Origin of the sequence: Kitasatospora indigofera, assembly GCF_014655955.1 — a bacterium.
GTDB classification, from domain to species: Bacteria; Actinomycetota; Actinomycetes; order Streptomycetales; family Streptomycetaceae; genus Kitasatospora; species Kitasatospora indigofera.
The window spans coordinates 1-52,883 of sequence record NZ_BNBO01000060.1 but is presented as its reverse complement, the minus strand read 5'-3'; the positions used below and the strand labels follow the sequence as shown (position 1 = coordinate 52,883).

Genomic DNA, 52,883 nt, shown 5'->3' with positions numbered 1-52,883 from the left:
CCCGGCCGAAGGCTGGGGGCGGATGCCCGGCGTCGCGCGCCCGGCGGGAATTGTCAGACACGGCCTAGGCCTGGGGAAATCCGGCTGCCCGGGCCCGGGCGGCCGTGCGAGGATCCCCGGCATGAACAGCCCCACCCTCACCGAGCGGCGGTCCCCCTGGGTCGTCTTCACCACCGCCGACGACCCGTGGCCGACTGCCGCGGCGGCCGCTCTCCGGGCCCGGGGCGGCCGCGTCCTGCGGCTGGACGGCCGGGACCTGCTGCGACCCGCCTCGCTGTTCGACGCCTTCGCCCGGGAACTCGGCTTCCCGGGCTACTTCGGCCGCAACTGGGACGCGCTGGTGGACTGCCTGCACGACTGGCACGGCCACGGCGGCGCCACCAGGGACGTCGCGATCGTCGTCGACCATGCCGACGGACTGCTCGGCGCCGAGTTCCTGGGGCTGTTCGTCTCGGTGCTCTGCCAGGCGGCGTGGAACTCCAACCTCCAGCTCGACGCGGACGGCGAACCGCACGGGGAGCCCTGGACGCCCTTCACCCAGCACTTCGTCCTCCTCCTCGACCACACGGCGCCCGCCGCCTTCGCCGACGGGGCGGCGGCCGGCGCGGACGTGGGCGTGGCCCTCACGGACGGCCGCCTGACCGCCACCCTCACCGGTACGCAGTGGTGGCCCGGCGCCGACCCGGTGGAGGCCTTCCCCTGGCCGCCGCCGGAGGGTTGAGCCGGTTGGGGCGCGCGGGCCCCCGGTCCTTGGCCCCGGGGCCCGGCCGGCCGGCGTCCGGGGCCCTGACCACGGCGGGCGCCGGCCCGGCGAATCACCGCAGACAACCCCGCTCCCACCTGGCATGATCAGCGGTCATGCCCACCAGCCACGCCCCCGCTCCCCCGAAGTCCTCCGTCTGTCCGGCCTGCGCCGCCGGGCTCGTCACCCACGAGCGGTACCCGACCTGGTGCCCGGACTGCGAGTGGAACCTGTTGCCGGTGGAGGCCCCCGCCGCCGACCTGACCGCGCGGCAGCGGCGGGCGGCGGAGCGCCGGTGGGAGGCGCAGGCCGACCGGCTGGCCCTGGCCCGGCTGCGGGCCGAGCAGGTGTACGACGCGGTGGCCGCGGGCGCCGGGGCACGGGAGGACCGGACCTGGATCGGCGCGATGGCGCTGGCCGGGTTCGTGCACCTGGTGACGGTGGGTCTGCTGGCCGGCTCGGTGGCGCTGCAGTTCGCCGACAGCTGGCCGCTCCGGGTGGTGGGCTGGCTCGGCCTGGCCCTCGCCTTCGTCCTGCGTCCCCGGTCCGGCAAGGTCCCGGAGGACAGCGGCGTGCTCCGCCGGGCGGCCGCGCCCGCGCTGTACGCGCTGGTCGACCGGGTGGCGGCCGCCGTGGGCACCCGGCCGGTGGACGTGATCCGGGTGACCGACGAGTTCAACGCCTCCTTCGCACGGGTCGGCCTGCGCCGGCGCAGCGTCCTCACCCTCGGCCTGCCCCTCTGGGAGCCGCTCGGCCCGGGGCAGCGCCTCGCCCTGCTCGGCCATGAACTCGGCCACGACGTCAACGGCGACCACCGCAGCGGGCGGTGGCTCGGATCCGCGATCAGCACCCTGTCCGAGTGGTGGTACATCACCCAGCCGGTGCGCTACGACGACCGCGACGGCTCGATGACGAACTCGGTCACGGAGATCGCCGATCTGGGGCAGCGACTCGCCGGCCTGGCGATGGGATGCGTCAACTGGCTGGTCGGGCTGCTGCTCGGCCTGCTGGAGCGGCTCACCACCCGGTCCGGCCAGGGCGCCGAGTACCGCGCCGACGCGATCGCCGCCCGGCTCGCCTCCACGTCCGAGGCCGAGGGGCTGCTGCGGACGCTGCTGCTCGCCGGCAGCGCCTCGACGGTGCAGTCGCGACTGCGCAGCCTGTCCGGGGTGCGGCAGTCCGGCCTCTCGGTCGGGGTCGCCGGGTTCTGGGGTGCGTTCACCGCCGAGCTGGCCTCGGTGCCGCCGCAGGAGACGGAGCGCCTGCTCCGGCTGTCCGTACGGGAGTTGAGCAGCGTCGACAGCACGCATCCGCCGACCCACCTGCGGATCAGGATGCTCGGCCACCGGCCCGTCCCGGCGCCGGCCCTGGTCGTCACCCCGGAGGAGGCCGCCGCGATCGAGGCGGAGCTGGCTCCGCTGCGCCTGCGGATCGCCCGCGAGCTGCTCGCCTGAGCCCCGGCCCCGGCCGGCCCGGCCGATAGGCTTCCGGTGGCGATTCCGGCGGCAAAGGGGGCCGACGATGGACAGGCTGCACACGTACGACACCGAGGTGACCTGGACCGGCGACCGGGGGACGGGCACCAGCGACTACCGCGCGTACGAGCGTTCGCACGAGGTGGCGTCCGAGGGCCGGCCGGTGATCCCCGGCAGTTCGGACCCGTCGTTCCGGGGCGACCCCACCCGGTGGAACCCGGAGCAGATGCTGCTGGCGTCGCTCTCGCAGTGCCATCTGCTGTGGTACCTGCACCTGTGCTCGGTGTCCGGGGTGGTGGTGACGGGGTACGTCGACCGGGCCGTGGGGACGATGGCCGAGACCGCGGCCGACGGGCACTTCACCGAGGCGGTGCTGCGGCCGAGGGTACGGGTCGCGGCCGCCGGGATGGTGGACCGGGCGCTGGCCCTGCACGCGGACGCGCACCGGGCCTGCTTCATCGCCAACTCGGTGAACTTCCCGGTCCGGCACGAACCCGTGGTCGAGGTCGGGCCCGTGCTCGGACCCGAGGCCGAGCGACAGGTCGGGCCCGAGGTCAAGGCCGAGGCCGGGCCCGAGGCGGTCGCCGGGTGACCGGGGAGCCGGTCGCCCGGGCGCTGCTCGCCGCCGGGGTGCTGTTCTTCGACCCGGAAGGCCGGGTCCTGCTGGTGAAGCCGACCTACAAGGACGGCTGGGAGGTGCCGGGCGGGCACGTGCTGCCCGGGGAGGCGCCCACGGCGGCCGCGGTGCGGGAGGTGGCGGAGGAGCTCGGGGTGCCGGCCCGGCTCGGACCGCTGCTGGTGGTGGACTGGGCGCCGATGGGACCGGAGGACCGGGTGCTCTTCCTCTTCGACGGCGGCGTGCCCGACCGGGAGTGGCGGGAGCGGCTGGCGCCGGACGGTGTGGAGATCGCCGAGGCCGCCTTCCACCCGCCGGCCCGGCTGGACGCGTTGCTGCCGGCACGGCTGGCCCGGCGGGTCCGGGCCGCCGTCGTGGCCAGGGCGGCGGGCCGGACGGACCACCTGGAGCACGGCGCCGTCGCTCCTTGAGCCGCCGGCCGGCCCGGCTCCCGTCCCGTCCTGGCCTGGCCTGGCCTGGCCTGGCCGACGGTCGGACGGGCGGCCAGGCGGACGAGCAGTCAGGTGGACGGGCAGTCAGGTGGACGGGCGGCCGCCAGGCGGGCAACACCACCGGCCGGCCTCAGCCCAGGAAGGCCGGCGCCACCGCCGCGTCCAGCAGCCGGGTGGCCGTACCGCCGCCGTCGGCCGGGACGGTCCACAGATCGGCGCCGAAGTCGCCGGGCAGGGCGTAGACCAGGGTGGAGCGGTCCGACCAGACCGCCTGGTCGTCGATGCTGCGCTGCTCGGCGGTCGCGGTCTCCGTCATAGTGGCCAGGTCCAGGACGTACAGCCGCCAGGGCGCGTCGGCGTCGGCGCCGGCCACCCGCTTCTTGTAGGCGATCCTGGTGCCGTCGGGCGACAGGGACGGGCACTCGACGTTCTGGTGCAGGGTGGTGAGGGTACGGGCGGCCAGGTCACCGCGGACCAGGTAGGTCTGCCCGGCGGTCGCCAGGGTGGCGTAGAAGGTGCCGTCGTCGGCGAAGGTGACGCCCCAGATGTTGACGTCGTGCGCCTGGTAGGGGTGCCCGTCCTTGATCACCGCGAAGGTCTCCAGGTTGTCCTGGAGGTTCCAGTCGCGGGTGTCGACGATCGAGGTCCGGGTCGAGAAGTCGGTACCGGCGTAGGAGTCCCCGCTGACGAAGACCGTCCAGGCGGCGAGACGGCCTGAGGGCGAGACCCGGGCCCGGGTCGGGATGCCGGCCACCGGGAAGTGCCGCAGCTCGTGCAGCCGGTCGTCCAGCACCACCGCCCGGTAGGTGTCCTGCAACGCGCCGCGCTCGGCCTGCAGGCAGACGCCGGTGCCGGCCGCCGCGTGGAAGCGCAGGCACTGCAGGCCGGAGGCGGTCCGCACGCCGTCGGGGTGGTCCGCGGGGACGCTGACCACCTCGTCGTGGTGCGGCCCCCAGGCCATGTTGCGGAAGACCAGCTGCCGTCCCGCCGCGGGGGCGTCGAGCCGGACCGCGCCGGGGGCGACGGACGGGCCGCCGGGCTGCGCCTGGTCGCGGCGGGCCGAGCGGTCGGCCGCGACGAACACCGCGCCGGCGCCGATCGAGCCGAGCGCCAGCACGGCGACCAGCAGGATCGTCACGCGGGTGGCCTGCGAACCGCGTCGCGGGGGCTGGGGTTCGGTCACGAAGGCACCTCGGAGGGATCGCGGGGTTCACGCAGGACGTAGGCGGCGCCGGCCACGCAGAGCGCCAGGGCGCCGGCCGACCAGGCGAGCGCCGTGGTGCCGCCGGCCGCGCTCCAGGCCGCGCCGAAGGCCAGCGAGCAGGCGAACCTGGCCAGCGCCTGCCCGGTGCCGACCAGGGCCAGGCCGGCCCCGCGCTGCCCCTCCGGCACGGCGTCGGCGGCGGCCGCCGCCAGCACCCCGTCCGTGGAGGCGTAGAAGGCACCGTGCAGCAGCAGCACGCAGACCGCCACGGCGTCGCCGGACACCGGGCCGAGCAGCAGGCCGTACGCCAGCAGCAGCAGGCCGTGGCCCGCCAGGAAGAGCCGCCGGCGGCCGATCCGGTCGGCGAGGGCGCCGAGCGGGACGGCGAGCAGCAGGAAGGCCGCGGCGGTGCCGAGCGGCAGCAGCGGGAACCACTGGGCGGAGAGGCCGAGCCGGCGCTGCAGCAGCAGGTAGAGGAAGGAGTCGCTGACGGTGGTCAGGCCGAGCAGCACCGCGCAGACCGTCAGCCGGCGCAGCGCGGGCAGCCGCAGCAGGGCGACGGCGTCGCGCAGCGAGGCGGGGGCGGGCGACGGGGCCCGCTCGCCCCGCTGCCGGCCCGGCACGAAGAGCAGCAGCACCAGGACGCCGAGCGCGGCGACGCAGCCGCTGACCGCGAACACCGCGTCGTAGCCGCCCTTCTCGCCGCCGTCGGCGAGCAGCGGCCCGCCGGCCAGGCGCAGCACCGCGAACGCGACCAGCGGGCCGAGCAGGGCGCCGGCCGTGTCCATCGCGCGGTGCACGCCGAAGGCCCGGCCGCGGTGCTCGGGTTCGGTGGCGAGCGAGATCATCGCGTCCCGGGGGGCGGTCCGCAGGCCCTTGCCGGTGCGGTCGACGGCGATCACGGCGCCGATCAGCGGCACGGTGTGGGCGAGCAGCAGCAGCGGTTTGCAGAGCGCGGAGAGCCCGTAGCCGACGGCCGCGACCGTCTTGTGGCCGCTCCGGCCGCGGTCGGCGAGGTGCCCGCCGGCCAGCCGGACGAGGGCGCCGACACCGTTGTTGAGGCCGTCCAGGACGCCGAAGCCGAGCGGGGACAGGCCGAGTCCGGTGAGCAGGTAGAGCGGCAGGACGGCGCTGACCATCTCCGAGGAGACGTCGGTGATCAGGCTGACCGCGCCCAGGGCGAGCACCGTGCCGGGGACGGCGGCCGCCCGCCGCCCCGGGCGGGTGCCCGGGGCGGCGGCGGCGGAGGCCGGCGCGGTGGTGCCGCGGCGATCCGCGAGGTACACGGCCGTCAGTTCCAGATGCCGGTGATGTCGGCGGCGGTGGCGGCGTTGCCGGCGTGGCTGGTGAGACCGGCGAGGTCCTCCAGCGTCCGCAGCACGTTGTAGTGGTTGTAGGTGGTGGCGGAGCTGCTGCCCGGCGTCACGTGCTCGCCGTACAGGACGGTCGGGATCTTGTTGCCGGACAGCTTGTTGTCCTCGTCGAAGGTGACGACCAGGATGCTGTTGTGGGTCTTGGCCCAGGTGGCGTACGCGCCGAGGTTGTTCTTGATCCAGGTGTCCCCGGTGCCGACCGAGCAGTCGTGCATGTCGCTGCACAGGTTCGGGACGACGAAGGAGACCTTCGGCAGGGTGGTGTAGTCGGTCGGGAACTGCGCGAAGGTGTACGCGGTGTTGGTCGGCACGTTGCTGAAGCCGAACCACGGGTTGTGCTTCTGCGCGTACTTGCCGCTGGAGCAGACCGTCGAGCCCTGGCTCGGCAGCGTCTCGTTGTAGCTCGCCCAGGTCTTGCCGGCGGCGATCAGCTCGGACGCCAGGTTCGGCTTGTTGATCGAGCCGACGCCCACACAGCTGTCGTCGGTGCGGCCCTGGTTGCTGCCGGAGAACAGCATGTAGTAGTTGGGCTCGCTGGGGTGGGTCAGCCCGTACGAGTTGGTGAGGCTGGCGCCGCCGGCCTTGAGGGTGTTGTTGATGTACGGCGCGCTGGAGCTGCCGATCACCTGGGAGTAGGCGTGGTTCTCCATCACCACGACGATCACGTGGTCGGGGGTGGGGAGACCGACCGCGGCCTGGGCCGAGGTGCCGGTGGCGGCCCAGATGCCGAGCGAGCCGGCCACCAGGCCGAAGCCGGCGGCGAGGGCGGTGAGGGGACGACGGGGGCGCTTGCTGTTCCGAGCGAAGGGCATGGTGACCTCCGTGCACAGGGGGAATGGGGGCGGAGCGCCGTAACCCTAGGGTCGGCCCGGTGACGCGTACGGCACAAGGGACATGAAGAAAAGGCGAACAACGGCCGCCCCGGGACGACACCTTCCGCGGTCACCCGGCGGCGCAGGTCACAGCCGTCCCGATTGACCGCCCCCGTACCACCGTGGTGGGATTTCGGGGCCGCACAGCGGTGACCGGACGGGAGGAGCCACGCATGACCGGTCCGGCCCCCGTCGGCGCCGCGGGCCGTCCGCCGGCCGCCGAACCGCCCGCCCCACCCACCGGACCGCCCGCCGACTCGTACGCCCCGGCGCGCCCGGCCGCTCCGGCGCACCCGCCCGCGCCGGGCAGCACCGGCCGGGCGCCGGGCGCGGACGGTCCCGGGGCCCCTCCCCCGGCGCGGGTCCTGGTGGTCGGGGTCGGCGCCGGCCGCACCGCCGGCGAGCAGGAGGTCAGCGCGCTGGTCCTGGCGGCCCTGGCGGAGACCGGTCTGTCCCCGCACGCGGTCGCGCGGATCTCCACCCTGGAGAGCCGGACGGAGCACCCCGCGATCCGCCGGGCGGCCCGGGTGCTGGGCGTCCCGGTGGTGGGCCACTCCGCCGCGGAGCTGGCCGCCGTACGGGTACCGCACCCCTCGCGGACGGCGGAGCTGGCGGTCGGCACCCCGAGCGTCGCCGAGGCCGCCGCCCTGCTGGACGCACCGGGCGGTGAACTCGTCGTCCCCAAGAGGAAGTCCGCGGCGGCCACGGTCGCGGTGGCCCGCCCGGCGGCGCCCGGCCCGGATGCGGCGCCCGACCTGGACGCGGCCGAGGTGCCCGCGCCCGGTTCCCGCGCGCCCGGCTGACCGCCCCCGGCCCGACCGCCCGACCGAACCAGCAGGAGCACCACTGTGATCAGCACCACCGACCAGCAGGCCGGCACCGCCCCGGGCACCGCGCCCGCCGGGCTGCCCGGCTCCGCGCCCGCCGGCGTGCCGGAGGCCGGGCCGGAGGCCGGGCCGGACCTGCGGCACCACGGTGACGCCGAGGTCCGCGCCCCCGGGCTGGTCGACCTCGCCGTCAACGTCCGCACCGGCACCCCGCCGGCCTGGCTGCGCGAGCACCTCGCCGCGACCCTCGCCGGACTCGCCGCCTACCCCGAGCAGAGCGCCGCCCGCGCCGCCGTCGCCGCCCGGCACGGCCGGCCCGAGGACGAGGTGCTGCTGACCGCGGGCGCGGCCGAGGCCTTCGTCCTGCTCGCCCGCGTTCTGAGGCCTCGTCAGGCCGTGGTCGTGCACCCGCAGTTCACCGAACCGGAGGCCGCCCTGCGGGACGCCGGGCACCAGGTCGGACGGGTCGTGCTGACGCCCGCGGACGGGTTCCGGCTCGACCCCCGCGCCGTCCCGGACGGCGCCGACCTGGTGGTGGTCGGGAACCCCACCAACCCGACCTCCGTCCTGCACCCCGCCGCGGCCCTCACCGCCCTGGCCAGGCCCGGCCGCACCCTGGTCGTGGACGAGGCCTTCATCGACACCGTCCCCGGCGAGCACGAGTCCCTGGCCGCCCTGCGAGGCCTGCCCGGCCAGGTCGTCGTGCTGCGCAGTCTCACCAAGACCTGGGGCCTGGCCGGCCTGCGGATCGGCTACGTGCTCGGGCCCGCCCCGCTGATCGCCGCGCTCTCCGCCGCCCAGCCGCTCTGGCCGGTCTCCACCCCCGCCCTGGCGGCGGCCGAGGCCTGCAGCACCCCCGCCGCCCTGGCCGAGGCCGAACGGGCCGCCGCCGGCACGGCCCTGCACCGCGCCCACCTGCTGAAGGGCCTGGCCGCCCTCCCCGGCGTCCGGGTGCACGGCGAACCGGCCGCCTCCTTCGTCCTGGTCGAACTGCCCGGCGCGGCCGCCGTCCGGCTCCGGCTGCGCGACGCCGGCTTCGCCGTCCGCCGCGGCGACACCTTCCCCGGCCTCGGCCCGGACTGGCTGCGGATCGCCGTCCGCGACGAGGGGACGACGGACCGGTTCCTGGCGGCCCTGGCGGGCCTGCTCGACTGATCCGGGCCACCCGCCGCCCGGGCGGCACCGGTCAGGCCCGCACCGGTCAGGCCCGCACCGGTCAGGCCTTCGCATCGGTCAGGCCTTCAGGGCCGCCGCCCAGCCGGCCAGGGTGGCGAAGTCGGCCGGGAGCAGGCCGGTCCGGGCGTCGATCCGCAGGGTCAGGGCCGGCCCGGGGTGGTGGGCGGCGATCCACTCGGTGTCCTGCGGGCCGAGTTCGTCGTCCACCCGGGCGAAGGGGCGCCCGGCGGCCCAGGCGGTCAGCCGGCGGGTCTTCCAGTGCAGGCCGTCCGGGTCCTCCTGATGGAGCTGCGGCCAGGCGATGTACGGCAGGCGGGGCAGACCGAGCAGCGGGGCGAGCCAGGTGTTGGCCTCGTCCGTCCAGGTGGTCGCCCAGACCAGTTCATAGGGCAGCGCGAGCAGTTCGGGGCCGTGCCCGGGATTGAGCCGGACCCGCAGCGGCCGCACGTACTCGGCCGGCCGCTGCGGATGCCGGGCCACCCAGGAGTCCGGCTTGATCCGGTGCGTGCGGTAGCCCGCCGGACGGCGGTGCGGCTTGGCCGCGTACGGGTTGAGCGGGCCGTCCACGTCGAGGAGCAGCAGCGGCGCGGGCGGCGGGGTCATGCCCGCCGTCCTCGCCCGGCGGCCGGTCCACGGACAAGGGAGCCGGGAGCCGGGAACAAGGGGCCGGAAGCGGGCAGCACCGACCGCCGGCCCCGGGCCGCGGCAGCGGGCAGCACCGACCGCCGGCCCCGGGCCGCGGCAGCGGGGGCGGTGTCAGGGCCGCTGCCACAGCTTGCGCTCCGCCAGCAGCGGCAGCACCCCCTCGCCGAACCAGTAGGCCTCCTCCAGGTGCGGCATGCCGGACAGGATGAACTCCTCGATGCCCAGGGCGTGGTACTCCTCGACGAGGGCCGCCACCTCCCGGTGGCTGCCCACCATCGCGGTGCCGGCGCCGCCCCGGATCAGGCCGATGCCGGCCCACAGGCCGGGGTGGATCTCCAGCCGCTCGGCGGACCCGCCGTGCAGTTCCAGCATCCGCCGCTGGCCCTCCGACTCGCTGCGGGCCAGGGCCCGTTGGGTCTCCCGGATCCGGTACGGGTCCATCCCGGCGAGCAGCCGGTCGGCCTCGGCCCAGGCCTGTGCCGAGGTGTCCCGGGCGATCACGTGCAGCCGGATGCCGAACCGCGGCGCGCGCCCGTGCGCGGCGGCCAGCCCGCGGATCCACGCGATCTTCTCCGCGACCTGGGCGGGCGGTTCGCCCCAGGTGAGGTAGACGTCGGCGTGCCGGGCGGCGACCTCGCCCGCCGCCGGCGAGGAGCCGCCGAAGTACACCTCCGGGACGGGGTCCGGCAGCCGGTGCAACTTCGCCCGCTCCACCCGCAGATGGGGGCCGTGGTGGTCGACGGTCTCGCCCGCCCAGAGCCGCCGCGAGATGTCCAGGAACTCGCCGGCCCGGGCGTACCGGGCGTTCTTGTCGAGGAAGTCCCCGTACGCGCGCTGTTCGGCGGACTCCCCGCCGGTGACCACGTTGAGCAGCAGCCGGCCGCCGGACTGGCGCTGGTAGGTGGCCGCCATCTGGGCGGACAGCGTCGGGCTGACCTGGCCGGGGCGGAACGCCACCAGGTACTTCAGCCGCTCGGTCACCTGGGTGAGCATCGCGGTGGTCAGCCAGGCGTCCTCGCACCAGGCGCCGGTCGGGGTCAGCACCGCCTCGAAGCCCAACTGCTCGGCGCTGCGGGCGACCTGCCCCAGGTAGGCGATGCTCGGCGGCCGGTCGGAGCCGGCCGCACCGGGGGTCGAGCCGTGGCCGCCGCCGACGACGTGACGACTGTCACCGTTGGTGGGGAGGAACCAGTGGAAGGCGAGGGACATGCGCGTACTCCTGACCGGGGGCGGCCGGCACTGCCGGGCGCTGCCTGCGGAACCTGCGGGTGACGGAGGTGGCGGGTCAGCCGCGACAGGTGGCACCGGCCAGCCGGCACAGGTCGACGTGCAGACGTCGGACCAGGCGGTTGGCGGGAGCGGCGGTCATGAGGAGGATTATCCGTGGACGGATCGCCCCGGATCAAGGGCGGGGGCCCGGCAGCTCGTTCCGGGGGCCCGGCCGGGCGGAACGACGGACGCCCGCCGTCCCCCTCGCGGGGGCGGCGGGCGTCACGTCGCAGCGGACGAACAGAGCCTCAGGCTCAGATCTGGCCGGCCTTCTCCAGCGCCGAGCAGCAGGTGTTGACCATGAGGCGGGTCACCACGTACGGGTCGACGTTGGCGTTCGGGCGACGGTCCTCGATGTAGCCCTTCTGGTCGACCTCGACCTGCCACGGGATGCGGACCGAGGCGCCGCGGTTGGAGACGCCGTAGCTGTAGACGTTCCACGGGGCGGTCTCGTGCTTGCCCGTCAGGCGGGACTCGATCTCGGCACCGTACTGGGTGACGTGCTCAAGGACCTTCTCCTGCGAGGCGCCGAGCGACTCGCAGGCGGTGATGATGGCGTCGTAGCCCTCACGCATCGCCTTGGTGGAGAAGTTGGTGTGCGCGCCGGCGCCGTTCCAGTCGCCACGGGCGGGCTTGGCGTCGAGGGTGGCGTCGATGCCGAACTCCTCGGCGGTGCGGTAGAGCAGGTAGCGGGCGACCCACATGTGGTCGGAGACGGTCAGCGCGTCGACCGGGCCGATCTGGAACTCCCACTGGCCGGGCATGACCTCGGCGTTGATGCCGCAGATCGCGAGGCCGGCCGCGAGGCAGCGGTCGAGGTGCAGCTCGACGATCTCGCGACCGAAGACCTCCTCGGCGCCGACGCCGCAGTAGTAGCCGCCCTGCGGGGCCGGGAAGCCGCCCTCGGGGAAGCCGAGCGGGCGCGAGCCCTTGAAGAAGGTGTACTCCTGCTCGATGCCGAAGATCGACTCCTGAGCGGCGAACTGCTCGGCGATCGGGCGCAGCAGGGCGCGGGTGTTCGAGACGTGCGGCGTACCGTCGATCTCGTTGACCTCGCACAGGACGAGGATGTTGTCGCCGCCACGGATCGGGTCCGGGAAGGTCGCGACCGGCTCAAGAACGCGGTCCGACGCGTGACCCTCGGCCTGGTTGGTGGACGAGCCGTCGAAGCCCCAGGTGGGGATCTTGTCCGCGTTGGCCAGGATCCGAGTCTTGGAGCGGAGCTTGGCGGTCGGCTGCGTGCCGTCGATCCAGATGTACTCGGCCTTGATTGCCACGGCGGTGAACCTCGCAAACTGAGTGGTGGGTGCCCGCGTAGCGTCGCAAGCCGCCGTTTCCCGGTTGTTCCTCCTATGTGACGCCCATGTAAACCAACTGTCCGCACCGGCCCTGTCACGCTCCGGGAGTGCCGCCGGTGTCACCCCCGGAGCGTCCGGGTGCCCCTCGGAACGGGGTGGCCACGCGCCGGGGGCGGGGCGGCCGCCCGGCCGGGGTGACGGCCGGGACGCGCCCTTCTCCGGGCACGCCCCTCCTCCCCTCTGTACGCAGCCGCAGCGCTCACCGGAACAGGACGCGCGCGCCGGCCGCCCGCGCTCCCCTCCACCGCCCCGCGCCCCCGCCGAACAGCGGGGCCCCGGCCACCGGCCTCAGTGCCGTCGTGCGTGCGCCCGGCGGCGGCGGGCGAACCAGAGGGTGGCCGCCCCGCCGGCGAGCAATGCGGCCGCGCCGGCGGCCAGCGGGCCGGTGCCGTTGCCGCCGGTGGCGGCGAGACGCTCGCCGGCGGCCTGCGGAGCGGCTCCCCGGCCGCTCGCGGTGCTGTCCGCCGCCTTGACGGCGGCCGGGGTCGCGGGGGGCGGGGTCGCGGGGGCGCCGGACGTCGTGGCGGGGGCGGTCGGGGCCGGCTTCTCGCAGCTCACCGAGGCGATCGTGACGGTGCCGCTGACCGTGGCCACGTTGAGGTTGAGCGGGTTCAGCTCCACCCGGACCTCCAGGGCCGAGGCGGCCGCCGTGCTGGAGGTGGTGCTCCGCCTGGAGAACTCGACCGAGACGCTGCCGACGGCGGGCACGTCCACCTTGGTCGGCGCGTAGAGGCCCACCGCGACCGGCTTGCCGAGGACGGTGAGCCTGGCCGGGGCGGTGACCTCGGCGGTGGGCGGCCCGTCGACGGGGCAGGTCACCTTGGAGCTCAGGGCCTCCAGGCCGAGCAGGGCGGTGAGCGGCAGGCCGGGCGCGTGGACGTCCGCGTTGACCAGCTCGACGGAGGCCGCGGCCCCCTTGGCGTCGACGGTGGTGACGGACCGGCCGACGTCGGCCTTGACCAGGGTGACCGGGCCCTGCTGGTCGACGCCGTCCACCTTCGCGGTGAGCACCGAGCCGTCGCGCCGGGCCGGGCTCTCCACCTTGTTCAGCGCGATGTTCACCGGCACGTCCACGGCCTTGTTCAGCAGGCTGACGTCGAGGTCCACCTCGGCCGTGACCGCGCGGGCGCTGCCGGTGGCCGGGCCGCCCGTCGAGCCGGCGCCGCCGGACCCGGAGACGGCGGCGGGCCCGGTCGCGGAGGCGGCGGTGGCGGGCAGCACGGCCGCCGCGACGACCAGGGTGGCGACGGCGACACGGAGAGATGAGGACAGCAAAGGAGGAACCCCCACATGGCGATCGGGAGAGAGCGCGCCACCGATGTCACCCCGGGCGCGGGACTGCTCCGCGTCGGACCCGGGGGAAGGCCGTCGCTCTCGACTGCCGCCATCCTCTTCGAACAATCCGTCACATGAGTAACACGAAGCGTCAGTTCACTCCTTCGGGTGAGATTGACGCCATGTATTGACGGTACTGCGACAGCTGCGCCCCACGGCCCCCGGCGGGATCCCGGCCGGGCCCCGCCCCGACTCGCGTCCCGGTTCCCGGCCCGACTCCCGCCCGGCCCGGCGCCGGGTGCTCCAACGCCCTTGAGCGCTAAGGAAGTCGCCAGTCCACCGGCTGCGCACCCTGCCGGGCCAGCAGCTCGTTCGCCCGGCTGAAGGGACGCGAGCCGAAGAAGCCCGAGTTCGCCGAGTACGGGCTCGGGTGCGCCGACTCGACGGCCGGCACCTCCCCCAGCAACGGGCGCAGGTTACGGGCGTCGCGCCCCCAGAGGATCGCGACCAGCGGGCCGCCGCGCGCCACCAGCGCCTTGATCGCCTGCTCGGTGACCTCCTCCCAGCCCTTGCCCCGGTGCGCGGCCGGCTTGCGCGGCGCGGTCGTCAGGGCGCGGTTGAGCAGCAGGACGCCCTGCTCGGTCCAGGGCGTGAGATCGCCGTTGGAGGGCTGCGGCAGGCCGAGGTCCTGGCCGTACTCCTGGTAGATGTTGACCAGGCTGGCGGGGATCGGCCGGACCTCCGGCGCCACCGAGAAGGACAGGCCCACGGCGTGCCCCGGTGTGGGGTACGGGTCCTGTCCGACGATCAGCACCCGCACCGCCTCGAAGGGCTGCTGGAAGGCGCGCAGCACGTTCGGCCCGGAGGGCAGGTAGGTTCGGCCGGCGGCGATCTCGGCGCGCAGGAAGTCGCCCATGGCGGCCACCTGTCCGGCCACCGGCTGCAGTGCGGTGGCCCAGCCGGGCTCGACGATCTCGTTCAGTGGACGCGGTGCCATGCGCACCACCCTATCGGCCCAACGCCCACCGCCCCGACGGGCCCGTCACCTGGCCCGAAGGCCGGCCCGCCGCACCCCCGGCACGGCCGGTACGACGGCCTGCCGGCGGCGCGGACGGCCCGTCCGGGCCGGTCCGCGGGGCTGCGCCCGGCCGACCGGATCAGCCCACCGGACGGCCCCGCAGCACCACCAGCCGCGGGTCCGCCAGCACCCGGACGTCGGCGCGCGGGTCCTCGGCGTACACCACCAGGTCGGCGGGGGCGCCCTCGGTCAGACCGTCCCGGCCGAGCCAGGCCCGGGCGCCCCAACTGGCCGCCGAGAGCGCCTCGGCGGCCGACAGGCCGGCCTTCACCAGCTCGGCCACCTCCTGCGCGACCAGGCCGTGCGCGAGCGAGCCGCCGGCGTCCGTGCCGACGTAGACCGGGATGCCGGCGTCGTGCGCGGCCGCCACCGTGTCGTAGCGGCGCTCGTGCAGCCGGCGCATGTGGGCGGACCAGGCGGGGAACCGGTGCTCGCCGCCGGCCGCGAGCTTCGGGAAGGTCGCGATGTTGACCAGGGTCGGGACGATCGCCACCCCGCGCTCGGCGAACTGCGGGATCAACTCCTCGGTCAGGCCGGTGGCGTGCTCCACGCAGTCGATGCCGGCGGCCAGCAGGTCGGGCAGCGACTCGGCGGCGAAGCAGTGCGCGGTGACCCGGGCGCCCTCCTGGTGCGCGGCAGCGATCGCCTCGGCCAGCGCGTCGCCCGGCCAGCAGGCCGCGAGGTCGCCGCGCTCGCGGTCGATCCAGTCGCCGACCAGCTTCACCCAGCCGTCGCCGCGGCGGGCCTCCGCGCGGACGTACGCGGGCAGGTCCCCGGGCTCGATCTCGTGCGCGTAGTTGCGGATGTAGCGCCGGGTGCGGGCGATGTGGCGGCCCGCGCGGATGATCCGGGGCAGGTCCTCGCGGTCGTCGATCCAGCGGGTGTCGGCGGCCGATCCGGCGTCGCGGATCAGCAGGGTGCCGGCGTCGCGGTCGGTCAGGGCCTGCTTCTCGCTGGTGGCCTCGTCCACCGCGCCGTGCGCGTCCAGGCCGACGTGGCAGTGCGCGTCGACCAGGCCGGGCAGCACCCAGCCGGAGACCGTCCGGACGTCGTCCGCGGCCGGCCGGTCGAAGGTCACCCGTCCGTCCACCACCCAGAGTTCGTCCCGGACGTCCTCGGGGCCGACCAGCACCCGGCCCTTGATGTGCAGCACCCCAGCGTCGCTCATGACCGCACTCTACCGACGGGTCCGGCCGGGCCGGCGGCGGACGATGGGGCAGACTGGGCGCCGGGGCCCGTCCGCACGGCGTCCTCCGTACACCACGGGCCGCCCAGGCCACCGGTGGGGCGGCCCGGCGGAGGCCCCGCGGGCCCGCCCCGCCAGGCCGGCGGCGGCCCACCGCGACCACCGAAAGGCCGGCCCCGTGAGCCCCTTCCTCGACCTCCCCCCGCTCGGCGCCGCGCAGTTCGCCGCGATCGAGGACAAGGTGGCCGCGCTGCTGCACACCACCGCCGACGTGATCATCACCCAGGGCGAGGCGCTGCTCCCGCTGGAGGCGGCCATCCGCGGCGCGGCGCACCCGGGCAGCACCGCCCTCAACATCGTCACCGGACCGTACGGGCAGACCTTCGGGAACTGGCTGCGGGACTGCGGCGCCGAGGTCGTCGACCTGGCGGTGCCGTTCGACTCCGCCGTCACCGCGGCCCAGGTCGCCCAGGCCCTGCGGGCCGCCCCGGAGATCGACTTCGTCTCGCTGGTGCACGCCGAGGCCGCCACCGGCAACACCAACCCGGTGGCGGAGATCGCCGCGGTGGTGCGCGCGCACGGCGCGCTGCTGATGCTGGACGCCGTCGCCTCGGTCGCCGCCGAGCCGCTGCTGACCGACGCCTGGGGCGTGGACCTCTGCGTGATCGGCGGGCAGAAGGCGATGGGCGGCCCCGCCGGGGTCTCGGCGGTGTCGGTGAGCGGGCGGGCCTGGGAGCGGATCGCCGCCAACCCGGCCGCGCCGCGCCGCTCCTACCTCTCGTTGCTGGACTGGAAGGAGCGTTGGACGGACGCCGGCCGCACCGTGCTCCCGCACGCCCCGGCCCAGTTGGAGATGCTCGCGCTGGACGCCTGCCTCGACCGGATCGCCGCCGACACCCTCGACGCCACCATCGCCCGGCACCGCGCCGCGGCCGCCGCCACCCGCGCCGGGATCCGGGCGCTGGGCACCCTGACCCCCTTCGTCCCCGCGGACGGGCACGCGGCCCCCGTGGCCACCACCCTGCGCACCCCGCCCGGCCTGGACGCCGCCGGGCTGGCCGCCGGACTGGACCCGGCCCTGCCCGTCCAGGCGGGCGGCGGCGCCCTGGCCGCCGGGATGCTGCGGGTCAACCACTACGGCCGGAACGCGTCGCCGGAGGTGGTCCAGGACTGCCTGACCGCGTTCGGCGAGGCGCTGCTGGCCACCGGCGCCGACGCCGACGTGCCGACGGCGACCGCCGCCGCGGCGGCGGCCTGGCGGGCGGCGGGCGGCCCCACCGGGTGACCGGCCGCAGGGGGCCCGGGCCGGAGCGGCCGCGGCCGACGGACCTCGCGAGCACCTTGGGCGAACACGGAGACACTCTCCGTAACACGCATTGATGTATCATACGTTGCCGTATGATTCCTCCCTTGGATGTCTGGTGACCCATGTCCTTCTACGGCCGTCATGACGTACTGCAACAGCTGGCCGGGCACCTGAGCGCGATCGGCGCGCAGGGACAGGGTCGAATGCTCGCGGTCCGCGGCCGCCGGCAGGTCGGCAAGTCCCGCCTGTTCACGCGCTTCGTGGAGGGGTCCGGACTGCCGTACCTCTACTTCACCGCGGTGAAGAACGCCGACCCGCTCACCCAGCTGCAGGGGCTGACGGCCGACCTCGGCACCGCGCGGACCCCCCTCCCGGAGGCCGACACCCTGTTCGCCTCACCGCCGTCCTCCTGGTCGGACGCCTTCGGCCGGCTCGCGCTCGCCTGCTCGCAGACACCCGCCGTCGTGGTGCTCGACGAGTTCCCGTGGGCCGCGGCCACCGACCCGACGCTGGAGGGTGCCCTGCAGAACGCCTGGGACCGCCGGCTGGAGCGGACGCCCGTCCTGCTGGTCCTGATCGGCTCCGACGTCACCATGATGGAACGGCTCACCGAGCACGACCGGCCGCTGTACGGGCGGGCCCGCGAACAGCTGATCCGGCCCTTCAACCCCGCCGAGTGCGCCGAGGCACTGGGCTCCGGCCACGGCCCCATGGACGCCTTCGACGCCCATCTGGTGACCGGGGGCTACCCGCGCCTGCTCCTGGAGTGCGCGACCGCGGGCGGCGCCCAGCGCCTCGTCGAACAGGAGCTGACCGACGAGAACAGCAGCCTCGTGGTCACCGGGCAGCGGGTGGTGGACGCCGAGTTCCCCGACGGACCGCAGGCCCGGCGGGTGCTCTCGGCGATGGGCGGCCACGAGGTGGGGGTGGCCGCCTTCTCCCAGATCGTCGGCCGGCTGCCCGAAGCCGGCAGCACCGCCCAGACCGCGGCGACCCGTGCCCTCAAGACGCTGACCGAGCAGAAGGGCGTCGTCGCGGCGGACGTGCCGGTCGGCGCGCCGCCCCGCGGGAAGCTCCGGCGCTACCGGATCGAGGATCCGTACCTGCGGTTCTGGTTCCGCTTCGTCGAGCAGCAGGTCCCGCACATCTCGCGCGGCCGGGCCGACATCGCCCTCGACGCGTTCAGGCGGGACTGGACGAGCTGGCGGGGCAAGGCCGTCGAACCGCTGGTGCACGAGGCCCTGTTGCGACTGGCGCCCGAACTGCCGGCGCTCGAAGGCGCGGACGAGGTGGGCAGCTGGTGGACCCGCGACAACACCCACGAGTACGACGTCGTGGCCCGGACCGCCCGGACCCGGCGGGTGACGGCCGTCGGCACGGTGAAGTGGCGGGAGCGCAAGCGGCTCACCGCCGGCGAACTGGCGCATCTGGCCGGAGCCCGGGCCGTGGTGCCCGAGGCCGCCGCGGCCCGGCTGGTCACCGTCTGCCCGGCGGGCCTGCACACCGGGGTGAAGCCCGACCTGCACCTGGACGCGGGGGATCTGCTGGCGGCCTGGCGGCGCTGAGGACGGCCGGGCACGCCGGCCGTCCGTGACGGGCACCGGGCTCCGGGGGACGAGGCGCGGGGTCGGTCCGGGCCGCGCGGGCCGGGTGAGGCCCGTGGTCCCGGGCTGCGGAGCGGCTGGGCCCGTGCGAGCCTACGAAGGTGCCAGAGACTACGGAAGACGCCGTACCCGGCGAAGAACCGGGCCGGCCGGCGGGCGCCGCCCTGCTGGCCGCCACCTGCGTCTCGACCCTGGTCGTCAACGCCAACACCTCGGCGGTGAGCATCCTGCTGCCGGCGATCAGCACGGACACCGGCGCCTCCCTCGACACCCTGCAGTGGGCCATCACCGGGTACTCGCTGGTCGGCGCGGCCGTCATCGTCACGTCGGGCGCCCTCGGCGACGTCTTCGGGCGACGGCTGGTCTTCCTCGCCGGGCTGGCCCTGTTCATCGCCTCCTGCGCCGTGATCGCGCTGTCCGGCAGCGGCGCGGGGGTGATCGCGGGCCGGGCCGTCCAGGGCGCCTCGGGTGCCACGATCCTGGCCTGCGGGATGAGTCTGCTGTCGGTGGCGACCTCGGGACAGGGCCGGGTCCGGGCCGTGACCGTGTGGGGCGCCGCGTCGGCGGTCGGCGCGGCCGTCGGGCCGCTGGTGGGCGGCCTGCTGGTGGACGGCATCGGGTGGCAGGGCCTGTTCTGGATCGACGCGGCGATCGCGGCGGCCTGCGTCCCGGTCACGCTGCGCGGCATCGCCGAGTCCCGCGACCCCGACCGCAGCCGGTCGATCGACTTCGCGGGGACGGTGCTGATCGCCGCCGTGCTGGCCCCGGCACTGCTCGCACTGAGCGAGGGCGCGGACTGGGGCTGGACGTCGGCGGGAGTGCTGGGCTGCCTCGCCCTGGCCCTGCTCGCGGCCGTCGCCTTCGTCATGGTGGAGCGGCGGGTGGACGAGCCGCTGGTGGACCTGCGGCTGCTGCGCGACCGCGTGCTGATCGGCGCCACGGTGGCGATCCTGCTCAGCGCCGGCGTGATCAACGGCCTGATGTACCTGGTCAGCCTCTACTTCCAGAACCCCGCCACGCTCGCCCTGAGCCCGTTCCAGGCGGGCCTGGCGACCCTGCCCGCGACCGTGGGCCTGATCGCCGTCACCCCGCTGGTGCCCAGGGCCGTCAAGCGGCTGGGCGTCGGGCCGGTGATCGGGGCCGGCTTCGCGGCGGCGACGGCCGGCTGCGCGCTGCTGGTGCTGGTGCAGGCCGACTGGCGGTACGGGGCGTTCGCCCTGCCGCTGGTGCTGCTGGCCGCCGGCCTGGGTCTCGTCAACGGGCCGGCGAGCTCGGCGTCCACCTCCTCGGTGGCCGAGGACGACGTCGGTGCGGCGTCCGGCATCTCGAACATGGCCCGGTACATCGGTGCCGCCGCCTTCACCGCGGCCGTGGCCACCGTGAACTCGTCCGTCGGCGCGTCGCACCTCGCGAGCGGCGAGGGGACGGCGCAGGCGTTGGCCGCGGGCCTCTCCCGGGCCTGCCTGCTGCTCACCATCGCGTGCGGGGTGGGCATCCTGCTCTCCGTCCTGGCGGCCCGGGCCCGCCGTCGCCGGGTCCGGCCCGGTGCGTACGGGGCGGCGGCGGCCTCGCACGCCCACACCGTCCGCACCGTCGGCGGTGTCGGCGGTGTCAGCGGTGTCAGCGGGGTCGGCACCGCCGGCACGGAGGACGCGCGGTAGGGACGCGCCTCAGGAGGGGGCGGCGGGGGCGTCCGGTCCCGTCCCGGGTCCTGCGGCCGAGCGGGAGAGCACTGTTCCCCGATCGTTCATCTCGGCGGCATCCCCGCCTCATCCACGCCCGGGATGGTCGTCGCAGCGGCATAGTTGGCTATACAACTCTGCCCGGCCGGAAGCGTAGCGAGACGTTTCCGGAAGCACCGGACTAGGAGACACCCATGCCCCTGTCGCCGTACTGGCTGCGCGACAACTGCCCCTGCCCCGAGTGCCGCGACCCGCGCAACGGGCAGAAATTGTTCCAGATCACCGACCTGCCGGACGACCTGGCGATCGTGGAGCGGGACGAGCGCGACGGCCGGCTGGCGGTGCTGTGGTCGGACGGCCACCGCTCACGCTACCCGCTGGAGTGGCTGGACGCCGAGGACACCGGCGGCACCGGCGACGGGCGCAGCGAGGCGGGCAAGCGGCTCTGGGCCGCCGCCGACTTCGCCGCCGGCCTGCCCGAGGCCGACTGGGCGGCCTACCTGGCCGACCCGGCGGAGCGGGCCGCGGTGCTCGGCGCGGTGCTGCGCTCCGGCTTCGCCGTGCTGCGCGGGGTGCCGGTCGTCGAGGGTCAGGTGCTCGACGTCGCCCGGACCTTCGGCTACGTCCGCGAGACCAACTACGGCCGGCTGTTCGACGTCCGGGTGGAGGCCGACCCGAACAACCTGGCCTTCACCAGCGCGGCCATCGCCCCGCACAGCGACAACCCGTACCGCGACCCGGTGCCGACCCTCCAGCTGCTGCACTGCCTCGACAACTCGGCCGTCGGCGGCGATTCCGGCCTGGTCGACGGCTTCCGCGCGGCGGCCCAACTGCGGGCGGAGGACCCGGCGGCCTTCGCGGTGCTGACCCGCACCCTCGTCCCGTTCGTCTTCCGCGACCGCGCCACCGAACTGCGCGCCGACCGCCCGCTGATCGAGCTGGACGCGCTCGGACGGATCCGGGAGGTGCGGTTCAACAACCGCTCGATCAGCACCCTCCGGCTGCCCGCGGCCGAGCTGGACGCCTTCTACGCCGCGTACCGGCGCTTCGCCGCCGTCACGCTGCGCCCGGAGCTCCGGCTGGACTTCCGGCTCGGCCCCGGCGACTGCCTGGTCTTCGACAACGTCCGCCTGCTGCACGCCCGGACGGCCTTCGAGCCGCCCGCCGGCGACGGCACCGGCGGCTCGCGCCACCTCCAGGGCTGCTACGCCGACCTGGACTCGCTGGCCAGCAGCCTCGCGGTGCTGAACCGGCGGGCGGCGGCGCTCGACACCATCGCCGGGTACTTCGAGGGCGAGGGCGCCGCCGAGTACCTGGGCGAGGCCGTCACGCTGGCCGAGCACATGCTGCAGGCGGGCGCGCTGGCCCGGGCGGCCGGGGCCCCTGACCACCTGGTCGCGGCGGCGCTGCTGCACGACGTGGGCCACCTGGGCCCCTCCGGCCCGTCGTCGGGCGAGGAGGGCGTCACCGGGCTGGAGTTGATGGCCGGCCGGGACAACCGGCACAGCGACACCGGCGCCGACTGGCTGGCGCAGTGGTTCGGCCCCGAGGTCACCGAGCCGGTCCGGCTGCACGTGGCCGCCAAGCGGTACCTGTGCACGGCCGAGCCCGGCTACCGGGCCCGGCTCTCCGAGGCCTCCGAGTACACCCTGCGGGTGCAGGGCGGCCCGATGACGGAGGAGCAGGCCGCCGCCTTCGCCGCCCTGCCGGGGGCCGCGGACGCGGTGGCGGTCCGCCGCTGGGACGAGGAGGCCAAGGACGCCGACGCGGCCACGCCCGGCTTCGACCACTTCCGTCCGCTGCTGGCCGCCCTGATGCGCTGACGGCCCGCCGGCGGGGTGACGGGGTGACGGGCCGGGGCTGGGACGGGCCGCCGCCCCGCCGGCGGCCCCTTCGCTCAGCTGCTCAGCCGCTCAGTCGCTGTCCCGCGCGTGGCGTGAGAGCGCCGACGTGGCCAGCGAGTTGTGCACGCTGAAGGCCACCGTCCCCGGCAGGTAGCGGTCCTGCGACCACTCCACCGGGGTGCCGGTCGGGTCGGTGGTGCGGCGGCGCTCGCGCAGCAGCGGGCTGCCGCGCCGGCAGCCGAGCAGCCGGGCGTCCTCGGCGTTCGCGGCGACCACGTCGATGGTGTGGTCGGCGTCGGTGAACAGGATGCCGTGCTCGCGCAGCTGCTCGGTGTGCGAGACCACGTCGGCCGGCAGCTCGGCCACCAGTTCGCCCACCCGGGGCGGGTAGACCGTCCGCTCGACCATCACCGGCGCGCCGGACAGGGTGCGCAGCCGGACGATCGCGTAGACCTCGGCGCCCGGCTCCAGGCGCAGCTGCTCCCGCTCGGCGGCGTCGGCCGGGCGTCGGACCAGCGAGTCCAGGATGCCGCCGGGCTCCTCCCCCATCGACCGGGCCCAGTGGGTGAAGCTGAGCAGCTCCGAGAAGCTCTGCACCCGGGCGTTGCCGAGCACCACCCGGCGGGTGCCGCGGCGCGAGGTGACCAGGCCGTCCGAGCGCAGCACCGCCAGCGCCTGCCGCACGGTGCCGCGGGAGACGCCGTACTGCTCGGCGAGCGCGCCCTCGGCGGGCAGCCGGCCGGCCTCGCCGAAGGCTCCCGTGGTGATGGCCTCGCGGAGGTCGGCGGCGACCTTGCGGTAGAGGGCGGCGCCGCGCTCGGTTCCGGCCGGGCCGGGTGCGGACTGGTCCGGTTCGAGTGCCACGTCAGTCAAGGTCCCTCCTGGGGCGGTGTCCTGCGCAGCCGTACCGGCGCGGACAGGGCTGACCTTATCCGTTGCGCCCTCGAAGCATCGCACCATTCCGATCACCGGCCGCCGGGCGGATTCGACCGTTCCCGTAGCCGCCCCCGGTTCTCGGGCATCCGTTCACCTTCCCGTCACCGGGCTCCGGCGTACTTACCCCCGTCGGCAAAGTTGGCTAGTCAACTCAGCCAGGCTCAGCCCCCTTGAGCCAGGCGGCCAGTCGGGCCGGCCCCACTCTCGCAAACGCATCCCTCGCAGTACGCCCCCTGATCAGGAGACTGACTCGTGACCGTGCACCGTGCCCGTGCCGCCGCCTTCGCGGCCGTTCTGACCGCCGCCGCGCTCTCCCTTTCCGCCTGCGGCTCCGCGGGCTCGACCGCGAAGTCCGGCGACGCCGCCAAGGCCGGCGCCAAGGAGGCCAAGGACGCCACCTCGGCCGCCGACCTCGGCGGGATGGACGCGCTCGTCGCGGCCGCCAAGAAGGAGGGGAAGCTGCACGTCATCACGCTGCCCCGGGACTGGGCCAACTACGGCAAGATCATGGACTCGTTCAAGGCCAAGTACGGCATCGAGATCGAGGACGAGAACCCGGACGGCTCCAGCCAGGACGAGATCAACGCGATCACCTCCCGCAAGGGCCAGGACCGCGCCCCCGACGTGGTGGACCTGGGCAGCGCCTTCGCGCAGTCCGCCGCCAAGGACGGCCTGCTCGCCCCGTACAAGACCGCCAACTTCGACAAGATCGCCGACACCATGAAGGAGGCGACCGGCCTGGCGGTCAACGACTACGGCGGCTACGTCTCGATCGGCTGCGACGCCAAGAAGATCGCCAACTGCCCGAAGACCTTCGCCGACCTGCTCAAGCCCGAGTACAAGGGCCAGGTCGCGCTGAACGGCAACCCGACCAAGTCCGGCTCCGCCTTCGGCGGCGTCTACGCGGCCGCGCTGGCCAACGGCGGTTCGCTGGACAACATCCAGCCCGGCATCGACTTCTTCGGCAAGCTCAAGCAGTCCGGTAACTTCAACCCGGTCGAGTCCACCCCGGCGACCATCGAGAAGGGCGAGACCCCGATCAGCATCGACTGGTCGTACCTCAACGCCGGCTACACCGACGAGTTCAAGACCAAGGGCATCGACTGGCAGGTCTCCGTCCCCAACGACGGCAGCTACGCCCAGTACTACAACCAGGCGATCAACAAGTGGGCCCCGCACCCGGCGGCCGCCCGCCTGTGGCAGGAGTACCTCTTCAGCGCCGAGGGCCAGAACCTCTTCCTCGGCGGCTACGCCACCCCGGCCCTCTTCGACGCCCTGAAGAAGGACGGCACCCTCGACGCGGCCGCCGCCGCCAAGCTGCCGGCCGTCGAGAAGCCCTTCACCACCTTCCCGACCCAGGACCAGATCGCCGCGGCCAAGAAGGTCGTGACCGAGAACTGGACCAAGGCGATCGCGGGCTGATCATCACCATGACAACGGCTCCCACCCCGGTGCCGACCCCGGCCGCCACTGACCACAGTGGCGGCGCGGGGGTCTCCGGCACCGCCTCAGCGACCTCCCCCACCGTTCCCGCGCAGCGCGCCCCCGGCCGGCCCACCACCGGCCGGCGCCGGCTGCGCCCCCGCGCCGGCGGCTGGCTGGCCACCGTCCCGCTGCTCGCCTTCTTCGCGATCAGCTTCGGCCTGCCCGCCGTCGCCATCGCCATCGGCGCCTTCACCGCCTCCAGCGACGCCGAGACCGGCGCCGGCCGGTTCACCACCGACAACCTCACCGCCTCCGTGCAGGGCGCCTACTGGACGGCCCTGCTCAGCAGCGTGAAGCTGTCCGCGCTCACCGCCCTGCTCGGCACCCTGATCGGCCTGCCGATCGCCCAGGCCGTGGTGACCTCCCGCTACAAGGCCGTCCGCGAGGCCGTGCTTTCCGCCTCCGGCGTGCTCGCCAACTTCGGCGGCCTGCCGCTGGCCTTCGCCTTCGTCGCCACCCTCGGCAACGCCGGCGAACTCACCAAACTGCTGCACCTCACCGACCACGGCTGGAGCCTCTACTCCTTCACCGGCCTGACCGTCGTCTACCTGTACTTCCTGGTGCCGCTGATGGTGCTCAGCATCACCCCGGCACTGGACGGCCTGCGGGTGCAGTGGCGCGAGGCCGCCCACAACAACCGGGCCACCACGCTGCAGTACTGGCGTCACGTGGCCCTGCCGATCCTCTTCCCGTCCCTGCTCGGCGGATTCGTGCTGCTCTTCGGCAGCGCCTTCGCCGCGTACGCCACCGCCGCCGCGATGGTCGGCGCCACCGTGCCGCTGATCAGCCGCTCGATCGCCGACGCGCTGTCCGGCAACGTGCTGGTCGGCCAGGGCAACCTCGCCCTCGCCCTCAGCCTCGACATGATCGTGGTGGCCGCCCTCGTGATGGCCGTCTACCTGCCCCTCCAGCGCCGGAGTGCCCGATGGCTCAGCTGATCTCAAGGCTGCGCCTGTGGCGCGGCGCCGTCCTGCTGGTGGCCGGCACGTACTTCCTGCTGCCGATGGCCGCCTCGGTGTGGTTCAGCATCGACGACCCGAAGGGCATCACCTTCGAGGCCTACACCGGCCTGCTGAGCGCCCCCGGCTTCACCGACAGCCTGTGGCTGACCCTGCAGCTCGCCGTGGTGACCGTCCTGGTCGTCCTGCTGCTGCTGGTGCCGGCGCTGATCGCGGTACGGCTCGGCTCGCCGAAGCTGCGCACGGTGCTGGAGGTGGTCTGCACGCTCCCGCTGGTCGTCCCGCCGGTGGCGCTCACCGCCGGCCTGATCGGCGTACTGCGCTGGGGCCCCGACTACCTGATGGACACCCCGTTCTTCCAGACCTTCGTGTTCGTCCAGGACCCGAAGTTCCCACTGGTGCTGGTGATCGCGTACGTGCTGATGTCGCTGCCGCTCGCCTACCGGGCGCTGGACGCCGGACTGCGCGCGGTGGACGTCCGGACCCTGGTCGAGGCCGCCCGCAACTGCGGGGCGAGCTGGCCGCGCGCGGTGTTCACCGTGGTGCTGCCCAACCTGCGCGGGGCGCTGCTGAACGCGTCGTTCCTGACCCTGGCGCTGGTGCTCGGCGAGTTCACCTCCGCCTCGATCCTCGGCTACCAGCCCTTCGCGGTGTGGATCTACTCGGTCGGCAACAGCCAGGCCCAGATGTCCGTCGCGGTCTCGGTGCTCAGCCTGCTGATCACCTGGGTGCTGCTGCTCCTGCTGGCCGCCGCCGGCCGCGAGCGCCGGCACCGCACGCCTGCCCGTCCCTGACACCGTTAGCGAGAAACCCCCATGACCACGGTTACCGCCCACGTTGCCGGCGCACCGCTCGCGCCCGGCAGCGCGACCGTCGAATTCCGTTCCCTGCGCCGCTCGTTCGGCGCCACCACGGCCCTGGACGGGCTCGACCTCACCGTCCACCCCGGTGAGCTGCTCGCCCTGCTCGGCCCGTCCGGCTGCGGCAAGACCACCGCCCTGCGGATCCTGGCCGGCTTCGAGCAGCACGACAGCGGCCAGGTGCTGGTCGACGGCGAGGACATCACCCGGATCCCCGCGCACCGGCGCGACGCCGGCATGGTGTTCCAGTCGTACAGCCTCTTCCCGCACCTGACGGCCGCCGACAACGTCGCCTTCGGGATGCGGATGCGCGGCACCGCCAAGGCCCAGCGGCGCAAGCGCGCGCTGGAGCTGCTGGAGCTGGTCGGCCTGCCGCAGCACGCCGACCGCTACCCGCACCAGCTCTCCGGCGGCCAGCAGCAGCGCATCGCACTGGCCCGCGCGCTGGCGCTGGAGCCGCGCGTCCTGCTGCTCGACGAGCCGCTCTCCGCGCTGGACGCGAAGGTCCGCCTCAGCCTGCGCGAGGAGATCCGCCGCCTGCAGCAGGAACTGGGCATCACCACCCTGTTCGTCACCCACGACCAGGAGGAGGCCTTGTCGATGGCCGACCGGGTCGCCGTCCTGCGGGCCGGGCGCCTGGAGCAGTGCGCGACGCCCTCCGAGCTGTACGCCCGCCCGGCCACCGCCTTCGTCGCCGAGTTCGTCGGCACCATGAGCCGGATCCCCTGCGTGCGCTCCGGCGAGGGCGTCGAGGTGCTCGGCCGCCGCCACCCGGTGGACGGCGAGATCCCCGCCGACGGTGAACTGCACGTGCTGGTACGGCCGGAGAACGTCGGCCTGACCCCCGCCGCGAACGGTCCGGCACTGGTCGTCGCCGCCTCCTTCCTGGGCGCCGTGACCCGGCTGACCGTCCGGCTCGCCGACGGCACCGAGGTCAAGACGGACCTGCCCACCGAGGCCGCCGCAAGCCTGCCGATCGGCAGCACCGCCGACATCACCCTCCCCGAGCGGCCCGTACTGGTGGACCGCCGCCCCGCCTGACGCCGTCGACCGGGGAACCCGCGCGACGAACGGCCTGCCCGTGCCGGCCCGTGCCGGCCCGTGCCGGCCCGTGCCGGCCCGGTGTCTGCCGGGCCGGACCGGCCTGCCACGGCGTGTTCCGGCCTGCGCCGGACGCACGGACGGCCTACCGTACGCGCGGCACCCGCACGACCGGCTCCACCCGAAACACCGAAAAAGGTACCGCCATGCCTGCATCCGACCTGCCCGACGGTAGTTCAGCCGACTCCGGTTCAGCCGACTCCACTTCGGCCGAAGCTGGTTCGGCCAAGGCTGATCCAGCCGGTTCCGGCCTGCCCTGGGCGCCGCCCGCCGCCGTCCTGTTCGACATGGACGGCACCCTGGTCGACACCGAGCACCTCTGGTGGCAGGCCGCCGCCGAGATCGCCGCCGAGCTGGGCCTGACCCTGACCGACCACGACCTGCCCGAGGTGCTCGGCCAGGCGATCGAGCACACCGCAGGACACCTGCACCGCAGCAGCGGCACCACCCGCACCGAGGCGGAGCTGGCCGTGCGGCTCGGGGACAACTTCGCCGGCAAGGTGGCGGCCGAGATCGTGCCCCGCCCGGGCGCCCTCGCCCTGCTCGCCGCGCTGCGCGACGCCCGGGTGCCCACCGCACTGGTCTCGGCCTCCCCCCGGCGGGTGGTCGACCTCGTGCTCGGCAGCCTGGGCCGCGACTGGTTCACCGTCACCCTGGCCGCCGAGGACACCGAGCGCACCAAGCCCGCGCCCGACCCCTACCTCGCGGCCGCCGGCCTGCTCGGCCTCGACCCGGCCGGCTGCGTCGCCGTCGAGGACACCCCGACCGGAGTCGCCTCCGCCCACGCGGCCGGCTGCGCCGTGCTGGCGGTGCCCTCGGCCGTCCCGATCGCCGCCGCGCCGCGGGTCACCCTGCTCGACAGCCTGGAGCGGGCCGATCTGGCCCTGCTCGGGAAGCTCGCCGCGGCCCGGGCGGTTTGACGGACCATGCCCTATCTCCTGCTGAGCCTCGCCATCGTCAGCGAAGTCTGCGCGACCAGTTGCCTGAAGCTCACCGAGGGCTTCAGCCGGCTCTGGCCGAGCCTCGGCGTGGGAGTGGGCTACGTGCTCTCCTTCGTCCTGCTCGGGCAGGCCCTGAAGCACATACCCGTCTCCGTCGCGTACGCGGTGTGGTCCGGGGCCGGCACGGCCGCCGTGGCCGGCATCGGCGTCCTCGCCTTCGGCGAGAGCCTGGGCCGGGCCCAGTGGCTGGGCCTGGCCCTGATCATCGTGGGCGTGGTGGCGCTGAACCTGCGCGGGGGCCACTGAAGCCGGGCGAGGCGGGCGGGGCGCCTCCGCGCGGCCCTCTTGGCACCTGCGGGGTCGGGGCCGACCCGGCCCCGCGGGTCGTCTCGTGCGGGGGCGGGTCATGGGGTCGTCAGGTGCTGTGGTGGGCGGGTGCGGTCTGCGGTTGATTATGTAGGCCGGTCTACCTGCGGGGTGGCCGCGCGACGGAGGTTCGTGACGGCTACCGGCCGGCCGACGGTGGGGAGCGGCCGCCCTGCGGGCGGAATATGTAGGCCGGTCTATCCGCGAAGTGCAGCCGCCGCCAGGGCGGGCGCGGGCGCCACCCGCCCTGGCGGCGAGGCGAAGCCCGTGGACAGAATATGTAGGCCGGTCTATTCTTTCGCCATGGGAGCAAAAGGCGAGGAGACACGTGCCCGGCTGGTCGCCGCCACCCGGACGCTCATCGAGGCGCAGGGTTACTTCGGCACCGGGCTCAACCAGGTGCTGGCCGAGAGCGGGGCACCCCGAGGCTCGCTGTACTTCCACTTTCCCGCCGGGAAGGACCAGTTGGTCACGGCAGCCCTGACCGAAGCCGGGCTGGAGATCAGCGGGCTCATCGACTCCTTCACCCGCGAGAAGCTCAGCGCGGGGGTCCTGGTCCGGCGTCTGCTGGACGCCTTCGCCGACCGCATGGAGGGGTCCGGCTACACGAAGGGCTGCCCGATCGCCACCGTCGCCCTGGAGGTGGCGGGCGGGAACGAGGAACTGCGGCGGGTCTGCGCCGAGGCGTACGACGACTGGCAGCAGGCGCTGGCGGCACAACTGGTCTCGGAGGGCCGGACGCCCGAGGCCGCCGACGCCGCCGCCGGCGCGGTGCTCGCCCAGTTCGAGGGCGCACTGCTGCTCGCCCGGGTGCGCCACAGCCGCACACCGCTCGACCAGGCTGCGCGCGCCACCCAGTTGCTGCTCACCACCTCCTGAGGCCGGTCGGGGTTCGGATGGCGAGCGGGAGACTCGTCGGGACGCAAAAATATGTAGACCGGTCTACTCCGAGCCGGCCCTGACCACACCCGAGCCCGCCCTACAAGATCAGGCGTGCCGAACCCCGGCGCCGGGCGCCACCGGGACCCGTCCCGCTCGGACTTCGACCCGCACCCGGGCAAGCCCTCCTCGCGAGCCTCACCTGTTCCGGCGCGCCTGACCGGCCGGCCGCCGGACGCCCCACACGCAACCCCTGCCCCTCCCACGCCCCACGCCCCTCCCGCGCCCCACACCCCTCCCGCACTTCCCGCCATTCCCAAATTATGCAGATCGGTCTACCGAAAGGTGCTCGCATGCCATCCCCCACCAACCCCACGCCCACCAACCCCACGCCCACCAACCCCATGCCCAACCCCACGCCCAACCCCACGCCCCCACCCGCACCCACCGCCCTCGTCCTCGGCGCCACCGGCTTCATCGGCCGCTGGCTCGTCCTCGAACTCCTCTCCTCCGGCCGCACGGTCGCCGCGGCCGTCCGAGGCGGCAGGAAGCGGGACGGCGAGCTCCGCAAGTGGCTCGGTGCGCACGGCGCGGACGAACGCGGGCTCCTGACGGTCGAAGCCGACATCACCCGCCCCGGACTGGGCCTCAGCCCGGCCGACGACGCGCACCTCACGACCGTCCGCGACGTCTTCAACACGGCCGCCCTCTACCGCTTCGGCCTGTCCAGGGCCGAGGCCCACGCGGCCAATGTCGACGGCGCGCTGCACGCCCTGCGCTGGGCGGCCACCCGGCCCCGACTCCGCCGCCTCGTGCACATCTCGGGCTATCGCGTCGGGACCGGCCCCGCCGTCTTCCCGCTCCCGCCCCACGAGGCCGACGAGCGGTACGCCCGGCTCGGCGCGTACGAGGCCTCGAAGCTGGAGGGCGACGCGGCCGTCCGTGTCGAGGCGGTTCGGCTGGGGGTGCCGCTGACCGTGGTGAACCCGAGCAGCGTGATCGGACACTCCGTCACCGGCGAGGCGGGCCAGTACATCGGCCTGGCAAGCCTCGTCGAGCAGTTGTGGCACGGCCGCCTCCCGGCACTCCCCGGCAGCCGGCGGACCTTCCTGCCCGTGGTGGCGATCGACCATCTGGCCCGCTTCCTGGCCGCTGTGCCCGAGCACGACAGCGGCCCGCTCAGCGTGCACGCGGTGCTCGACCCGATGACGCCCGATCTGCCGGAGCTGGTCGCGCTGGTGGCCGCCCACCTCGGTGTGCGCGCGCCGCGTCGCCTCATCCCGACGACCGTCCTCCGCCGGCTCCCCCGGGCGCTCACCCGCACCGATCCCGAGACGCTCTCCTTCATCTCGGAGGACCGCTACGACACCTCCTCCGCCGAGCAGTTGGCGGAGGCCGCCGGTATCGGGCATCCGCCGGTCGAGGACCTGCTGCGGCGGTGGGCCGCCCGTTTGGTCGCGGATCGCTTCGGCACCGCAGCGACCGGCGCCGAAGCAACCAGCGGCGAAGCAACCGGCGGCGAACCGATCGGTGCTGCGGCCGTCGGTGCAGCTCCCGGCCGGCCGGCCGGCTCCTTCGTCGGGCTCGCCGGGAGCCGCAGCTACGTGACCGGTGAGCGGGAAGCACCCGGGTACGTCCTGCTGCACGGCCTTCCGTTCGACTCCACCGGTTGGCACGCGGTCGTGGACCACCTCCCGGCGCCGTCCCTGCTCGCCGACCTGCCGGGGCTCGGCCGCTCGTCGCCCGCCACCGGGAGCACCTCGCAGTGGCTCACCGACCTTCTGGCGCCGGTCCGTTCACGGCCGGTGATCGTCGCACACTCGGCGGCCGCCGGTCCCGCGCTGGCCTACGCGACGGCGCACCCCGAGCGGGTTTCCGCGCTGGTACTGGTGGCGCCGTACTTCCTGCAGCCACGCCCGCGCCGGGCGGTCCGGACCGTGCCGATCACGGCCACCGTCCTGCGCCGGGCCTCGGTCGGCTTCCTGGCCGGCGCCCTGCTCGGCCCGGGCCCGCACAGCGCGGAGGCCGAGGCCAGGGTGTCCGCCGCGGTGCTCGGCCTGCGTCGGCCGGGGGTGGCGGGACGAACCGCCCGCCGGCTGCGGAGCCTGCAAAGGCCGCTGGAACGGTCGAAGTTGTCGGAACTGCTGCGGTCCTGCCCGGTGCCCGTGCGACTGGTGGTCGGCGAGTACGACCCGCTGACCTTGGCCGTACCGGCCAACCCCGCGATCACCCTCCCGGCCGTGACCGTGCCGGGCGCGGGCCACTATCCGCAGCTGAGCCATCCGGACCGACTGGCCGAGGTCCTGGCCGAGTTGACCAACCTGACTGCACCGGCGGACCCGTCCGCCACCGACCCGGCGTCCACCGCCCTGACGTCCACCGCCCAGGCGTCGACCAACCTCACGTCGACCAACCTGACGACGTCCACGGACCCACGTCGCCCAACCCGAGCTCGACCAATCTGACCCCCACGGACCCGACCGCAGCGACGTTGGACGTCCGACCGTGATCCCTCGGCCGGCGGCCGCACCCGTAGCCGCCGGCCGACGACCCCCGTCCCCGCCGCCGTCCCCGTCCCCGTCCCCGTCCCCCGGGCCGTATCCCCTCGCCGGAATACACCGAACGCGAGCCCAACCCCAACCGAAGCCCAACCGAAGCCCCGACCCCGGCCCCAACCCCAACCCCGGATCACCCTCGCGGACCCACCCCGCCCGTACAGCCCTGGAGTTACCGCGCGCCCCGGCGGCCGGTAACTCGCCGTTCACGCGCAGTACTCCGCCCTTCGGGTCAATAGGCCTCCAGTTGTGCAACCAACTTGACCTGAAGGATCCTCGTGGCCACAGGCAGCACCCTCACCCTCAGCTCCCCCGCCGGCCCCGTCGAAGGCGACAAGCTCACCTTCCACTGGACCACCGGCGCTCCCGATGCCAAGAACTGGGTCGGCATCTACGACGGCACCCGCCAGCCCGGCACCGGTTCCTCGCTGCTCTGGAAGTACACCCCCGGTGCCTCGGGGGACGTCCAGCTGGACACCTCAGCACTGACCGGCGGGCCGTACACGGCCTACCTGTTGGCGAAGGACGGCTACGGCATCCTGGCGCAGAGCACGCCGTTCACCTTCCGGCCGAAGCCCGCCGTGCTACGGCCGCATGCGGCGGTGGACGCGCTGACCGCGACCGCCGTTGCACCGGGCGGGGCGGTCACCGTGAAGCTCGGCAAGCTGTGGTGCCGGCCGGCGGGCAACCCGGCCGGCACCGCGACGTTCCGCCGGATCGGCGGGGACGGCTGGCTCTCCGTCGCGGCGGACGGGACGGTCACCGGCACCGCGCCCGCCACCGCCCCGGCACACCCGGCCCTGGTCACCGTCGGGGTCAAGGACAGCGCGGGCGCCACCGACACCGTGACCGTCCTGGTGCCCGTCCGCGCCGCCGCCGGACCGCTTCAGCTCAAGACCGCCGCCTGGAACCTCTGGGACGCCGGCACCCACGTCACCGACGCGCTGGAGAAGCAGCTGCGGGTGATCCTGACCCAGGGCCTGGACGTGGTCGCGCTCCAGGAGACCGCCGGCACCGCGGCCCAGGCGCTGGCCGACGCCCTCGGCTGGTACGCCTACCAGAGCTCCGGCAGCGTCGGCGTGCTCAGCCGCTACCCGCTCACCGCCGTCACCCCCGTGACCACCGCCCTGCCCGCCGCCGGTGTCACCCTGCAACTGCCGGGCGGCCGCTCGGCCCGCTTCTGGGCCGCCCACCTGAGCGAGGCCGGCTACGGCCCGTACGCCGTGCAGGACGGCCAGAGCGCGGCCCAGGTGGAGGCGGCGGAGAACGCCTCCGTCCGGCTGCAGCAGGCCAAGGCGCTGGCGACGGCGGTCAAGGCGGACATCGCCACCGGCGTCCCGGTGCTGCTGGCCGCCGGTCTCGCCTCGCCGTCCCACCTGGACTGGACGGCGGCCACCGGCCGGCCGCTCAACTGGCCGGTCACAGTGGCCCTTCAGGCCGCCGGGCTGACCGACGCGTTCCGCGCCGCGCATCCCGACCCGGTCGCCCTGCCGGGGAACACCTGGTCGCCCACCCGCAAGGTCCGGGGCAGCAAGCCGGAGCCGCAGGACCGGATCGACCAGGTGCAGTTCGCCGGCCCGCTCACCCTGGCCGAGGCACACACCCTGGCCACCGGCTGGCCGCAGGCCGACCCCGCGACGGCCGCCAACGAGTGGCCCTCGGACACCGCCGCCGCCGTCGCCACCTTCACCCTCTGAGAGGCCGGTCCACCATGCCTGAGCTTTCCCGCCGCAGCTTCGTCGGCGCCACCGCGGCGGCCGGCGCCACCGCCCTGGTCGGCCTCCCCGCCGCCGCCACGGCGGCCGCAGCCGCAACGGCCGCCGGCAGCATCGCGGACGTGAAGCACGTGGTGATCCTGATGCAGGAGAACCGCAGCTTCGACCACTACTTCGGCACCCTCAACGGTGTCCGCGGCTTCAACGACAAGCAGGCGCTGCAGTTCCCCGACGGCAGCGACGTCTTCCGCCAGCCCGACACCGCCCGCAGCGACGGCGGCGCCATGCTCCCGTACCGGATGGACACCTCCAAGTACAACGCGCAGAACGCCGGCGGCCTGGCGCACGACTGGGCCACCGGCCACCAGGCCATCAACAACAGCGCCATGAACAAGTGGATCGCCGCCAAGGGCGAACGCACCATGGGCTACTTCACCCGCGCCGACATCCCCTACCAGTACGCCCTCGCCGACGCCTTCACCCTCTGCGACGCCTACTTCTGCTCGCTCGCCGGCCCCACCGACCCCAACCGCCTCTACCTCTGGACCGGCACCGCGGGCCCCGGCCGCGACGGCACCACCGGGCCCTGGATCGACAACACCCCCGTCACGGACAACCCCGTCGCCGACTGGACCACCTACGCCGAGCGCCTCCAGGCGGCCGGTGTCAGCTGGCGGGTCTACCACAACCCCAGCAAGGACGACCGCACCGGCGACTACGACGACAACGCCCTGTCGTACTTCAAGCAGTTCCACAACTTCCCCAGCACCGACCCGCGTTACATCAACGCGATGACCAAGTTCGATCCGGCCGCCTTCGACGCCCACTGCAAGGACGGCACCCTGCCGACCGTCTCCTGGCTGGTGGCCCCCTACCTGTTCTCCGAACACCCCAACGCCGGCCCCGCCTACGGCGCGCACTGGGTCAACACCGCCCTCCAGTCCCTGATGTCCAACCCCGCCGTGTGGCAGCACACCGTCTTCCTCGTCATGTACGACGAGAACGACGGCTACTTCGACCACATGGTCCCGCCCACCCCCGAGGCCGGCACCCCCGAGGAGTTCACCCAGGGCCGCGCCATCGGCCTCGGCAACCGCGTCCCGCTCTGGGTCGCGTCCCCCTGGACCCGCGGCGGCTACGTCAACTCCCAGGTCTTCGACCACACCTCCGTCCTCCAGTTCCTCGAGAAGGTCACCGGCGTCCAGGAGCCCAACATCTCCGCCTGGCGCCGCGCCGTCTGCGGCGATCTCACCAGTTGCTTCGACTTCAGCAACCCCGACACCACCGTCCCGGCCCTCCCCGACACCACGGCCCTGATGGCCAAGGCCGATGCGGGCACCAAGCTCCCGGCCGTCCCGCTCCCCGCCAACGGCACCCAAGCGATACCGGTCCAGGAGCCGGGCACCCGCCCGTCCCGCCGGCTTCCGTACCGGCCGTGGGCGGACGCGACGGTCGACCGGACGACGGGCGTGGTCACCTGCACGCTGGCGAACCAGGGGTCGGTGGCGTTCCCGTTCACCGTGTACCCGAACATCGTGTTCCCGTTCGCGGGCACGCCGTTCACGGTCGCGCCGGGTGCGCAGCGCACCTACACCTGGGACGCCGCCACCACGGACGGACGCTACGACTTCACCGTGCACGGCCCGGACGGCTTCGTCCGCCGCTTCGCCGGCACCGTGGTCCGGGCGGGCCAGGACGACGTCGCCGTGCCGTCCGTCGCCGCGGCCGTCCCGGCCCCCGGCGCCACGACGGTGGCCGTACTGCTCGCCAACAGCGGCCGGACTGAGACGTCGTTCACCCTGACGCCGAACGACTTCGCCGGCGCCGCGCAGACCGCCTGGGTCGCCCCCGGCGGCAGCGCCACCGTCAACTGGCCCCTTGATCAGGGGCGTTACGACCTGACCGTGACGGCGGGCACCGGTACCCGGTTCGCCCAGCGGTACGCGGGCCGTCTGCACTGAGCCCGGCTCCGGCCCGGTGCCGCCCTCGCTAGGGGGCGGCACCGGGCCGGCCGGGCCGGCCAGGCTCGCGGGCCGCTGGCCGCTGGCCGCTACCTGAGCGCCAGGTAGGCGTGGGTGTAGACGCAGGTCAGGCCGATGCCCCAGTCGTCCGCGTCGTCGCGCCGGAGCGCCGGGTCGGCGAAGGCACGTCGCAGGCCCTCGAAGGGGATCACCGTGAACTCGTTCCGGTCCGGGGCGGGTCTGTACCGCACCTCGATCCAGCCGTCGCGGACCAACGGCAGCAGCGGCGCGAGTTGGGCGTCCACCAGGCCCGCGCGGTCGGACTCGTCGAGGTCGTCCGGGAGGTCCGCCCAGATCCCGAACGGGCCGGTCAGCATCCCGCTGGCCTCCATGGCGCAGATCATCACGTCCCGTTGGTCCTGGTCCAGTTCCTCCCAGGCGGGCGGGGCGGGACGGGCGGCGGCGTCGGGAACCGCGTAGCGGTCCCGGCGCCAGTCCTCGCCCACCGCCTCGGTGGCGGCGAGACGGTACCGGTCCGGCGGCCGGGGGTTCCAGAGCCAGGTGGACGGCCGGCCGAGGAGATCCCGCAGCTCCGCCCCGACGACCGCCGGATCGTCCTCGGCCGGGAAGCTCCCGCGCAGCCTGCGAACGGTGACCAGTCCGCGCTCGGCCAGGTCGAGGGTCAGCGCCGCGAACGCGGGCACCAGCGCCCGCTGTTCGTCCTCGGTCCAGCTGCGCGGAGGCGGGGCCTCCGCCGCGCCCGCCCAGCGCAGGGCGGTGCCGTACACCTGGATCTGCCCGGCAAGCGAGCCACCGGACATGGCGGCCCGCAACAGGGTCTGTTCGGCGACGGTCAGTGAGTCCCAGGCGTGCACGTCGAGCATTCTCGCAGGCCGCCCGCGCGCCGGGGCGGGCCCGGTCAGCGGGCCAGCCGCCCCATCAGGGAGGAGGCCGCGGCGATGCCGGCGAGGGCCGCGAGGATGAGCACGCCGAAGTCCAGCCAGAGGTGGGAGGGGGTGCCCAGCAGCAGGCCGCGCAGCGCGTCGACCTGGTAGCTGAGCGGGTTCACCTTGCTGACCGCCTGGAGCCAGCCCGGCATCAGGGCGACGGGGTAGAGGGCGTTGGAGGCGAAGAAGAGCGGCATGGTGATGGCCTGGCCGATGCCCATCAGGCGGTCCCGGGTGAGCACGATGCCGGCGATGGACATCGAGAGGCAGGAGAAGAACGCCGATCCGAGCACCACCACGACCACCACCCCGAGCAGGCGCAGCGGGTTCCAGGTCATCGCGACGCCGAGCACGGCGGCGATGAGGATCACCACGACGGCCTGGATCACCGACTTCACCCCGGCGGCGAAGGCCTTGCCGGCCACCAGGGCGGAGTGCGGGGTGGGGGTGACCAGGAGTTTGGGGAGCACGCCCGAGTCGCGCTCCCAGATGATCATGATCCCGTAGAAGATCGCGATGAACATCGCGGACTGGGCGATGATCCCCGGCGCCAGGTAGTCCAGGTACGGGATGCCGCCGGTCGGGATCACGTGCAGCCGGGTGAAGGTCTCGCCGAAGATCAGCAGCCAGAGGGCCGGCTGGACGGCGCGGGTGTACAGCTCGGTGCGGTCGTGCCGCAGTTTCTGCAGCTCGACCACGCACATCGCGCCGACCCGGGCGGGGAAGACCCGCCAGCCGGGGCGGGCCCTCGGCGGGACGCCGAGCAGTCCGGCGGCCGGGGCGGCCGGGCTCTCAGCCGACCCGGGACGCGGTACGACGGGTGTTGCGGACATCGCGGAACTCCCCTCCTGCCTGCTCGTCGGTGAGGCCGCTGCCGGCGAAGTGCCGGAAGACGTCCTCCAGGGTGGGCGCCGGGCCGTCCGCCTCGCCGGACCGGGCCCGCCGGTCGGCGAGTTCGGCCTTGAGCCGGCCCGGCGTGCCGAGCGCCCGGACCCGGCCCCGGTGCATCAGGGCGAGGCGGTCGCAGTACTGGTCCGCCTCGTCCATGTAGTGGGTGGTGACCAGCACGGTCATCCCGGTCGCCGCGCGGACCTCGGTCAGGCGGTCCCAGACGCTGGTGCGGGCGATCGGGTCGAGCCCGATGGTCGGCTCGTCCAGGATGAGCAGCCGGGGGGCGCTGACCAGGGCCTGGGCCAGCTCCAGCCGGCGGACCATGCCGCCGGAGTACGTCCCCGCCATCCGGTCGGCGGCGTCGCCGAGCCCCACCGCCTCCAGCGCCTGGACGATCCGCGGCGCGCGCTCGCGGCGCGGCACGTCGTAGACCCGGGCGAACAGTTCGACGTTCTCGCGTCCGGTCAGGTTGGCGTCGGCGGAGAGCTGCTGCGGGACGTACCCGAGCAGCCGCCGGACGGCCATCCGCTCCCGCGCCACGTCGAGGCCGAAGACCTGGACCATGCCGGCGGGCACCGGCAGCAGTGTGGTGATCGCCCGGATCGCCGTCGTCTTGCCCGCGCCGTTGGGGCCGAGCAGGCCGAACACCTCTCCCGGCGCGACCGTGAGGTCCACCCCGTCGACGGCTCTGGCCCCGCCGAAGCTGTACGCCAGGCCGGTGCAGCTCAGCGCGTCGGCGGTGTCCGTGCCGGTGCGGTCGGTCATCGCGCGGCCTCCTCCTCGTGCAGGTTGGCGGCCAGCCGGCGCAGCGCCGGCAGCGCCGCGGCGAGCGAGGCCCGGTCCTCCTCCGACAGCCGGTCCAGCTGTTCGCGCAGCAGCGCCGCCCGGCGTTCCTCCCAGGCCCGCAGCCGGCCCGCCGCCGCCGGGGTGACGCGCAGCAGCGCCGCCCGGCCGTCCTGCGGGTCGGGCTCCCTGCTCAGCATCCCCAGCCCGATCAGCTGCCGGACCAGCGTCGACACCGAGTTCCCGGCGAGCCGCAGCTCCTCGGCCGCCTCCGAGACCCGCAGCCCCGGCCGGGCCCCGACCAGCCGCAGCAACTCGACCTGCGCGCCGCGCAGCCGGGGCTCGGGCACTCCACGCCGGAGCCGGCGCCGCACCAGCCGGTTGATACCGACCAGCAGCCCTTCGAAGTCGCCGGGGAGTGCCGAGTCGTCCATACCTCGATTTTAGCTCTCACTGAGAGCAAAAAGCTCGGGAAATCCCGAACCCGCCCCCGGACACGCCGGAGCCCCGCCGCCCTCGGAGGGACGGCGGGGCTCCGCAGTGGACCGTCCGCTCAGACGGCGCCGGACTCGCCGCGTGCGGCGGCGGCCACGAACGCCTGCCAGGCGCCGGCGGGGAACACCCGGGCGGGCCCCTCGGGGTCCTTGGAGTCGCGGACGGGCATCACGCCCGGGAAGCCGGGCGCCAGCTCGACGCACCGGCCGCCGTTGTCGCTGTGGCTGGACGTGCGGCAGAGAGCGCCGGTCAGGTCAACGTGCCTGTTCATCACAGCAGTTCCTTCCGCATGGCGCGGATCATGGACAGGGGATCAGCCTGCGACAGCGCTTCGACCTGCAGCCGATCGGAGTTCCGGACGGAGCGCGAGCCGGCCTCCCGCGGCTGAGGCGGGCGCGGGCGGACGGGGTCGCACGGCTGGCGCCCCCGGACGCCCTGCCCCGCCGCTGCGTCGGCCCACGCTCAGCCCACGCTCAAACCGCGGGCAGCCCGCGCTCAAACCGCGAGCAGCCCGCGATCAGCCCGCGATCAGCTTCGGCAGCTCGGTGATCGAGGCCAGGACGTGGGTCGCGCCGTCCGCGCGCAGCCGCTCCTCACCGTGCGCGCCGGTGAGGACGCCCGCGACGACCGGGGCGCCGGAGCGGGTGCCGGTGAGCATGTCGTAGCCGGTGTCGCCGGCGACGGCGATCTGCCGGACGGAGTCGGTACCGGTGCGGAGCAGCGCGGTGAGCACCATGTCCGGGTAGGGGCGGCCGCGGCCGGCCTCGGCCGGGCAGAGGGTGAGGTCGGCGATGCTCTGCCAGCCGAGGGCGTTCAGGATGCTGTCCTGGGTGGCGCGGGAGAAGCCGGTGGTGAGGACCACCTTCCGGCCCTGGCCGCGGAGTTCGGCGATGGCCTCGGCGGCGCCGGGGATGGCGGCGCAGTGCCCGGCGCCGACCAGGTCGTGGTAGGCCTCCTCGAAGGCGAGGTTGGCGCGCTGGGCCTTCTCCTCCTCGCCGAAGAGGTGCCGGAAGACCGAGATCTTGGACTCGCCCATGGTGGCGTGGACGTGCTCCAGCATGCGCCGGTGCTCGGGGCTGTCGGCCTCGACCCCGAGGGCGGCGGCGGCGGAACGGAAGGCCAGCTCGACCAGGCCGTCGTCGGCGACGGTGGTGCCGGCCATGTCGAGGACGACCAGACGGATGTCGGTGCTCATGGTCAGGATTCCTTAAGGATCGGTGCGTTCGGGTGCGAGGGGGCAGGCCGGGCGGGGTGCGGGGGCGGGCCTCAGAGGCCGGCGAGGTCCGCGGTGGTCTCGGCGATGGCCGGCGAGCAGGTCATGCCGCGCCCGCCGGGGCCGGTGACCAGCCAGACGCCGTCGCGCAGCTGCTCGCGGTGGACCACCCGGGAGCTGTCGGTGCACTGGGCGTAGACGCCGGCCCAGCGGCGGCGGATCCGGGGCAGCCGCCGGCCGAGCAGCTCCTCGGCGACGGAGACGAGGTGCTCGTACGGCGCCTCGTCGACGTCGAAGGCGAAGGGGTGCTCGTACTCGTGGGTGTCGCCGATGGTCAGGCCGCCGTCCTGGCGCTGGACCATCAGCAGCTGCATCTTGTGCTCGGCGGCGACCGGCGGCTGCGGCTGGACGCTCTTGAGCTGCTCCAGCGCGTCACCGGCGAAGGCGGGGTAGTAGCGGAAGCTGTCGCCGTCGGCGACGGAGGTGGTGAGCGGCTCGTCCAGCGGGTCGGTCTGCATCATCTGCAGCCGGACGCGGCGCACCGGCAGTTCGGGGGCGAGTTCACGGATCAGGCCGCCGGTCCAGGCGCCGGTGCAGAGGATCACCAGGTCACCGGTGTGCACGTCGCCGTGGTCGTCGCGGACGGCGTTCTCGCCGATCACCTCGCGCACCTCCCGTCCGGGCAGGAAGGTGTAGCGACCGGTGGCCTGCAGGGCCGCGCGCAGCGCGGGCTGGGCGGTCCGGGGCTCGACGGCGCCGTCCTGGCCGCACCACAGGGCGCCGAGCAGCTTGCCGCGCAGGGCGGGGTTGGCGGCCTTGGTCTCCGCCGGGTCGAGCAGGCGGTAGCCGCGGGCGGCGGCGTCGGGCAGGGTGGTGGCGTGCTCGGCGACGGCCAGTTCGGCCTCGGTCCGGATCGCGGTGAGCGAGCCGTTGGCGCGGAACCCGAGTGCGGGCACCCGCTCGCCGATCCGCTCCCACAGTTCGCGGGCGCGCAGTGCGGTGGCGAGTTCCTCGCCGGCGGCCCGGCCGCTGACCCAGACCAGCCCGAAGTTGCGGACGGACGCGCCGCGCGCCTCGGCCTCGCGCTCCAGGTGGACGACCTCGTGGCCGCGCTCGACGGCCTGCCAGGCGTGCATGCTGCCCAGGACGCCTGCTCCTACAACGATGATTCTCATGCGGCCAGGCTGTCGCCTGGAGGTGGCCGCGAGGGGTCCGAATCGCGGCGCGCAGGTGAATGGCCCAGAAAGTTGTACAGACAACACGCCCTTGATCACCGGGTTCGCCGGAGCCCGCGGACACCCCGGCCGGGCCGGCCGGCCCGGGATCGGCGGATCGGCGGACGGGCGGACGGGCGGATCGGCGGATCGGCGGATCGTCCGGCCCGCGGCCCCGCGCCCGCCCGGCCTCAGCGCAGAACCGTCGCCCGCAGGTAGTTGCGCCGCCCGAAGTGCGGCTCGTCCACCGCCGTCAGCTCCTCCACCTGGAAGCGGTAGAGCGCCGCGGCCCCGGCGCCGGTCAGGAACTGCTCCCGGACCTCCGGGTCCTGGGCGAACGAGGGGTAGCGGCCCTGGTACGCGGCGAGGGCCGCCTCCGCCTGCCGGCCCCACGCCTCGCAGGCGCTTCCGGTCAGCTGGACCCCGCGCAGCTGCTCGCCGAAGACCGGGGGCGGCAGGAAGACGGTGGCGGCGGCTCTCGCCTCCTCCGCCAGGTGGCGGCTGTGCCTGGTCGAGCGCTCGCTGACGTAGTAGAGGACGAGGTCCTCGTCGTAGGCGAAGAAGGCCAGGTTGGCGTGCGGCCCGCGCTCGGGACCGGCGGTGGCCAGGGTGAGCACCATGCTCTCGGCCAGGATGCCTTCGACGCCCTTGCGGAACTCCTCGGCGGGCCATTCGCCCTGCGTGATGTCGAGCCGGTACGGCATGGCGCATCCCTCCGCTGGAACGACAGAGCCGGGCGTGGACCCCGGTGTTCGGGGGCCCTCGCCCGGCTCACATGCTCTCCCCGCCGGCCCGGCCGCACAAGAGTGGCGGACGACCGTCCCGGTCAGTCCGCCGGCATCCGCGCCGGGGTCTCGCGGGGCATGCCAGGACCGGCCGGACCGGCACCCAGCAGCGCCCCGAGCGGCCCCGCCCGCCCCCGGTCCACCAGCGGGGCGGCCCGGCCGGCCGCCAGCGCGAGCGGCACGCCGACGGCGGTGCCGACCAGCGCGCCGACCAGCACGTCGTGCGGGTAGTGCACCCCCACCCAGACCCGGGACAGGCCCATCAGGGCGGCCGCGACCCAGCCGGTCCAGGCCAGCGCGGTCAGGCCGAGCCCGCGGAAGGCGAACCAGAGCGCGGCGGCGGCCGCGAAGGCGATCACCGTGTGGTTGCTGGGGAAGGACCAGTCACCGGCGCCCGGGCAGGTCTCCAGCGAGACGGTGCCGGCGATCTGCGCACAGGGGCGGACCTCCTCCACCAGGCTCTTGAACACGGAGTTGACCAGGTACGCCACGATCACGACGAACGGCGAGGCCAGCACCCGGGCCAGCACCACGGAGTCGGCGCCGCGGGCCCGCCACCAGGCGTACAGCATGAGCAGCGCGAACAGGCCGAGCCCGACCGCCGACCAGACCTTGACCAGCTCGTCCAGCCAGTGCGGGGCGCGGTCGGCCCAGCCGACGACCCGGCTGTAGAGGCCGCCGTCGATGCCGCTGCCGTCGTAGGCGAGCAGGGCGCGCGGCCCGGCCGGGAGCCCCGGGGGCACGGTGGCGGTCACTCGTCACCTCCGCCACGGCGCCCCTTACGGGCGCGGAACAGTTCAAGAACAATGGGAATCACGGAGACAACTACTACCAGACCGATGATGGGTAGCAGATAACGGTCGATATCCGGCACGGACGATCCGAGGGCGTATCCGGCCATCGTCACCCCGACGGCCCACACGGTGCCGCCCACCACCTGCCAGAGGGTGAAGGTGCGCAGCGGCACGTCGAGGACGCCGCAGAGCGGGTTGAGCACGGTGCGCACCACGGGGATGAACCGGGCCAGCACGATCGCCTTGCCGTAGCCGTACCGGACCAGCAGCTCCTCGGCGCGTTCGACGCCGTGGTGCAGGCTCCTGCTGTTCGACCGGCGCAGCAGGGCGTGCCCGCCCTGGCGGCCGATCAGGTAGCCGACCTGGGCCCCCACCAGTGCGCCGAACACGGCGGCCGGGATCACCTGGTAGAGCTGGAGCCGGGGGCCGTCGGTGGCGCCGGGGACGCAGAGCAGGCCCGCGGTGAAGAGCAGGGAGTCGCCGGGCAGGAAGAAGCCGACCAGCAGGCCGGTCTCGGCGAACAGGACGACCGCGATGCCCAGGGCCCCGAAGGCGGCCAGCAGGGAGGAGGCGTCCAGCAGGTTCACCGCCAGCGCCTGGTGGCCCCCAGGACCGGGGAGGGCCGGGGCCGGGAGGCTCCGGGCGTGCTCTGCCAGGGCCTGCGCCTGTGCGGCGGACCAGGTGGCGACGGACGACTCGAACACGGCGGGCGGACCTCCCGTACGTTGGGGGCGGCCCTGCGGGTCGCGCTCGGACCGTCTACAGTGACGTAGACGGTCTACAGGACTGTAGACGACAGCGGGAGGAAACGTTGACATGAGTGCAGCGCCGTCGGCCCGTCGCTCCTCCGGGGAGCTGGAGGCCCAGGTCCTGGTGGCCCTCTGGGCTGCGGATCACCCGCTGACCCCGCAGGACGTCCAGGCCGCCCTCGGCACCGGGCTCGCCCGGACCACGGTCGCCACGATCCTCGCCCGGCTGCACGAGAAGGGGACGGTCGAACGGACCAGGGCGGGCCGGGCGTACGCCTACGTCCCGACCGTCCAGGACCCGGCCGGCCTGGCCGCCCGCCGGATGCGCACCGAGCTGGAGCGCGGGTCCGACCGCTCCACCGTACTGGCGCGCTTCGTCTCCGACCTGTCGGACGAGGACGAGCGGATGCTGCGCGACCTCCTGGGCGACCGCGCGTCCGGCCCGTCGGGCGCCCCCGTCCCGTCCGACGCGCCGGGCGCGCCGGAGGCCTCGGACGCCCCCGGCGCGCGCGGCACCTCCGGCCCCGCCCCCGCGGAGCGGCCCGGGACGGAAGGCGGGCCGCGGTGACCGTCGCCGTCTGGGTGCCGCTGCTGCTCCCCTTCCTCGCCGCCCCGGCCGCCCGGCTGCTCGCCGAGGCGCTGGCCCCGCGGGCCGCCGCCCGGATCCTGGCCGGCACCTCGGCCCTGCTCGCCGCCGCCACCCTCTGCTCCCTCGGGCTGCTGGCCGCCGCCGGCCTGCTCCGGCTGCCGCCGGTCGCCGCCCTCGGCCACCTCTCCCCGCGCTGGATCGCCGCCGGAGCCCCCGGCGGCGCACCGGTCGCCGCGGCGGCCGGCCTGGCGCTCGCCGCGGCGGCGGCCCTCGCGCTGCGGACCGGCCGGCGCCACCGCCGGGACCTCGCCGTGGTCCGGGCCGCCCTCGGCGACCCGGCCCGCCCCGCGCGGCCCCGGTCCCCCGGCGCCCTCCTCTCCTCCGTCAGGACCGGCGTGGCCGGGCGGGCCACCCGCTTCCGGTCCCGCCAGCGGCCGGCCGGGCCGGCCGAACCGCTGCTCGCCGTCCTGGCCGACGACCGTGCCGACGCCTTCGCACTGCCCGGGCGCCCGGGGCGGGTGGTGGTCACCGGCGGGATGCTGCGTGCCCTGTCCGCCGCCGAACGCGCCGCCCTGTTCGCCCACGAGCGCGCCCACCTGACCGGGCGCCACCACCTCTTCCTGGCCGCCGCCGAGTACGCGGCCGTGCTCCACCCCGCCCTGCGGGCGCTCCGCGCGCCCCTCGGCTTCCAGTTGGAGCGCTGGGCCGACGAGGCCGCCGCCACCGCAGTCGGGGACCGGGCGGTGACCGCCCGCGCGGTCGGCCGCGCGGCCCTGGCCGCCCGTCACGCCCCCCGGCCTGACCGGCCCGGCCTCGCCCCCGCCGTCCACGCCGGCCCGGTGCCCCGCCGGGTGGCCGCGCTGCTCGACCCGCGCCCGCGGCCCCGGCCAGGACGCCGCGCGGCCGCGCTCGCGCTCGCCGCCTGCCTGGCCCTCACCCTCACCGCCGCCCTGGACGCCACCACCGACCTGCACCGGGCGGTCGAGGCCGCCCGGAGCGCCGGCGCGGCCGGGCGCTGACGGCCGCTCACCGCCCCGGCCACGGGCCCCCGTCACCACCCGGGCGGCGCCCCGAGGCCTGCTGGACAGGGTCCGGGCGGCCGCCCAGAATGACCGCAAGAGGTGAAGGTCTGCGCGAACGTGCAGGTCATACCGGTCGGTAGGTCACATTTGCGCACGGGACCCCCGCCGACCGTGCTCCCGCCGTACGCTTTCGGCAACGCGTCAACGACGAGGTAGCGACGGTTCGCGGCTAGGGGGAGCGGTGCGGCAGACCCGGCGGCACACTCGACGACCGGCCGGCGCAGCCGCGGCCCCCGCGCCCGGCGGGCCCGACCTCGCCGCCGTCCACGATGCCGCCACCGGTGGCGGACTCCCCGCCGACGGCGGCCCCGAGGCCGGCCCCCGGCCCGAGATCGGCGACTCCTGGGCCCGGCTGCGCCGGCTCGGCCTCGACCCCGACCGGGGCGCCGCCGCCGTGCATCTCGGCCCCGCCGAGGTGGAGCACCGGCGTCGCGCCAGCGGGCTGGACGAGGTGATCGGCATCCTGCGCGACTCGCTGCTCGACTCCACCGGGGACTGCCCGCTGATCCTCGCCATCGCCGACGCGGAGGGCCACGTCCTGTGGCACGAGGGCGAGCGGCAGCTGCGCCGCAGCGCCGACCGGATCGGCTTCCTGATCGGCGCCCGCTGGGTCGAGGAGAACGTCGGCACCAACGGCATCGGCACCGCGCTGCGCGCCGGCCGGCCGATGCAGGTGCACTCCGCCGAGCACTACCTGCGCAGCCACCACGCCTGGACCTGCTTCGCGGCCCCGGTGCACGAGCCCCGGACGGGCCGGCTGGCCGGCGTGATCAACATCAGCGCCCCGGCCCAGCACGCCCGGCCGTACCTGCTCCAGCTGACCATGACCGCCGCCCGGCTGGCCGAGGCCGAGCTGCGGGCCCGCCGGCTGGAGGCGCTGCACCAGCTGCGGACGGTGGCCACCCCGCTGCTCGCCAAGGTGAACGGCCCGGCCCTGGTGGTGGACGGCGACGGCTGGACGGCGGCCGCGGCCGGCCTGCCGCCGACCGACCGGCTGCGGCTGCCGGCCGAGGGGTGGGGGTCGGCCTCCGTGCACTGGCTGCCCTCGCTCGGCGAGTGCGCCGTCGAGCCGCTCGCCGACGGCTGGCTGGTGCGGCCGGTCCGCTCCCCCGGCCAGAGCGCCCCCGGCGACCGGTCGGGGGTCTCCGAGCAGACCGAGGGCGCCCGGCTGCGACTGGACCTGCGCCGCCCGGACCGCCCCGAGCTGTCGGTGGAGGGCGCGGCCGGCACCTGGTCGCACGGCCTCAGCCCGCGGCACGCGGAGTTGCTGCTGCTGCTCGCCACCCACCGGGACGGCCGCAGCGCGGCCCAGCTGGCCGAGGCCCTGTTCGGCGATCCGGCCCGCACGGTGACCGTCCGGGCCGAACTCTCCCGGCTGCGGCGCTACCTGGGCGGGCTGCTGGCCCACCGGCCGTACCGCTTCGCGCCCACCGTGACGGTCGGGGTGGCCGGCCCGGACGACCCGTACGACCTGCTGCCCGGCTCGACCGCGCCCGCCGTCCGCCGGCTGCGCTCCCGGCTCGCCGCCGGGACGGTACGGCTGCCGGCCCCGCCGGACGTCGCGCGCCCGCCGGCCCCCGTTCGGCCGCCGGAGGTGACGGTTCACCCGGACGGCGGGCACCCGCCCGTCCTCGCGCGCCCCCGGGTCTCCTGAACCGCCGGTCGCCCGCGGGCGTCCGGGTGCCGGTGACGCCCCGCGGTGGGTGAGCCGGCCGCACGGTGTGGGGCCTTGCCCGGCGCCGGTCAGTCGGTGGGGAAGCCCCCGGCGAGCAGCGCGGCCAGCTGGGCGTCGGTCGGGCCGCAGGAGGCCTCGGCCGCCTCCGACACCTGCGCGTACGTCCGGTCGAGCCAGTCCTGCACCTTGGACTTGGCGACCTCCAGCAGCGCGCTGCCGTGCGGCGACTCCAGCGCCACGTGCAGGGTCGCCCCGTGGCAGGGGCAGTACGCGGGCCAGAGCTTGACGTCGCCCTGCCCGCTCAAGGTGGTGAGACCGTCGCGCAGCAGTTCGCGCGAGAAGACCCAGTCCGCCTCGTCCGGCCGGCCGAGGTGGAAGGTCAGCAGCACCTCGTACGGGCGCTGCGGGTCGAACCGGAACCGGGTGCTGACTTCGCCGACAGCTTCTTCGCCGAGCGCGATGCGCATGGTCAGCACCTCCTCCACCGCCGCCGGAGCGGCGGTGGAGCCTTCCTCATCGCCGCCCGTGGGGGTAGCGGCGAGAGAGGCATCGGAGGGTGCGGGCAGAGGGTCGCGCGGCATGACTATCTCTCCGGTACGGCTTGGAATTGCACCAGCGTGCGCCATCCCGCCGGGGACGGCAAGGGTTGCAAGGAGGTTGCAACAATCGCGGCAGGGGCCGGGCGGATCGTCCGACGGTCCGTCAACTGTTCTGCGCACGAGGACGGTCCGCCCGACGGCCGGGTTCGCGCGCGGTCCGACGACGTTCCCCTCCGCCGCTGGTACTCTCGTGCCTCCGGCCCGCGCGGGCACGGCCGCGCGCCCGTTGCTTCCTCACGGGCCCGGCCCCGGGGCCCGTCGCGGAACGCGGCGGGCGGCACACGGAGGGAAGGGAGTCCGGTGGCTCTCCGTAAGGACACCGAGGCGGCACCTCGCCCGGACGAGCGGCCTGCGCCGCAGGGCCGGCACAGCCGCCCGAAGCCCTTCGGCGGCCGCCTGCGCCTGCCCACCCTGCGTTTCTCCGGTGCCGCGATGGCGATGTCCACCGTGGTCGGGCTCAGCATCGCCACCACCTGGCTGCTGAACGAGCAGCAGGCCGTGGGGCGCCGGGCCGGCTTCGCCACGGTCGGTGCCACCCCGCCGCCCGCTCCCGGTACCGACGGCGACTCCCGGGCCGGCTCCGACGCCGGGCACTCCCCGGCCGCGAAGGCCGAACCGTCCGTCCGGGCGATCGGTCCCGGCACCGGCACGCCCGGCTCGCGCAACGCCGAACGGACCACCCCGCCGCCCCTCGGCAGCCCGGCGCCCGCGCCGGCGCCCACCGCCTCGGTCACGCCCTCGGCCACGACGGCCGCCCCCTCCGCGCCCGCACCCGTCCCGCCGCCGAGCACCGGCCCGGAGGGCCTGCGGCCGCCGGGCGGCCTGACGGAGGCGGAATGCCTGCTGCAGTCGTCCGCGAGCCCCGGCCCGGCCGGCCCGCAGTTCGGGCCCCCCGGCATCGGGTCGCGCCCGTTCGGGCCGCCGCTGGTCCAGTCGCCGCCGGCCGTCGCCCAGTCCGGCGTGACCCAGTCCGCCGTGACGGAGCCGGCCGCCCCGCAGTCCGTGCCGCAGCAGTTCTCGGCCCGGCCCGGCGCCGCCCTGCCGGCCCCCGGACGTCCCGCGGGGCCGGGGACGCCCCCGGCGACCGCACCCGCCCAGGGCGCGGCCCGGCCGCACGCGGCGCACCCGCGCCCGGCCCACCCGTACCCGCCCGGCCGGAACCCGGCCGACGGCTTCCCGGTCGGCCCGCACGCCGCCGGCCAGTACCCGACGGGTCAGCAGCCCACCGGCCAGTACCCCACCGGTCAGTACCCCGCAGGCCAGCACACCGCAGGCCAGTACCCGGCCGGCCAGGAGGCGCCCGACCTCGCGCTCGCCGGCGCGGCCAGCGTCCGTTCGCTCGGCCAGGACGGCACCCGCCACCTGCTCGGGCTGACCGTGACCGAGCCGCTGACCGCGCTCCAGGCCGAGTTCCGGCTCGGCCCGGCCGAGGTCGTGCACGGCACCACGGCCTGGACCGACCTGGCCGGCGCGGTGATGACCACCTCCCAGGAGCAGGGCGCCCGGGTCTACCGGTTCGCCTCCCCCGTGGGGGCGGACGTGCCGCCCGGCGAGTACACCTTCGGGGTGCGGGGCGTGCACCCCTCCGCCGGACCGGGCAAGGCCCCGGCGGAGACCTGGACGGCCTCCGCCTTCGGCATCCTGGACCCGCGCGCGGTGGCCGCCATCGGCGCCTTCGAGGCCGTGCCCGCGACCGGCCCGGTCGTACCGGGCACGACCGCGGCGCCCGCCGCCCGCCCGGCCCTCACCCCCGGGCGCTGACCGCTCCTCAACCACCCCTCCGGGGCGGCCGGACGACCGTCGCGCACACCGCCCGGCCCGGCGCCCCGCGACCCGTCGCGGACCGGGCCGGCGGGCCCGGCGGCGGTGCGTCGTCCGGTCCGACGATCCGACAGAACCCGGCCCGTCGGCCGGTCACTTTGCCACACGCGTTCGTTACTGTGGATCCCGTCGGCGCGTCGGCCGCGCCGGCCTCCCAAACGCATCCCAGGAGGATCCCGTGACCACGGTCCTGACCCAAGGCGGCAACGCCCCGCTGACCGCCGCGCGGGTGACCGTCGAGGTGACCGCGCCCAAGGCGCTGGACGTCTCGGGTCTGCTGCTGACCGACGCCGGGAAGGTCCGCTCGGACGCGGACTTCGTCTTCTTCAACGCCCCGAACGGCCCCGGGGTCTCGCACCGGCCGGCGAGCGGCGGCGCGGCGGACGCGATCACCATCGACACCCGTGCCGTCCCGGCCGGCATCACCAAGATCGTGGTGACGGCCAGCCCCGACGAGGCGGGCACCACCTTCGCCGGCATCGAGCCGACCGCGACCGTGCGGGACGCCGACACCGGCGCCGTGCTGGTCACCTTCACCCCGCCGCGGCTCGACCGGGAGACCGCGCTGGTCGTGGTCGAGGTCTACCAGCGCGGCGGCGCCTGGAAGGTCCGCGCCGTCGGCCAGGGCTACGCCAACGGCCTGGCCGGCATCGCCACCGACTTCGGCGTCTCGGTCGAGGACGAGCCGGCGCCGGCCGCGCAGGCCGTGCAGACCCCGCCGCCGCCCGCGCACGCGCCCGCCACGCAGGCCCCGCCGATGCCGAACACGCCCCCGGCCGCGCCCCCGGCGCCGGCCACCGCGCCGTCCTTCACCAAGGTCACCCTGGACAAGGGCCGGGTGAATCTGGTCAAGGGCGGTTCGGTCTCGCTGGAGAAGAACGGCAAGCCGTTCCTGTCCTCCGTCCGGATGGGGCTGGGCTGGGAGCCCGCCCGGGGCGGGCGCAACGTCGACCTGGACGCCTCCTGCATCGCCTTCGACGCCCAGCGGAACAAGATCGAGACCGCCTGGTTCATGAAGCTGTCGATCTTCAACGGCGCGATCGCGCACTCCGGCGACAACCTCACCGGCGAGGGCGCCGGCGACGACGAGTCGATCACCGTCCACCTGGACGGGCTGCCGCCGGAGGCGGTCGGCCTGGTCTTCGTGGTCAACTCCTTCTCCGGCCAGAAGTTCACCGACGTGAAGAACGCCTACTGCCGGCTGCTCGACGCCGGCAGCGGCCAGGAGCTGGTGCGCTTCGACCTGACCAGCTCGGAGGCGCACACCGGCGTGGTGATGTGCAAGCTGGTCCGCCAGTTCTCCGGCGAGTGGGTGATGACGGCGATCGGCGAGTACGTGGACGCCAAGACCGCCCGCGCGATGGTGAAGCCCGCCTCCGCGATGCTCTGAACCGTCCGGTGCCCGGTGCCCCCGCCCGAGGCGGCGGGGCACCGGGCACCGTCGCGTCCGGGCCGCCCTCCACGGGCACTTGACCGGGCGGTTCGAGGTTGGGCCGTCCGGCCGACTAGAATCACCCCTTGAGCCTGCGGACATGAGGCCCGGCTCAGCAGGTGCGGAGAGGCGTCCACCCGGCCTGATGCCGTCCCCGCACCCGAGGAAAAGTCACGTGAGCAACGAGCAGTCCGTCCCGGTCGTCCAGATCGTCAACGAGGCCGGGCGCCGGCGTACCTTCGCCGTCATCAGCCACCCCGACGCGGGCAAGTCCACCACCACCGAGGCCCTCGCCCTGCACGCGCGGGCGATCACCTCGGCCGGTGCGGTGCACGGCCAGGGTGCCCGCAAGGGCGTGACCAGCGACTGGATGGAGCTGGAGCGCGAGCGCGGCATCTCGGTCACCTCGGCCGCCCTGCAGTTCGGCTACCGCGGTCACGTGATGAACCTGGTCGACACCCCCGGTCACGCCGACTTCTCCGAGGACACCTACCGGGTGCTGGCGGCCGTCGACTGCGCGATCATGCTGGTCGACGCGGCCAAGGGCCTGGAGGAGCAGACCCGCAAGCTGTTCGCGGTCTGCCGCCACCGCGGCGTCCCGGTGATCACCTTCATCAACAAGTGGGACCGCCGCGGCCGCGAGGCGCTCACCCTGCTGGAGGACATCGAGACGCACCTGGGCATCACCCCGGTGCCGGTGGTCTGGCCGGTCGGCGGCGCGGGTGACCTACGCGGGCTCGTCCAGGCCTCGGACACCGAGCAGATGCTCCGCTACACCAAGGTGCCCGGCGGTACGCACGCCGCCCTGGAGGAGGTGCTCACCGCCGAGGAGGCGACCGAGCGCGAGGGCGAGGCCTGGGAGACCGCGCTGGAGGAGCTGGAGCTGGCGCTCTCCTCCGGCCCCGGGTACGACCAGGAGGCCTTCGAGGCCGGCAAGATCAGCCCGGTCTTCTTCGGCTCGGCGCTGAGCAACATCGGCGTGAAGCTCCTGCTGGACGCCGTCGTCGACCTCGCCCCCTCCCCCGCCGCCCGCCCGCTGGCCAAGGGCGGCAGCCGCGAGGTCACCGAGGAGTTCTCGGGCCTGGTGTTCAAGATCCAGGCCAACATGGACCCGGCGCACCGCGACCGGATGGCCTTCGTCCGGGTCTGCTCGGGCGTCTTCGAGCGCGGCATGAACGTCACCCGCGCGGCCAGCGGCCGGTCCTTCGCCACCAAGTACGCCCAGACCGTCTTCGGCGCCGAGCGCACCGTGGTCGACACCGCCTACCCCGGCGACGTGGTGGGCCTGATCAACGCCAGCGCCCTGCGGGTCGGCGACACCCTGTACACCGGCAAGAAGGCCGAGTTCCCGGCCCTGCCCGCCTTCGCCCCCGAGTACTTCGCGGTGGCCCGGCCGAAGGACATCAGCCGCTCCAAGCAGTTCCGCAAGGGTGTCTCCCAGCTGGACGAGGAGGGCGTGGTCCAGGTGCTGGTCTCGGACCGGCGCGGTGACCAGGCCCCGGTGATGGCGGCCGTCGGCCCGATGCAGTTCGACGTGGTGCTGCACCGGATGGAGCACGAGTTCTCCTCCCCGATCACCCTCGACCGCCTCTCCTACAAGCTGGCCCGGGTCACCGACCCCGAGGGCGCCGCGGAGCTGGCCAAGGCCCGGCTGACCGACGCCGAGGTGCTGGTCCGCCGCTCGGACAACGCCCTGCTGGCCCTGTTCGCCGACAAGTGGCACCTGAGCGCCTTCCAGCGCGCCAAGCCGGACATCCTGCTGCAGCCGCTGATCGCCACCGCCGACTAGCCAGGGCCTGTCCGGGGATCACCTGCCGCTGCCCGCCGGCCTTCGTCCTGCGGTCAGGACGAAGGCCGGCGGACGCAACCCGCGGCCGGGTGCCGAGGCCGACGAAGTCCCGGCCCGCCTGCGGGTGACGACCGGGAACGCCCGGGTCGCCGTACGACCGTGCCCGCCACCGACGAGCTCCGGTGGCGGGCACGATGACGGCACCACGGCATCCGCCCGTGGACGCCCGGGACTGCGGACGGGTCAGCCGGTGGTGCCGGCGGCGGTGAGCAGGTTCACCGCG

At 74.9% G+C, this 52,883-nt stretch carries 48 protein-coding genes; 26 read left to right on the top strand and 22 right to left on the bottom strand.

Annotated features, from left to right (window positions below; genetic code table 11):
* The first annotated feature begins 121 nt into the window (after nucleotides 1-121).
* The 4 genes from IE329_RS33550 to IE329_RS33535 all read left to right on the top strand — a co-directional run bounded on the left by IE329_RS33550 (nucleotide 122) and on the right by IE329_RS33535 (nucleotide 3,264).
* Complete coding sequence (locus IE329_RS33550) at nucleotides 122-721, top strand: barstar family protein (RefSeq protein ID WP_190214813.1); 600 nt, start codon at nucleotides 122-124, stop codon at nucleotides 719-721.
* A 137-nt stretch (nucleotides 722-858) separates the two neighbouring features.
* Entirely contained in the window at nucleotides 859-2,196 is a 1,338-nt protein-coding gene (locus IE329_RS33545) for a M48 family metallopeptidase (RefSeq protein WP_190214812.1), read from the top strand.
* A 67-nt stretch (nucleotides 2,197-2,263) separates the two neighbouring features.
* On the top strand, nucleotides 2,264-2,809 hold the full coding sequence (locus IE329_RS33540; protein WP_190214811.1) for an OsmC family protein: 546 nt from the start codon (nucleotides 2,264-2,266) through the stop codon (nucleotides 2,807-2,809).
* The gene (locus tag IE329_RS33535) at nucleotides 2,806-3,264 is read left to right on the top strand and encodes an NUDIX domain-containing protein (protein WP_190214810.1); all 459 of its coding nucleotides are present in this window, start codon (nucleotides 2,806-2,808) and stop codon (nucleotides 3,262-3,264) included. The genes IE329_RS33540 and IE329_RS33535 overlap by 4 nt, the downstream gene beginning before the upstream one ends.
* A 151-nt stretch (nucleotides 3,265-3,415) precedes the next feature.
* Here IE329_RS33535 and IE329_RS33530 read toward each other — a convergent pair whose 3' ends face one another.
* The 3 genes from IE329_RS33530 to IE329_RS33520 are packed head-to-tail and all read right to left on the bottom strand — an operon-like array spanning nucleotide 3,416 to nucleotide 6,674.
* The gene (locus IE329_RS33530; RefSeq protein ID WP_190214809.1) at nucleotides 3,416-4,468 is read right to left on the bottom strand and encodes a TolB family protein; all 1,053 of its coding nucleotides are present in this window, start codon (nucleotides 4,466-4,468) and stop codon (nucleotides 3,416-3,418) included.
* Entirely contained in the window at nucleotides 4,465-5,775 is a 1,311-nt protein-coding gene (locus IE329_RS33525) for an MFS transporter (protein ID WP_190214808.1), read from the bottom strand. Before IE329_RS33525 ends, IE329_RS33530 begins: the two co-directional genes overlap by 4 nt.
* A 5-nt stretch (nucleotides 5,776-5,780) precedes the next feature.
* Nucleotides 5,781-6,674: an alkaline phosphatase family protein gene (locus IE329_RS33520; RefSeq protein WP_190214807.1), complete on the bottom strand. Its 894-nt coding sequence runs from the start codon at nucleotides 6,672-6,674 to the stop codon at nucleotides 5,781-5,783.
* A 233-nt stretch (nucleotides 6,675-6,907) separates the two neighbouring features.
* On the opposite strand from IE329_RS33520, the gene IE329_RS41915 reads away from it, so the two are divergent.
* Together IE329_RS41915 and cobC are read left to right on the top strand one after the other, a co-directional pair.
* Nucleotides 6,908-7,537: a cobalamin biosynthesis protein gene (locus IE329_RS41915; RefSeq protein ID WP_308438425.1), complete on the top strand. Its 630-nt coding sequence runs from the start codon at nucleotides 6,908-6,910 to the stop codon at nucleotides 7,535-7,537.
* Between the two features lie 48 nt (nucleotides 7,538-7,585).
* Nucleotides 7,586-8,716: an Rv2231c family pyridoxal phosphate-dependent protein CobC gene (gene cobC / locus IE329_RS33515; protein WP_373311380.1), complete on the top strand. Its 1,131-nt coding sequence runs from the start codon at nucleotides 7,586-7,588 to the stop codon at nucleotides 8,714-8,716.
* A gap of 78 nt (nucleotides 8,717-8,794) precedes the next feature.
* Here cobC and IE329_RS33510 read toward each other — a convergent pair whose 3' ends face one another.
* The 7 genes from IE329_RS33510 to IE329_RS33485 form a co-directional block, all read right to left on the bottom strand.
* Nucleotides 8,795-9,340: a hypothetical protein gene (locus IE329_RS33510; protein WP_190214806.1), complete on the bottom strand. Its 546-nt coding sequence runs from the start codon at nucleotides 9,338-9,340 to the stop codon at nucleotides 8,795-8,797.
* 153 nt (nucleotides 9,341-9,493) lie between these two features.
* Nucleotides 9,494-10,591, bottom strand: coding sequence for an LLM class flavin-dependent oxidoreductase (locus IE329_RS33505; protein ID WP_190214805.1), 1,098 nt, complete (start codon nucleotides 10,589-10,591; stop codon nucleotides 9,494-9,496).
* A gap of 76 nt (nucleotides 10,592-10,667) precedes the next feature.
* A complete protein-coding gene (locus IE329_RS42120; RefSeq protein WP_355651918.1) occupies nucleotides 10,668-10,751 on the bottom strand; it encodes a putative leader peptide in 84 nt (27 codons plus the stop codon).
* A 154-nt stretch (nucleotides 10,752-10,905) separates the two neighbouring features.
* The gene (gene glnII / locus IE329_RS33500; protein WP_190214804.1) at nucleotides 10,906-11,928 is read right to left on the bottom strand and encodes a glutamine synthetase; all 1,023 of its coding nucleotides are present in this window, start codon (nucleotides 11,926-11,928) and stop codon (nucleotides 10,906-10,908) included.
* 369 nt (nucleotides 11,929-12,297) lie between these two features.
* Nucleotides 12,298-13,284 carry an SCO1860 family LAETG-anchored protein gene (locus IE329_RS33495; RefSeq protein ID WP_190214803.1) on the bottom strand — a complete coding sequence of 329 codons (987 nt, stop codon included), beginning with the start codon at nucleotides 13,282-13,284 and terminating at the stop codon, nucleotides 12,298-12,300.
* A 319-nt stretch (nucleotides 13,285-13,603) separates the two neighbouring features.
* A complete protein-coding gene (locus IE329_RS33490) occupies nucleotides 13,604-14,281 on the bottom strand; it encodes a uracil-DNA glycosylase (protein WP_190214802.1) in 678 nt (225 codons plus the stop codon).
* Nucleotides 14,282-14,441: 160 nt separating this feature from the next.
* A complete protein-coding gene (locus IE329_RS33485; protein WP_190214801.1) occupies nucleotides 14,442-15,530 on the bottom strand; it encodes an amidohydrolase family protein in 1,089 nt (362 codons plus the stop codon).
* A gap of 196 nt (nucleotides 15,531-15,726) precedes the next feature.
* Here IE329_RS33485 and IE329_RS33480 point away from each other — a divergent pair, with 196 nt between their 5' ends.
* The 4 genes from IE329_RS33480 to tmpA all read left to right on the top strand — a co-directional run bounded on the left by IE329_RS33480 (nucleotide 15,727) and on the right by tmpA (nucleotide 21,963).
* Nucleotides 15,727-16,833, top strand: coding sequence for an aminotransferase class V-fold PLP-dependent enzyme (locus tag IE329_RS33480; protein WP_190214800.1), 1,107 nt, complete (start codon nucleotides 15,727-15,729; stop codon nucleotides 16,831-16,833).
* A 143-nt stretch (nucleotides 16,834-16,976) separates the two neighbouring features.
* Nucleotides 16,977-18,419 (top strand): ATP-binding protein, encoded by a 1,443-nt coding sequence (locus tag IE329_RS33475; protein WP_190214799.1) that lies wholly within the window; start codon nucleotides 16,977-16,979, stop codon nucleotides 18,417-18,419.
* 140 nt (nucleotides 18,420-18,559) lie between these two features.
* Nucleotides 18,560-20,119 carry an MFS transporter gene (locus IE329_RS33470; RefSeq protein ID WP_229927970.1) on the top strand — a complete coding sequence of 520 codons (1,560 nt, stop codon included), beginning with the start codon at nucleotides 18,560-18,562 and terminating at the stop codon, nucleotides 20,117-20,119.
* Nucleotides 20,120-20,334: 215 nt separating this feature from the next.
* Nucleotides 20,335-21,963 carry a 2-trimethylaminoethylphosphonate dioxygenase gene (tmpA, locus tag IE329_RS33465; protein ID WP_190214798.1) on the top strand — a complete coding sequence of 543 codons (1,629 nt, stop codon included), beginning with the start codon at nucleotides 20,335-20,337 and terminating at the stop codon, nucleotides 21,961-21,963.
* 90 nt (nucleotides 21,964-22,053) lie between these two features.
* On the opposite strand, the gene IE329_RS33460 is transcribed toward tmpA, so the two are convergent.
* Complete coding sequence (locus IE329_RS33460) at nucleotides 22,054-22,848, bottom strand: GntR family transcriptional regulator (protein ID WP_073928833.1); 795 nt, start codon at nucleotides 22,846-22,848, stop codon at nucleotides 22,054-22,056.
* A 324-nt stretch (nucleotides 22,849-23,172) separates the two neighbouring features.
* On the opposite strand from IE329_RS33460, the gene IE329_RS33455 reads away from it, so the two are divergent.
* The 10 genes from IE329_RS33455 to IE329_RS33410 all read left to right on the top strand — a co-directional run bounded on the left by IE329_RS33455 (nucleotide 23,173) and on the right by IE329_RS33410 (nucleotide 35,742).
* Nucleotides 23,173-24,342 (top strand): ABC transporter substrate-binding protein, encoded by a 1,170-nt coding sequence (locus IE329_RS33455; RefSeq protein ID WP_073928834.1) that lies wholly within the window; start codon nucleotides 23,173-23,175, stop codon nucleotides 24,340-24,342.
* An 8-nt stretch (nucleotides 24,343-24,350) separates the two neighbouring features.
* Nucleotides 24,351-25,343 (top strand): ABC transporter permease, encoded by a 993-nt coding sequence (locus tag IE329_RS33450; RefSeq protein ID WP_229927969.1) that lies wholly within the window; start codon nucleotides 24,351-24,353, stop codon nucleotides 25,341-25,343.
* Nucleotides 25,331-26,158 carry an ABC transporter permease gene (locus tag IE329_RS33445; protein ID WP_229927968.1) on the top strand — a complete coding sequence of 276 codons (828 nt, stop codon included), beginning with the start codon at nucleotides 25,331-25,333 and terminating at the stop codon, nucleotides 26,156-26,158. The genes IE329_RS33450 and IE329_RS33445 overlap by 13 nt, the downstream gene beginning before the upstream one ends.
* Before the next feature lie 21 nt (nucleotides 26,159-26,179).
* Entirely contained in the window at nucleotides 26,180-27,265 is a 1,086-nt protein-coding gene (locus IE329_RS33440; protein ID WP_190214797.1) for an ABC transporter ATP-binding protein, read from the top strand.
* Nucleotides 27,266-27,576: 311 nt separating this feature from the next.
* Nucleotides 27,577-28,245 carry an HAD family hydrolase gene (locus IE329_RS33435; protein ID WP_373311379.1) on the top strand — a complete coding sequence of 223 codons (669 nt, stop codon included), beginning with the start codon at nucleotides 27,577-27,579 and terminating at the stop codon, nucleotides 28,243-28,245.
* A 6-nt stretch (nucleotides 28,246-28,251) separates the two neighbouring features.
* Nucleotides 28,252-28,572, top strand: coding sequence for a DMT family transporter (locus tag IE329_RS33430; RefSeq protein WP_073928836.1), 321 nt, complete (start codon nucleotides 28,252-28,254; stop codon nucleotides 28,570-28,572).
* Between the two features lie 363 nt (nucleotides 28,573-28,935).
* Nucleotides 28,936-29,511: a TetR/AcrR family transcriptional regulator gene (locus tag IE329_RS33425; RefSeq protein ID WP_190214795.1), complete on the top strand. Its 576-nt coding sequence runs from the start codon at nucleotides 28,936-28,938 to the stop codon at nucleotides 29,509-29,511.
* 353 nt (nucleotides 29,512-29,864) lie between these two features.
* Nucleotides 29,865-31,976, top strand: coding sequence for an alpha/beta fold hydrolase (locus IE329_RS33420; RefSeq protein WP_229927967.1), 2,112 nt, complete (start codon nucleotides 29,865-29,867; stop codon nucleotides 31,974-31,976).
* A 368-nt stretch (nucleotides 31,977-32,344) separates the two neighbouring features.
* A complete protein-coding gene (locus tag IE329_RS33415) occupies nucleotides 32,345-33,763 on the top strand; it encodes an endonuclease/exonuclease/phosphatase family protein (RefSeq protein ID WP_190214794.1) in 1,419 nt (472 codons plus the stop codon).
* Nucleotides 33,764-33,777: 14 nt separating this feature from the next.
* A complete protein-coding gene (locus IE329_RS33410; RefSeq protein ID WP_190214793.1) occupies nucleotides 33,778-35,742 on the top strand; it encodes a phosphocholine-specific phospholipase C in 1,965 nt (654 codons plus the stop codon).
* An 89-nt stretch (nucleotides 35,743-35,831) separates the two neighbouring features.
* Here the strand turns inward: IE329_RS33410 and IE329_RS33405 are convergent, their stop codons facing one another.
* The 10 genes from IE329_RS33405 to IE329_RS33360 form a co-directional block, all read right to left on the bottom strand.
* Nucleotides 35,832-36,626: a hypothetical protein gene (locus IE329_RS33405; protein ID WP_191289876.1), complete on the bottom strand. Its 795-nt coding sequence runs from the start codon at nucleotides 36,624-36,626 to the stop codon at nucleotides 35,832-35,834.
* 35 nt (nucleotides 36,627-36,661) lie between these two features.
* The gene (locus tag IE329_RS33400; protein ID WP_190214791.1) at nucleotides 36,662-37,522 is read right to left on the bottom strand and encodes an ABC transporter permease; all 861 of its coding nucleotides are present in this window, start codon (nucleotides 37,520-37,522) and stop codon (nucleotides 36,662-36,664) included.
* The gene (locus IE329_RS33395; RefSeq protein ID WP_190214790.1) at nucleotides 37,482-38,345 is read right to left on the bottom strand and encodes an ABC transporter ATP-binding protein; all 864 of its coding nucleotides are present in this window, start codon (nucleotides 38,343-38,345) and stop codon (nucleotides 37,482-37,484) included. The genes IE329_RS33400 and IE329_RS33395 overlap by 41 nt, the downstream gene beginning before the upstream one ends.
* Nucleotides 38,342-38,797: a MarR family winged helix-turn-helix transcriptional regulator gene (locus IE329_RS33390; RefSeq protein WP_190214789.1), complete on the bottom strand. Its 456-nt coding sequence runs from the start codon at nucleotides 38,795-38,797 to the stop codon at nucleotides 38,342-38,344. Before IE329_RS33390 ends, IE329_RS33395 begins: the two co-directional genes overlap by 4 nt.
* Nucleotides 38,798-38,916: 119 nt before the next feature.
* The gene (locus IE329_RS33385; RefSeq protein WP_190214788.1) at nucleotides 38,917-39,129 is read right to left on the bottom strand and encodes a DUF397 domain-containing protein; all 213 of its coding nucleotides are present in this window, start codon (nucleotides 39,127-39,129) and stop codon (nucleotides 38,917-38,919) included.
* A 246-nt stretch (nucleotides 39,130-39,375) separates the two neighbouring features.
* A complete protein-coding gene (locus tag IE329_RS33380; RefSeq protein ID WP_190214787.1) occupies nucleotides 39,376-40,053 on the bottom strand; it encodes a phosphonatase-like hydrolase in 678 nt (225 codons plus the stop codon).
* A 71-nt stretch (nucleotides 40,054-40,124) separates the two neighbouring features.
* Nucleotides 40,125-41,246: a TIGR03364 family FAD-dependent oxidoreductase gene (locus IE329_RS33375; RefSeq protein WP_190214786.1), complete on the bottom strand. Its 1,122-nt coding sequence runs from the start codon at nucleotides 41,244-41,246 to the stop codon at nucleotides 40,125-40,127.
* Nucleotides 41,247-41,476: 230 nt separating this feature from the next.
* Nucleotides 41,477-41,989, bottom strand: coding sequence for a pyridoxamine 5'-phosphate oxidase family protein (locus tag IE329_RS41710; protein WP_190214785.1), 513 nt, complete (start codon nucleotides 41,987-41,989; stop codon nucleotides 41,477-41,479).
* A 122-nt stretch (nucleotides 41,990-42,111) separates the two neighbouring features.
* Nucleotides 42,112-42,825: a phosphatase PAP2 family protein gene (locus IE329_RS33365; RefSeq protein WP_190214784.1), complete on the bottom strand. Its 714-nt coding sequence runs from the start codon at nucleotides 42,823-42,825 to the stop codon at nucleotides 42,112-42,114.
* Complete coding sequence (locus IE329_RS33360) at nucleotides 42,822-43,457, bottom strand: DedA family protein (protein ID WP_229927971.1); 636 nt, start codon at nucleotides 43,455-43,457, stop codon at nucleotides 42,822-42,824. The genes IE329_RS33365 and IE329_RS33360 overlap by 4 nt, the downstream gene beginning before the upstream one ends.
* A gap of 223 nt (nucleotides 43,458-43,680) precedes the next feature.
* Here IE329_RS33360 and IE329_RS33355 point away from each other — a divergent pair, with 223 nt between their 5' ends.
* The 3 genes from IE329_RS33355 to IE329_RS33345 all read left to right on the top strand — a co-directional run bounded on the left by IE329_RS33355 (nucleotide 43,681) and on the right by IE329_RS33345 (nucleotide 46,938).
* On the top strand, nucleotides 43,681-44,181 hold the full coding sequence (locus IE329_RS33355; protein ID WP_190214782.1) for a BlaI/MecI/CopY family transcriptional regulator: 501 nt from the start codon (nucleotides 43,681-43,683) through the stop codon (nucleotides 44,179-44,181).
* Complete coding sequence (locus tag IE329_RS33350) at nucleotides 44,178-45,221, top strand: M56 family metallopeptidase (RefSeq protein ID WP_190214781.1); 1,044 nt, start codon at nucleotides 44,178-44,180, stop codon at nucleotides 45,219-45,221. Before IE329_RS33355 ends, IE329_RS33350 begins: the two co-directional genes overlap by 4 nt.
* A 244-nt stretch (nucleotides 45,222-45,465) precedes the next feature.
* Nucleotides 45,466-46,938, top strand: a complete 1,473-nt coding sequence (locus IE329_RS33345) for a helix-turn-helix domain-containing protein (RefSeq protein ID WP_190214780.1) — start codon at nucleotides 45,466-45,468, stop codon at nucleotides 46,936-46,938.
* 89 nt (nucleotides 46,939-47,027) lie between these two features.
* Here IE329_RS33345 and IE329_RS33340 read toward each other — a convergent pair whose 3' ends face one another.
* The gene (locus IE329_RS33340) at nucleotides 47,028-47,540 is read right to left on the bottom strand and encodes an SsgA family sporulation/cell division regulator (RefSeq protein WP_190214779.1); all 513 of its coding nucleotides are present in this window, start codon (nucleotides 47,538-47,540) and stop codon (nucleotides 47,028-47,030) included.
* Nucleotides 47,541-47,858: 318 nt separating this feature from the next.
* On the opposite strand from IE329_RS33340, the gene IE329_RS33335 reads away from it, so the two are divergent.
* The 3 genes from IE329_RS33335 (at nucleotide 47,859) to IE329_RS33325 (ending at nucleotide 52,600) form a co-directional block, all read left to right on the top strand.
* Entirely contained in the window at nucleotides 47,859-49,319 is a 1,461-nt protein-coding gene (locus IE329_RS33335; protein ID WP_190214778.1) for a hypothetical protein, read from the top strand.
* A 250-nt stretch (nucleotides 49,320-49,569) separates the two neighbouring features.
* A complete protein-coding gene (locus tag IE329_RS33330; protein WP_190214814.1) occupies nucleotides 49,570-50,769 on the top strand; it encodes a TerD family protein in 1,200 nt (399 codons plus the stop codon).
* Nucleotides 50,770-50,986: 217 nt separating this feature from the next.
* Complete coding sequence (locus tag IE329_RS33325) at nucleotides 50,987-52,600, top strand: peptide chain release factor 3 (protein WP_229927966.1); 1,614 nt, start codon at nucleotides 50,987-50,989, stop codon at nucleotides 52,598-52,600.
* Nucleotides 52,601-52,883: the final 283 nt, after the last annotated feature.

Excerpts from the sequence above, each read along its gene's own strand:
- IE329_RS33550 (WP_190214813.1), top strand. The coding sequence starts at position 122 with ATGAACAGCCCCACCCTCACCGAGCGGCGGTCCCCCTGGGTCGTCTTC.
- IE329_RS33545 (WP_190214812.1), top strand. The coding sequence starts at position 859 with ATGCCCACCAGCCACGCCCCCGCTCCCCCGAAGTCCTCCGTCTGTCCG.
- IE329_RS33540 (WP_190214811.1), top strand. The coding sequence starts at position 2,264 with ATGGACAGGCTGCACACGTACGACACCGAGGTGACCTGGACCGGCGAC.
- IE329_RS33520 (WP_190214807.1), bottom strand. The coding sequence starts at position 6,674 with ATGCCCTTCGCTCGGAACAGCAAGCGCCCCCGTCGTCCCCTCACCGCC.
- IE329_RS41915 (WP_308438425.1), top strand. The coding sequence starts at position 6,908 with ATGACCGGTCCGGCCCCCGTCGGCGCCGCGGGCCGTCCGCCGGCCGCC.
- IE329_RS33510 (WP_190214806.1), bottom strand. The coding sequence starts at position 9,340 with ATGACCCCGCCGCCCGCGCCGCTGCTGCTCCTCGACGTGGACGGCCCG.
- IE329_RS33505 (WP_190214805.1), bottom strand. The coding sequence starts at position 10,591 with ATGTCCCTCGCCTTCCACTGGTTCCTCCCCACCAACGGTGACAGTCGT.
- IE329_RS42120 (WP_355651918.1), bottom strand. The coding sequence starts at position 10,751 with ATGACCGCCGCTCCCGCCAACCGCCTGGTCCGACGTCTGCACGTCGAC.
- IE329_RS33490 (WP_190214802.1), bottom strand. The coding sequence starts at position 14,281 with ATGGCACCGCGTCCACTGAACGAGATCGTCGAGCCCGGCTGGGCCACC.
- IE329_RS33485 (WP_190214801.1), bottom strand. The coding sequence starts at position 15,530 with ATGAGCGACGCTGGGGTGCTGCACATCAAGGGCCGGGTGCTGGTCGGC.
- IE329_RS33475 (WP_190214799.1), top strand. The coding sequence starts at position 16,977 with ATGTCCTTCTACGGCCGTCATGACGTACTGCAACAGCTGGCCGGGCAC.
- tmpA (WP_190214798.1), top strand. The coding sequence starts at position 20,335 with ATGCCCCTGTCGCCGTACTGGCTGCGCGACAACTGCCCCTGCCCCGAG.
- IE329_RS33450 (WP_229927969.1), top strand. The coding sequence starts at position 24,351 with ATGACAACGGCTCCCACCCCGGTGCCGACCCCGGCCGCCACTGACCAC.
- IE329_RS33445 (WP_229927968.1), top strand. The coding sequence starts at position 25,331 with ATGGCTCAGCTGATCTCAAGGCTGCGCCTGTGGCGCGGCGCCGTCCTG.
- IE329_RS33440 (WP_190214797.1), top strand. The coding sequence starts at position 26,180 with ATGACCACGGTTACCGCCCACGTTGCCGGCGCACCGCTCGCGCCCGGC.
- IE329_RS33430 (WP_073928836.1), top strand. The coding sequence starts at position 28,252 with ATGCCCTATCTCCTGCTGAGCCTCGCCATCGTCAGCGAAGTCTGCGCG.
- IE329_RS33425 (WP_190214795.1), top strand. The coding sequence starts at position 28,936 with ATGGGAGCAAAAGGCGAGGAGACACGTGCCCGGCTGGTCGCCGCCACC.
- IE329_RS33420 (WP_229927967.1), top strand. The coding sequence starts at position 29,865 with ATGCCATCCCCCACCAACCCCACGCCCACCAACCCCACGCCCACCAAC.
- IE329_RS33410 (WP_190214793.1), top strand. The coding sequence starts at position 33,778 with ATGCCTGAGCTTTCCCGCCGCAGCTTCGTCGGCGCCACCGCGGCGGCC.
- IE329_RS33405 (WP_191289876.1), bottom strand. The coding sequence starts at position 36,626 with ATGCTCGACGTGCACGCCTGGGACTCACTGACCGTCGCCGAACAGACC.
- IE329_RS33400 (WP_190214791.1), bottom strand. The coding sequence starts at position 37,522 with ATGTCCGCAACACCCGTCGTACCGCGTCCCGGGTCGGCTGAGAGCCCG.
- IE329_RS33395 (WP_190214790.1), bottom strand. The coding sequence starts at position 38,345 with ATGACCGACCGCACCGGCACGGACACCGCCGACGCGCTGAGCTGCACC.
- IE329_RS33390 (WP_190214789.1), bottom strand. The coding sequence starts at position 38,797 with ATGGACGACTCGGCACTCCCCGGCGACTTCGAAGGGCTGCTGGTCGGT.
- IE329_RS33385 (WP_190214788.1), bottom strand. The coding sequence starts at position 39,129 with ATGAACAGGCACGTTGACCTGACCGGCGCTCTCTGCCGCACGTCCAGC.
- IE329_RS33380 (WP_190214787.1), bottom strand. The coding sequence starts at position 40,053 with ATGAGCACCGACATCCGTCTGGTCGTCCTCGACATGGCCGGCACCACC.
- IE329_RS33375 (WP_190214786.1), bottom strand. The coding sequence starts at position 41,246 with ATGAGAATCATCGTTGTAGGAGCAGGCGTCCTGGGCAGCATGCACGCC.
- IE329_RS41710 (WP_190214785.1), bottom strand. The coding sequence starts at position 41,989 with ATGCCGTACCGGCTCGACATCACGCAGGGCGAATGGCCCGCCGAGGAG.
- IE329_RS33355 (WP_190214782.1), top strand. The coding sequence starts at position 43,681 with ATGAGTGCAGCGCCGTCGGCCCGTCGCTCCTCCGGGGAGCTGGAGGCC.
- IE329_RS33340 (WP_190214779.1), bottom strand. The coding sequence starts at position 47,540 with ATGCCGCGCGACCCTCTGCCCGCACCCTCCGATGCCTCTCTCGCCGCT.